Raw genomic sequence first — 57671 nt, forward strand, 5'->3', positions numbered from 1 at the left:
CGTATTGGCCGACAGCCTGCGCCCGGCAGGCGGCAGCCAGATGGCGGTTTCGGGGCAGAACGATGACGGTCGTCCCCGGCCGGAGGGGCCGCAACCGCCCCCCTCGCCACCCGGCCCGCCGTCACACTGGTGGAACACTGGGCCTCGAGGCCGGGGCCCAATCCCGTCAGGACGGCCCTTGCCGGGCCTACGCGGGCTTAACCACCGGCAACCGGTACAGGTTCACAATGCACAGGCGGCGCACCCCGTGTATCATGCGCGCCCATCTTTCCATCCGAATCAAGGGATATTACGCCTGATGTCCAGCTATCTCTTCACCTCCGAGTCGGTCTCCGAAGGCCATCCGGACAAGGTTGCCGACCAGATCTCCGATGCGGTGCTGGACGCGATCCTGACCCAGGACCAGCGCGCCCGCGTGGCCTGCGAGACCATGGTCAAGACCGGCGTTGCCATCGTGGCCGGTGAAATCACCACCAGCGCCTGGATCGACCTGGAAGCCCTGACCCGCAAGGTCATCACGGACATCGGCTATGACAGCTCCGACGTCGGCTTCGACGGCGCCACCTGCGGCGTGCTGAACCTGATCGGCAAGCAGTCGCCGCACATCGCCCAGGGCGTGGATCGCAAGAAGCCGGAAGAAATGGGCGCTGGCGACCAGGGCCTGATGTTCGGCTATGCCACCAACGAGACCGACAGCTACATGCCGGCCGCGATCCACCTGTCGCACCGCCTGGTCGAGCAGCAGGCCAAGATCCGCAAGAAGAAGAACTCGCCGCTGTCGTGGCTGCGTCCGGACGCCAAGAGCCAGGTCACCCTGCGCTATGAAAACGGCGTGGTCTCGGCCATCGACGCCGTGGTGCTGTCGACCCAGCATGCCCCGGGCATCAAGCAGAAGGACCTCATCGAGGCCGTCCGCGAAGAGATCATCAAGCCGGTGCTGCCGGCCAAGTGGCTGCACAAGGGCACCAAGTTCCACATCAACCCGACCGGCAAGTTCGAGATCGGCGGCCCGGTGGGCGACTGCGGCCTGACCGGCCGCAAGATCATCGTCGACACCTACGGCGGCTGGGCCCGTCACGGTGGTGGCGCCTTCTCCGGCAAGGATCCGTCCAAGGTCGATCGTTCGGCGGCCTACGCGGCCCGCTACGTCGCCAAGAACGTGGTTGCCGCCGGCCTGGCCGACCGTTGCGAAGTGCAGGTCTCCTACGCCATCGGCGTGGCTGAGCCGACCTCGATCTCGGTCACCACCTTCGGCACCGGCAAGATCAGCGACGACAAGATCGAGAAGCTGATCCGCAAGCACTTCGACCTGCGCCCGTACGGCATCATCAAGATGCTGGACCTGATCCACCCGATGTACCAGCAGACCGCGGCCTATGGCCACTTCGGCCGCAAGCCGAAGGAGTTCAGCTACCTCAACGGCGAAGGCGAGACCGTCAACGCCACGGCCTTCTCCTGGGAGAAGACCGACCGCGCCGCCGCCCTGCGCGCCGATGCGAAGCTGAAGTAAAGCCGGCGGGTAGAGCCGACCGGTAGAGCCGACTGTTAGTCGGCTGACCTTGAAGAAGGGCCGCGCAAGCGGCCCTTCTGCTTTCTGGTAGAGCCGGCCGCTGGCCGGCTTTTTCATGGCCTCCGGAAACAATCGCGCGGTTGCCGATACAATCCGCCGCATGTCGACCGAACTGAAAACCCACCAGCTGTCCATGACCGTGCTGATGTCGCCGGAGATGGCCAATTTCTCCGGCAAGGTCCACGGCGGCGCCATCCTGCGCCTGCTCGACCAGGTGGCCTACGCCTGTGCCAGCCGCTATGCCGGCAGCTACGTGGTCACTCTGTCGGTGGACCAGGTGATGTTCCGCCAGCCCATCGCGGTGGGCGAACTGGTCACCTTCCTGGCCTCGGTGAACTACACCGGCACCTCGTCGATGGAGATCGGCATCAAGGTGGTGGCCGAGGACATCCTCAAGCGCAGCGTGCGCCACGCCAACAGCTGCTTCTTCACGATGGTGGCGGTGGACGAGGAAGGCCGGCCGACGCCGGTGCCGCCCCTGCAGCCGGCCACATCCGACGAGAAGCGCCGCCAGGCCGCCGCACAGATCCGCCGCCAGCTGCGTCAGGAAATGGAACAGCGCCATCTGGAACTGCTGGCGTCGAACCCGCCGTCGCCGGAGGAATGAGGTAGTGCCGGCCGCTGGCCGGCAACCTCGTGCGTGCCGCCAAACATCATGAGGTTGCCGGCCAGCGGCCGGCACTACCGCTACACCTCACCCGGTGTTCTGCACGCCCTGCGAAACACCGTTCACGCACGCAACCAGCGCGCGCAGCAGGTCGTCGTCCTCGCGGCCGCTGGCCCGCCAGCGCTGCAGCAGATCCACCTGCAGCACGCTGATCGGATCGACGTAGGGATTTCGCAGGCGGATCGACAGCGCCAGCCGCGCGTCGTGGTCCAGCAGCGTCTGCTGGTCCATCAACGCCAGCAGCCAGTGCCGGGTCAGGTCCAGCTCGCGCTGCACCTGCGGGAAGAAGCGTTCGTGCAGTTCGCCCGACAGCTTCGAGAACTGCTCGGCGATGGTGATATCGCCCTTGGACAGCACCATCGCGATGTCGTCCAGGAAGGTGCGGAAGAACGGCCAGTCGCGCGCCATCTCGCGCAAGGTACCCTCGTGACCGGCATCCACCGCCGCCTGCAGGCCACTGCCCACGCCATACCAACCGGGAATGACGGCACGCGCCTGGCTCCAGGCGAACACCCAGGGAATCGCACGCAGGTTGCCCAGTGCTGCGTCCTGGCCGAGCCGGCGCGACGGACGCGAGCCCAGCGTCATCCGTTCGATCACATCGATCGGCGTGGCGGTGCGGAAGTAGTCCATGAAGCCGGCCTGGCCGACGAAGCCACGGTAGACCTCGCTGCTGGCAGCGGACACCACGTCCATCACCGGCCGCCAGTCGTCCTCGCGCGGCTCAGCCGCGCGCGGGCGCAGGCTGGCGCGCAGCACCGCGCCGGTGGCCTGTTCCAGCGAACGCAGCGCCAACGCACGAATGCCGTATTTGCGATGGATCACCTCGCCCTGCTCGGTCACCCGCAGGCGGCCGTCGATGCTGCCGCGCGGCGACGCGTCGACTGCGTGCGTGGTCTTGCCACCGCCACGGCTGATCGAGCCGCCGCGGCCATGGAAGAAGGTCAGCCGGATGCCCGCCTCGGCCGCCACCTCCAGCAGTTCCACCTGCGCGCGCTGCAGGCCCCAGCGCGAGGCGGCGATACCGCCGTCCTTGCTGCTGTCCGAATAACCCAGCATCACCATCTGCACGTCGCCGCGCGCACGCAGATGGGCGCGGTACACCGGGTCCGCCAGCAGGTCGCGCAGGGTGGCGGTACCGCGCTTGAGGTCGTCCACCGTTTCAAACAACGGCGCGATATCCAGCGGCACTGATCCGTTCTCTTCCACCAGCCCGCCACGGCGTGCCAGCGCCAGCACCGCCAGCACATCGCTGCGGTCGTGTGCCATCGAGATGATGTAGCTGCCCAGCGCATCACCGCCATGGCGTGCGCGTGCATCGGCCAGTGCCGCGAATACCGCATCCAGCCGCTGGTTGCCTTCGTCGTCACCGTTGGGCAATGCCGTTTCACCGCTGGCATGCGGGCCCAGCAGCCGCGCACGACCCAGTGCATCCAGCGCCTGCCAGGCCTCCTCGCCGCCCAGCACGGCGGCCAGCGCGCGCGCGTGCACGCTCGACTCCTGGCGCACGTCCAACCGCGCCAGATGGAAGCCGAAGGTCTTCACCCGCCACAGCAGGCGCTGCACGGCAAAGCCACCGGCATGCTCGCCGCGGTTCGCACGCAGGCTGTCGAGGATCAGCTGCAGATCCTCGATCAGCTCGTCCGGGCCAGCGTAGTTGCCTTCGCCATCATCCAGCGTGGCCTGAAGGCGCGCGCGCATGCGGTCGTTGAGCAGGCGGTACGGCATGTCGGCATGGCGCGGGCGCGACTGCACCTGCGGCAGCAGCTGCTGGTACTGCGCCACGCGCGCCTGCAGCGCATCGCTCACCCCTACCCGCTCGGTGGACTGGCTGAGCAGGCTGGCCAGCTGCAGTAGTTCCTTCTGGTAGCGCCCGAGCACCGCCTGCCGCTGCGCATCCAGCGTGTTGCGGATGGTGGTGGCATCCACGTTCGGGTTGCCGTCCATGTCGCCGCCCACCCACGTACCAAAGCGCAGCAGGCGCGGCAGCGGCAGTTCTTCGCCGTAGGTATCGCGCAGCGCCTGCTGCAGCGATTCGTACAGCACCGGGATCACCCGGTACAGCACCTCCCCCAGATAGAAGCCGACGTGCTCGCGCTCGTCATCGACGGTCGGCCGCACCGGTGAGGAATCGGTGGTCTGCCACGACGCGGTGAGCGCCATGCGGAAGCGCGCGGCATCGGCGGCGGCTTCACCCGGCGTGCGCTGGCCGTCGAGGTTGTCGACCAGACTGGCCACCATCAGCTGTTCCTTCTCCAGCAGCGCACGGCGCACCGCTTCGGTCGGATGCGCGGTGAACACCGGTTCGATGTCGATGCGCGGCAGCCACTGCGCCAGTTCGTCCAGGCCCACGCCCTGTGCCTTCAGGTGCTGCAGCGCATCCTGCAGGCCATCGGGCTGCGGCGCGGCGGTACCGGCGCGCTGGTAATCGCGGCGGCGGCGGATGCGATGCACGCGCTCGGCGATGTTGACCACCTGGAAGTAGGTGCTGAAGGCCCGCACCATGGTCTCGGCCTGCTGCGGCGTGCGCCCGGCCAGGCCATCGGCCAGCTCCGACAGCGGCGCCTGGTTTTCGCGACGGGCGATGGCGCGGGTACGCACGTCCTCGACGTCATCAAGAAACGCGGCCGACACCTGTTCGACCAGCAGGTCGCCGACCAGTGCGCCAAGCCGGCGCACATCATCGCGAAGCGGAAGATCGGGAGAAGCAAATTCGATGCTGCTGCGGTACTCGTTCATCGGCGACGCACAGGCCTCGGTCAACGGATCCAGGCCCCAAGCCTATCCCAGATCGGGCGTCGTGCTGCGATGCAAAAATGGTTTCATCTGGTAGTGCCGGCCGCTGGCCGGCAACCTCAGGTTGCATGGCTCCATGAGGTTGCCGGCCAGCGACCGGCACTACCGGGCCCGGTCAGCGCTTCTTCTTCGCCTTGCCCTGCTCGGCCGGGCCGATGGTCTGCTCCAGCCAGCGCTCGCTCTCGGCCAGCATGGTCATGATCGATTCGCGTGCGCGGTAGGCGTGCGATTCGTTCGGCAGCATCACCAGCCGCGCGGTGCCACCCAGGCCCTTCACCGCAGCAAACATGCGCTCGCTCTGGATCGGGAAGGTGCCGGAGTTGTTGTCGTCCACGCCGTGGATGAAGAGGATCGGGTCCTTGATCCTGTCGGCGTAGTTGAACGGCGCCATCTTCTGGTAGACGTCCTGCGCCTGCCAGTAGTTGCGCTCCTCGGCCTGGAAGCCGAACGGCGTGAGTGTGCGGTTGTAGGCGCCGCTGCGCGCGATACCCGCCTTGAACAGGCGCGTATGCGCCAGCAGGTTGGCGGTCATGAACGCACCGTAGGAATGGCCACCAATGGCGATGTGATCGCGATCGGTCACGCCACGGCGCACCACTTCATCCACGGCTGCCTGCGCGTTGGCCACCAGCTGTTCGATGTAGGTGTCGTTCGGCTCCTTGTCACCCTCGCCGATGATCGGCATCGACGGGCTGGCCAGCACCACGTAGCCCTTGGCCAGGAACGCCTGCGGGCCCCAGTAGCTGACCGCATTGAAGCGGTACGGCGAATCGGTCACCTGGCTGGCCGCGGCTGCGCTCTTGAACTCACCCGGATAGGCCCACATCAGCAGCGGGCGCGGGCCGTCGCGCTTCGGGTCGTAGCCCGGCGGCAGCAGCAGGGTCGCGGTCAGGTCGACGCCATCCTTGCGCTTGTAGCGGATCTGCTCCTTCTGCACGCCCTTCAACTGCGGCAGCGGATGGGCGAAGCGGGTCAGCGCACGCGGCGCAGCACCCGCATCGGCCAGCGACTGCACGTAGAAGTTGGCCGGCTCGTCCGGGCTCTCGCGGCTCAGCAGCAGCGAACTGCCCTGGTTGTCCAGCAATGCCACCGGCAGCGAATAGCTCGGCGCCTGCGAGTGGAACAGGCGGGTTGCCTTGCCTGTGGCGATGTCGAAGCGGTCCACGAACGGACGATCGCCTTCCGGCGATGCACCGGCACCGGCCAGATACAGGCTGCTGCCATCGGCGCTGGTCTGCAGCAGCGAGCGCCCGCGGTCGTCGCTGGACAACAGCGGCCGGCCCGGATCGGAATAGCGGTCCTGCCCGTCTCGATCCCACAGCAGGCGCGGCTCGGCACCGGCGTTGTCCGGGGCGATCAACCAGGTCTTGGTCCTGCGGGTCTTCCACCACGATTCGGTCAGCAGGGCCAGGTCACCGCGGCCCCAGCTGATGCCGGCCAGGCGGCTGCCAAGCTGGGCCAGGGTGACCGGCGGTTTGTCGAACGGCGCGGCCTGCATCAGCACCGCATCGCGCACCTTGGCGTCCCTGTTCGGGTCGCCGCCGTCCTGCGCTTCGGCCCAGACCAGGGTGGCGTCGGCATCACCACGCCAGCGGATGTCGCGCACGCCGGTCACTTCGGCGTCGTTGCCGGTCGGCAGCCCTTCCACCAGCGGGCGCACGGCCACGGTGTGCACCAGCTTGCCGCTGGCACGGTCGATCACTTCAATGCGGCGCGGGAAGCTGTCCACCGGCACCACGTACGAATACGGGCGCTGCACCGGCTGGCGCAGCACGAAGCGGCCATCCGGCGACACCGAGAAGCCTATGAAGATGCCGGCCGCGCCGATCGCGCGGGTACTGCCATCCAAACTGACTTCCATCGGCTGGGTGGTCGCGTAGTAATCGAACTGGCGCGCATCGGCCTCGTTCTTCAACAGGTCCTGGTAGGTACGGATCGACACCACCCCGCCGCCCTGGCTGGTCTGCTGCACGGCCGGGCCGGTCGGAATGCCGTCGGCGGCCGGGGCCGCACCGAGGTTGGCCGGGCGGGTGAACACCACCAGTCCGCGGCTGTCCGGCAGCCACTGGTAGCCGCTGCCGATCACCGTGTTCAGGCCGGCAACCAGGCGACGGGCGCTGCCGCCGGCCACGTCCACCAGCCACAGTTCATTGGCGCCACTGCCGGCGTCGACCTGGTTGAAGGCCAGCCACTTCTGGTCCGGCGACCACGTCACACTGGCGATCGACAGCTTGGCCGGCAGGCCGCTGATCTGCCGCTCCTTGCCGTCGGCCACGTTCATCAGCCACAGCTTCTCGCCGAAGCTGAAGCGGCTGTCGGAGAACGTGCGCGGGTTGATGCGCAGGCCGGCCAGCTTCAGTTCCGGCTGCGCCACCACCTGGATCGAAGGCAGCGACGGCATCTGCATCATCGCGGCCACGTCGCGGCGCGGCGACAGGTACAACGAGGGTGCACGCGGCGCGTCCACCACCGCCTGCAGCGCGGCCGACGGCAGTTCGTAGCCGTTGACGCCCTGGGCCTGTGCGGCCACCGGCTGCGGCGCTGCGGCCCAGGCCAGCGGGGCCACCGCCAGCAGTCCCATCGACAGGACCAGGCCGGTCCAGCGCCGAGTACGGCGCGCGTGCATGCTCATCGTTCCACCTGTGTGATGCGTGAAAACACCGACCTTAACAGGCCATGCACGCGGCCCCATCTGCCGATGGTTGGGTCATCCGGATGTCACGCCGGGGCCGCGATATAATGGGGGTTCTCCCCTGCCGAGGGGCGCTGCGACCGGATCCCACGAGGCCCGGCCAGGCTCGGTAAGGTGGCTTTGTAACAACGGCGCCCGGCTAGATGCGAGCATCCGCTCGTCCACAACCGGAGCACACGAATGAACGCTGTTGCCAAGACCTTCTCCACCGAAGGTGACTACAAGATCCGCGATATCACGCTGGCCGACTGGGGCCGCAAGGAACTGGACATCGCCGAGCACGAAATGCCGGGCCTGATGTCGATCCGCCGCAAGTACCAGGCCGAGCTGCCGCTGAAGGGCGTGCGCGTGACCGGGTCGCTGCACATGACCATCCAGACCGCGGTGCTGATCGAGACCCTGAAGGACATCGGCGCCGACGTGCGCTGGGCCTCGTGCAACATCTTCTCGACCCAGGACCACGCCGCTGCCGCCATCGCCGCCACCGGCACCCCGGTGTTCGCCTGGAAGGGCGAAACCCTGGAAGAGTACTGGGACTGCACTCTGGACGCGCTGACCTTCACCCTGGCCGACGGCACCCTGACCGGCCCGGAGCTGGTGGTGGACGACGGCGGCGACGTGACCCTGCTGATCCACAAGGGCTACGAGCTGGAAAACGGCAGCGACTGGGTCAACACCGCCTCCTCCTCGCACGAAGAACAGGTCATCAAGAACCTGCTCAAGCGCGTCGCCAAGGAGCGCCCGGGTTACTGGGGCCGCGTGGTCAAGGACTGGAAGGGCGTCTCCGAAGAGACCACCACCGGCGTGCACCGCCTGTACCAGCTGGCCCAGGCCGGCACCCTGCTGATCCCGGCGATCAACGTCAACGACTCGGTCACCAAGAGCAAGTTCGACAACCTGTACGGCTGCCGCGAGTCGCTGGCCGACGGCCTGAAGCGCGCGATGGACGTGATGCTGGCCGGCAAGGTGGCCGTGGTCTGCGGTTACGGCGACGTCGGCAAGGGCTGCGCGGCCTCGCTGCGTGCCTACGGCGCGCGCGTGATCGTCACCGAGATCGACCCGATCTGCGCCCTGCAGGCGGCGATGGAAGGCTATGAAGTCAACACCATCGAATCGACCCTGGGCCGTGCCGACCTGTACGTCACCACCACCGGCAACAAGGACATCATCCGCATCGAGCACCTGAGCGCGATGAAGGACCAGGCCATCGTCTGCAACATCGGCCACTTCGACAACGAGATCCAGGTCGATGCGCTGGTGTCGTTCGCCGGCATCAAGCACGTCAACATCAAGCCGCAGGTGGACAAGTACATCTTCCCGAACGGCAACGCGATCTTCCTGCTGGCCGAAGGCCGCCTGGTGAACCTGGGCTGCGCCACCGGCCACCCGAGCTTCGTGATGTCCAACAGCTTCGCCAACCAGACCCTGGCACAGATCGACCTGTGGGCGAACAAGGACAGCTACGAGAAGAAGGTCTACCTGCTGCCGAAGAAGCTGGACGAGGAAGTGGCCCGCCTGCACCTGGAAAAGATCGGCGTGAAGCTGACCACCCTGAGCCAGGAACAGGCCGACTACATCGGCGTGCCGGTGGAAGGCCCGTTCAAGCCGGACCACTACCGCTACTGATGCCTGCGGGGTGCCGGCCAGCGGCCGGCACCACCGGTGCATGCAACACACGGAACGGGCGCCTTCGGGCGTCCGTTCTGCGTTTGCGTGTGGCCGTACACCCCGCATCCAGTCCCCACGGTAGATCCACGCCATGCGTGGATGCTCTCCGGCAGTAGGCTCGGTCAAGGCAACGCGCCCAGCGCGCGCTACCATGCCTACATGACCCCGGCCATCAACCTGCTCAAGCGCGAGAAGATCGCCCACACCGTGCGCAGCTACGTGCATGACGCCCACGCCGAATCCTATGGCGGCGAAGCTGTCGACAAGCTCGGCCTCGATCCGGCCCAGGTGTTCAAGACCCTGCTGGCCAGCACCGAGGCACACGAACTGCTGGTGGCGATCGTGCCGGTGGCCGGCCAGCTGGACCTGAAGGCACTGGCCGAAGCGGCCGGCTGCAAGAAGTGCGAGATGGCTGCTGCTGATGCCGCGCAGCGCGCGACCGGTTACCTGGTCGGTGGCATCAGCCCGCTCGGGCAGAAGAAGCGCCTGCGCACCTTCCTGGACGCCAGCGCCGAAGCGCTGCCCAGGCTGCATGTCAGCGCCGGTCGCCGCGGTCTGGAAGTGGAACTGGCGCCGGCCGATCTGCTGCGCCTGACAACCGGCAACTACGCTGCCATCGGCAAGTCACGCTGATGCGCTGGCCGTGGTCTGCAGCGCCCATTCCCCGGCTCGACGATGCACAGGCCGATGTGCTGCTGCAGGACCTGTTGTCGCGCGACGCAACGCGCATCACCGATGCCGCCCGCGTTGTCGCACGACTGTTCAGTGCCTCATCGTTGGACGCGTTGAGCGCACATGTGGATCTGATCGAACAACGCTGCCAGGGCATCGCGCTTGGCGGCATGCTGATCAGCAACCAGGCGTATCTGAAGGCCGCCCTGCGTCGGCTGCGTTACTGGCGTGCACGCGAGGGTTGCCTGTGCGCGCTCAACCCCGGCTACCCGTTCTTCGATCCCCGTCGCCTGATTGAACAAGGACAGATGCAGCTGCTCTCGGTGGAAGAGGCTGAGGGCTGCTGGGGCGACTGCCACACCGTTGCCTGCACGCAATGCGGCCAGCATTGGCAGGCCATCGACCGCGAGTACCATTACCCGTGGTGGGAATGGAAAGCTGCCTGAAGGCCAAGCGGCCACGCATGGCGTGGCTCTACTGCGGTCCGCACATTCACGCGATGCGTGGATGACAAATGTTGCTCACGGCCGCCAGTTCGCGTTGTTCTCCCAGAACTCGACGGAACGCCGGTAGGCTTCGCGGTCCAGCGGCACGCCGGATCCGCCCTCGTCCACGCCCAGCGCATTGCGCATCATCGTGATCGGCGCCATCGGTACCTCTTCCGGTTCGGCGGTGTAGATGCAGCCGACGATGCCCCAGTCGGCCTCGATCGGCGAGCCTTCCCTGGCCAGCTGCCCGGCGCTGTACAGGATCACCACCAGGTAGTTCGCACGCGGTGATTCCACGCCCTCGAACCAGCGCACCAGGACCGGTAGTTCCTCGCGGTTGCGCGCTTCGTAACCACTGCGCAGCAGGTGGCGGTTGGCCTCGGTGATCGGTACGGTCAGGCAGCGCGTGCTGGTCCAGTTCTCGTAGACGAACAGCTTGCAGAACGGCGCGTAGCCATCCAGCACCTTCAGCGGCGCATGCGCATTTAGGTGTGCCTCGAACTGCTCGGCAGTGCAGTCCTGGATGGTGTTGCCACGCGGCACGCGCGGGAACAGGCGGGGACGGGCGAAATCGGTGAGGACGATGGACATGGCGCGGGTGTGATCAGGAGTTCTGCTGCACAGGGTAACCGCCCCGGAGGCAGACAGGGCCGGATGCCGATGGTCACTGGCGCCAGCGTCCCGCTTGCAGCACCCTGCGGGCGACCCACTACAAGGATCGCCGGCTCATGGATGCAGCATGCGCATTGCCCCGTTCCGCCCACCTTCGGCAGTGGCCGATCGTACTGGTCATCCTCCTGCTGGCGCCGCCATTGCTGTTCGCCGCCGCACTGCTCTGGCCGCTGTCGGCACCTCCGTTGCCCGAGCCGGGCAACAGCCGCGTGATCGTCAACGCGCGGGTGGTGGACGTGGCGCGCGGCCAGGTCAGCGAACCCACCACCGTGACAGTGCGCCACGGCACCATCACTGCCATTGGGGAAGATCCGCAGGACGCGCGGCTTCCCGTGCTCGACGCCGGCGGCCGCTGGCTGCTGCCCGGTTTCTGGGACATGCACACCCATGCACTGCAATTGTCGCCGCAGCTGCAGTTCCCGCTGATGCTGGCCAACGGCATCACCGGCACCCGTGACATGATGGACTGCCCGCAGACCACCGATCCGCTGATCGCCTGCGTGGCCGACAAGCGCCGCTGGACCGCACAGGCCATTGCCGGGCAGCAGGTTGCACCGCGCTTCGTACAGATCGCCAGTTTCTACTTCGAAGATCCGTCACTCACGCCGGAGGCCGCCGCTGCGCGTGCACGGACGTACAGCGCGCGCGGGGTCGACGCGTTGAAGGTCTACAACCGGCTGCGTGCGGACACCTATCAGCGGCTGGCCACCGAGGCGCAGCAGCTGCGCCGTCCGTTGGTCGGCCACCTGCCCAAGGCGGTGCCTCTGGACGACGCGGTGCAGGCGGGCCAGCGCAGCTTCGAGCACGCCCATCTGTTCGTGCGCCACTGCTTCGACAACGCGGCGGCATGGCGCGGTGGCACGGTCGACGGCGAAGACCCGATCGTACTGGCCGAACGCATGGTTGCCAGCTATCAGCCCACGCTCTGCAACAAGGCGTTCGCTTTGATGCAGGCCAGCGGTGCCGCGTTCGTACCGACCCATGTCACCCGCGAAGAAGATGCACGCGCAAGCGACCCCGCCTTCGTCGACGATCCGAGCCTGGCCTATCTGGACCCGCTTTCACGCTGGGCGTGGCGTGATGACCTGCAGGCCACCGCAGCGCGCTATCCCGGCCGACGCGGCCAAGACGCACTGAAGACCTACTTCGAGCATGGCCTGGCTCTCACCGGTGCGGCCCATCGTGCCGGCGTCACCGTGCTGGTCGGCACCGATACCGGATTGGGCGGCTTCCGCTACCACGATGAACTGCAGTGGCTGCGACAGGCCGGCCTGAGCCAGGCCGACGTGCTGCGCGCAGCTACGCTGCAGGCCGCACGTCATCTGCAACGGCAGGCATCGCATGGAAGCGTCGAGGTCGGCAAAGCCGCAGACCTGGTGCTGCTTGATGGCAACCCGCTGCACGACATCGCCAATACCCGCCGCGTGCATGCCGTGCTGCTGGCCGGCCACCTCTATGACCGCCCGCGGCTGGATGCGCTACAGACTTATGCGCGCAGGCAGGCACGCTCGCCCGCAGTGATGGCACGCCTGCTGTGGGGATTCATCACCAGCCCGGTCAGTGCCGAGCTGTAGCGGCAGCTACAACGCCATCCGCTCGCGCAGTTCACGTGCCTGCCGCCGCGATACCTCCACCTCGCTGCCGTCGTCCAGCGCCAGATCGTAGCCATCTGCAATGCTGGGCGTCACGCCACGAATGCGGCGCAGGTTGACCAGCGTGTTGCGGTTGGCGCGGAAGAACAACTCCGGCGGCAGGCGTGCTTCCAGCGCGCTCAGGCTGCGGGTCAGCAGGGCGTTCTGGTCGCGGAACCATAGCCGTGTGTAGTTGCCATCCACCACCAGCCGACGGATCTCCGAGACCGCGACGAACCAGCAGCGTTCGCCCTCGCGCACGAACACCTGGTCCTGCGCGCCCAGCGTGCTGCGCGGCTCCGGCGTTTCGCCCGTCACCACCTCGCGCTGGCGCGCCCGCTGCAACGCTTCCAGCAAGCGCGGCGCCTCGACCGGCTTCACCAGATAGTCCAGCGCGTTGGCCTGGAAGGCGCGCACCGCGTAGGTGTCGTAGGCAGTAACGAAGACCACCGCCGGCACCGTCTCCAGCCCATCCAGCACATCGAAGCCGCTGCCGGAGGGCATCTGCACATCCAGCAGCACCAGGTCTGGCGCCAGTGTGGCGATCGCCTCGCGTGCAGCGGGCACATCGTCTGCTTCGCCCACGCACTGCACCCACGGCAGCGCCGACAACAGCGTGCGCAGCTCCTGCCGCGCCAGCCGTGCATCATCAACGATCAACACACGCAGCACGCCACTCATTGCGGAATCTCCAGCAGGGCCTGCATGCGGTCGCCGACCGGCTGCAGCATGAAACTCCCCTGCGTGCCGAGTTGCGCACGCAGGTAGGCAAGGCCGACTCCATGGCCATGGGCAGGCTCGTTGGCGCTGCCCAGCGGATTGTCGACCTGCAGACGCAGCACATCATTGTCCAGCGTGGCACGGATCTGCACCTCACCGCCGCCCGGGCGGCTGGCGATGCCATGCTTGATCGCGTTTTCCACCAGCAGCTGCAGCGCCATCGCCGGCAGTTGTGCCTGCAGGGCGTCGGCATCGATCTGCCGGTTCACCTGCAGACGCTGTTCGAAGTGGACTGCCTCGATGGCCAGGTAGTCGTCCACTACCACCAGTTCCTCGGCCAGGGTGACCTGCTCGCTGCGGCTGTGTGCCAGCGCCTGGCGCAGCGTGCGCGACAGGCGGGTGACCATGTCGCGGGCACGCTCCGGGTCTTCCAGGATCAGCGCGCGCAGGTTGTTCAGCGCATTGAACATGAAATGCGGGTTGAGCCGTGCACGCAGTGCATCGCGCTCCAGCGCGCTGCGCTCGGCCTCGGCACGCAGGCGCGCCAGTTCCGCACTGCGTATCCGGCGCAGGCTGTGCAGGCCTGCCCAGAGCGCTGCCCACAGGGCCAGCATCACCGCAGTGGTGTACCAGTAGAGCAGCAGCGCCTTGGGGCTGAAGTCGGCCGTCTGCCGCCCCAGGCTCACCCAGTTCCAGGCCAGCGCCGAGTGCAGCGCGATGTTCACCAGCAGCTGCGCCACTGCCGCGCCCAATGCCACCGACAGCGCCAGCCGCAGCAACAGCCCGGCCGTGCCGCGCGCCCACCAGTCGGCACGCAGCGCCAGCGCGCGGATGGCACCGCTGCACCCGAACAGGGCCAACGCCAGACCCAGCGTGATCAACACGCCTGCGCTTCCGGCATCGCTGAAATAGGCTTGGCGCAGGCCGATTCCGGCAACACCATAGAGCGCCCACACCAGCGCATTGAGCAGCCAGAAGCGTACCGTCGAGGAGGAATCCGGCATGTCCATTCCGAGGCGTGTTGAAACTCAGTGGTGGTGGTCGAGGAAGGCCTGCACCTGACCGCGCAGCCAGCGCGGATCATCCCACATCAGGAAGTGGAAACCCTGCGCGCTCATCGCGATCTGCACGCCCTGCAGTTTCGCGTACTGCGCCTGGAACACCGCGCGCGTGCTGTCCTCGGTGCCGCCCATCGGCTGGTAGCCGGCCCAGCTGCCCAGCACCAGCGTCGGTGCGGTGATCGAGGCGATGTTGTCACGCAGGTCGGTGGTCATCACCGCATGCATGGCGTCAGCGGTGGTCTGGCGGTCGCTGGCTTCGCCCCAGCGCCCCAGCTCGGCCTGCCGCTGCGGATCGCGGGTCATGCCCGGCAGGCCGGCCTTCAGCTGCGCCTGCCACTGCGCGGCATCGGCGGCGAGCATGCCCTTGCGCAGCTGGTCAGCCATTGGCCGCACGCTGTCTGCGGTGGCGTTCGGGTCACGCGCGGCCGGCAGGAACGGCAATGCGTCGACCACCACCAGCGCACTGACTGCCTTCGGCTCGGCCTGCGCCACCTGCAGCCCCAGCAGGCCGCCAAGACTGTGGCCGATCACCACCACCGGGCCCAGCTGTTGGTCATGCAGGTAGGCCAGCAGCTGCCCGCGCATCGCCGGCAGGAATTCGGCCGGGCGCGGGTCGGCTGGCGCAGCGCCGGCAAAACCCGGCAGCTGCACCAGATGGCACTGCACGTTCTTCAGCGCCAGGCAGGTCTCGCGCCAGACCTCGGCGCTGCTGTTCAGGCCGGGGACCATCAGCAGCGGACGGCCCTTGCCGACCACCTCGACCTGCACCTTGCCGGTGCCGGTGGCGGCCGCCGCATGCGCCGAGCCGGAACCGAGCACGGCCATCGCCATGCCGATCATCGCCAGCCGGGCCAGGGCCTTCATTGCGTACCAAAGTGCCAGGAAGATCTTCATCGTCTGCTCCTTCATTGGGTGGGTGGTGCCGGGATGGGAGCAGCGTGGGCCTGGCGGAGGCACCCCGGTTGCGATTTCGGAGCAGCGGCCGCACGGCGGGGCGAACGGTCGCGGGCCGGGGACGGCGGGCTCTCACGCAATCTTCAAGCATCCATCTTGATGAAGAGATATACTGCTTCGCACCGACCGCCGCCATCCGCGCCATGACCGCCATCAGCTTCGAGTTCTATCCGCCCAAGACCGACGAACAGCGCAGCCAGCTGGACCGTGCTGCGGCCAAGCTGAAGGACTACGCCCCCGAATACGTGTCGTGTACCTTCGGCGCCGGTGGCTCGACCCTGAGCTATACCTCCGAGACCGTGCGCCACCTCAACCAGCACCATGGGTTCGATGCCGCGCCGCACCTGTCGTGCGTGGGCGGCACCCGCCAGGAGATCCGCGAACTGCTCAAGCTGTACCGCGCCATCGGCTGCCGTCGCCTGGTCGCGCTGCGCGGTGACCTTCCCTCGGGCATGGGCTTCCCCGGCGACATGCGCTACGCCGCCGAGCTGATCGACTTCATCCGCACCGAGCACGGCGATGCGTTCCACATCGAAGTGGGCGCGTATCCGGAAACGCATCCGCAGGCGACCGATGCGCTGGCTGACCTGAAGCACTTCAAGGCCAAGATCGATGCCGGTGCCGATGCGGCGATCACCCAGTACTTCTTCAACCCGGATGCCTACTTCCACTTCGTCGATGAAGTGCGCCGGCTCGGCGTGCAGGTGCCGATCACGCCCGGCATCATGCCGATCGCCAACTTCAGCCAGCTGCGCCGCTTCTCCGAACAGTGCGGTGCGGAGATTCCGCGCTGGATCGGCCGCAAGATGCAGGCCTACGGCGATGACGCCGAGTCGGTACGTGCATTCGGCACGGAAGTGGTGGCCCGGCTGTGCCAGCGCCTGATCGAAGGCGGCGCGCCCGGCCTGCACTTCTACACCTTGAACCTGGCCAAGCCGACCACCTCGGTGCTGAAGCTGCTGCACGGCTGAAAGCACGCCATGCGGACCGGATCGGCGCTACCCTGCGAGGATGATCCGGCTTTCCTTCCTGCTGTTGCTGCTGCCGCTATGCGTGCTGTCGAACGTCGCCCACGCACAGTCCACGCGCCTGAACCGCTGCACCGATGCGCAGGGCCAGAGCGTGTATACCGACCGGCCCTGCGACAGCGTGGGTGCACGGTCACGGCTGCCGCCGCCCTCCCCGACCGGCAATACCGCAGCGCGCGACACGCTGGGTGCACGCTGCCCGCGCCGGCTGAGCGAGCTCGTGGACGCATTGCGCAACGGCATCCTCAGCAACGACGTCAATCGGCTGTCCTCGCTGTACCTGTGGGGCTCGGTGTCCGACGCGGGCGCGCAGCGCATTCTCGGCCAACTGGAATCGTTGGCCCGGCGGCCGCTGGTGGACGTGGTGCCGGTGTATCCGCGGCAGGACCAGGTCGCAGTGCCGGAGGAGGGTCAGAGCCCTGCTGCGCAGGGGTTCGACCCCGAGCCGCCGGCCGTGCGCCATCCGGTCGGCCTGCGCCTGGAGCAGACGTTGCCGGGCAGCGTGGCGCGCGCCTCGACGGTGCTGGGGTTGCGGCGGCAATATGGTTGTTTCTGGATCACGCTGTGATCGGGAGGGGGCAGAGCCCTGCTGCGCAGGGATCTGACCCCGCATGCCGGCTCACTCTGGCCACAGCCCGCGAATGGCGGCGATGCCCTGCCCGCCATGGCGACGCGCTTCGGCGACGTGACCGCGGCCCATGCCGCCCAGCGCATAGATCGGCAGTGACACCTGCGCGCGCAGCTCGGCGAACGCGTCCCAACCCAGCGGCACCGCGTCCGGATGGCTGGCCGTGGCCTGCACCGGGCCCAGCACGGCGAAGTCGCAGCCCAGCTGCTGTGCTGCCTGCAGCTGCTGCAGGTCGTGGCAGGATGCGGCCACCAGCTGGCCTTGGGGAAGTGGACGCTGCGACAGTTCCTGCAACTGCTCGCTGCCCAGGTGTACGCCCACGCCCAATGCACGCGCCAGTTCGATATCGCGATTGAGCAGCCACTGCACCCCACTGCGACGATGCGCGCGCACGGCCTGTTCGACCATCGCCTGCCGCTGCGGATGCGCCGTCGGCAACCGCAGCTGGATGCGCTGCTGGCCCGCGGCCACCACGCGCTGCAGCTGTTCATGCCAATGCTGCACGCCGCCCTCATCATCGGCCGGTGCCGGGGTGATCAGGTAGCTGTCGGGCTGGCGCAGGGCAGCCACCACCGGCAGGTCGGCCGGTGGCATTGAATAGCGGCCCAGCTTGTCCGGCGCCACCCAGGTGATTGCCTGGCCCTCCCGCCCGCGCGGCGTCCCCTTCCAGCTGCGTACATGGCGCACCTCCAGGGTCAGGTGCTTGTCCGGATAGCGCTGCGGCACATCCATCAGCCACTCGCCGACATCGGCCTCGATGCCCAGTTCCTCGCGCAGCTCGCGCACCAGCGCCTGTTCGGAGGTCTCGCCGGATTCGCGTTTGCCGCCGGGAAACTCCCACAGGCCGGCCATGTCGCGGTTCTCGGTACGGCGGTTGAGCAGCACGCGGCCACGGGCGTCGGTGATGACGGCGGCCACGACATGGATCGATCGGGTGGGGGAAGGCATGGGGGAAGCATGCCGAACAACACCAAATCGATGCAACATCTGCCAAGCGAGAGTTCAATGCCTTCCTGATGAATGAGTTTCGCAATCAAATGGACGGTTAAAGGACCATTGCACGAACATAGATGCTCTCATCCTTCAGGGCCGATAGCCGATACTTCGAATCCATCGCGACAAGCGCTTTGAAAGCCACTGCCCGCTCATACTCGCCACCGGTCGAAGCAACCTCCTCGACATACTTCACACCCTCGCCACCCAGCGCACAGGCAGCGCGTACCAACAACGATACTGGATTCACGTTTATTACCCTTCGAATCCGGGAGAAGTCACGATCAAATTCGTACTGCCTTCTCCTGATTCCAAATGCGTTAATGTCCTGAAGGACATTGAAACTGATGGATAAAGAACTGGGAGGCATTTGACAGTGGATGTCTTTCCCTCCTTCGTAGAAAACAACCCTCTGCTCCTTCAGCAGCCATCGCTCGTTACCATCGGTGCTAACGCCTTCGCCGGGCAATCCAACAACGTTGAAGTGATCGTAGTGTTTCACTACAGTTTCATAACCCGGCCCGTAATAGCCGAGGGTAAAGAAGGAGAAGTCATGGTCATGAGGGAGCTCATAGAGGAAAATCTCCTCACCCGGCAGACCTTGAGGCGCCTCCCAGAGAACCACCCTGAGCGTAAAGTACTTTGAGCGATGCATGACAAATACTTGCGACGAGTAGTCATTCCCGTCGGGATTACAAATCAACACCTCCTGAAGAAAACTGCTAATGAAATCACGATCATCGAAGAGCCCCCGAAGAACCTCGGCGGTAGAATCCAGATCTTCATGAAAAAGTCTGTCACCCATACTTTCCAAGTATCTGATAGCATCGCCAAATCTTACCAAACCAGCCCTCTCGATATCCCAAATCAATGTCATTGATTCGCCTCATATAGCTTTAGGTTTTGAAGACAAGCATTTTGGACATGTCTGTGCGGGTCACACCGAGAGCGCTCCCGGAGCAGCTCCAGCATGTTCCTGTATCCCATGCCAAACAAAGACCTAATAGCCTCCATTCGAACAAAGTGGAACTCATGCTCCCGGGCGATCTGGCAGAGCACTTCAATAGAGCCGTCTTGACGGAGCGCTCCCAACGCTCGACAAGCCAGCTGGTCACGTGTAGCGGCGACAGATGCTGATGAAACTGCACAAGCCCGTCGCGTTTCAAGGTCAAATGTCCAGATAAGCCGCTGTGATTGGCGCATCGAAACCTGCAGGACGTACGCCCCCTCAGCAGGAGCATCGATCAACAAACATTCAGTGCCCGGCACGATCCTTAATGTACACCCCAGATCACAAGTACGAGCGCCCAGCGAGTGAATCATCGCATCCTTCGTAAACAAATCCATATTGCTCACGCCGCTCAATGAGAATCTCGTATACGTGATCGCACCTCCCGCAAATGGCAGCAAAACAGATGAAACTGGTGAAGTGGCTACTTTTGAAATCTTTGATTGACCATTTTTTCCGGGACACAGCCAGCGCAGATGAATGACAACAAACTCATCTTCAAACACGACAACCACGTGCTCATCTCCCGCTCCACCTCGTACCGGGAGACCATCTCCGCGAGTGAAGTTCCGCAACCAGAGTGCCAACGATGCAGCCAGTCCTCCTGACTTGTGGAAATTCCTCAACCAATCATCGTACGCATCCAACCTTGAGCTTCTTATCTTTCCAACATTATCCAAAACCACCCCCGCTGGCTTAAGAGAGGGAGGGACGGCTGCCCCTCCCCTTTTGCTAAATGTCAGGAAGCCGAGTAAACCCAGATCGCCGCAAGTAGCACTACCGCGGGGAGCCCTGCCTGCATATCAATATTCTGCGTGTAGCCAACTTCCTGCTCCATGCCAACAAATTCATGCTTGATGTTCATTCATTAATTACCGTGTTAGCCATCGAGTCATGGCTTAACCAAACTATTCAGACCACAGCATCCAATCCGTGACATAAATCTCACATCCAAAGAAGACGACGCCAACCTGCACATATTTCAGAATATTCTTAGGTTTTACTGGGCTTTTGCCCACACCCCCATAAACATCCATGCACATTTCGCAAGCACGAATTCAAAACTCCTCACCAGAACTGGGCAATTCCGACAGTTAAGGCTGGAGTGGTAGGGGAGTCATACGGCCAACCCGATCCGGCCTTGATCTCCAATTTCAGAGAAATCAATTTTCTTCCTGCGTCCGCCAAGCACATAGCTCCGTCGCTTAAGCCGTCAGGACAGATGTTTGCAATCGCCTCAAGGCTCTGCAGTCCGGCGCAGTCCACTTTGCGATGGTGGAGACACAAGCAACTGTCCGCACTGGGCTCCCGATCAAATGCCGAACTCAATGGACTGCAAATGGCGTCACTACGACTGCCCAGAGTGACCGCCCTGCCTAGGCACTCGCCGGCATTTGCCTTGGATAGCTTTGATCCAGGCAACATGAGCCTCTTCCCTAAGATTAGAGAAGAGCAAAAAAATGCCCCGCATTGGGCGGGGCATTGTCAGGACTACAGCTCGCGACTTTTCAGCTCAGCTGGCCGTGGCAGTGCTTGTACTTCTTGCCACTGCCGCACGGGCACGGATCGTTGCGGCCGATCTTCGGCTCGTCGCGCTGCATCTGCACCACGCCCTGCTGGGCAGCCTGCACCTGCGCGGCTTCCTCGTCGGCGCTGTAGCCGCCCACATCCTGGTGCTGGAACTGCGACTGGCTCAGGCGGGCTTCGGCCTGCTGGCGTTCGGCCGCTTCCAGCGCCTGCACTTCCTCGTCGCTGCGGATGCGCACGCGCGACAGCAGGGTCACCACTTCGCGCTTGACGTTCTCCAGCATGTCCGAGAACAGTTCGAAGGCTTCCTTCTTGTATTCCTGCTTGGGCTGCTTCTGCGCGTAACCACGCAGGTAGATGCCCTGGCGCAGGTAATCCATGCGCGCCAGGTGCTCCTTCCAGCTCTGGTCCAGCACGGTCAGCATCACGTGCTTCTCCAGCGCGCGCATGGTCTCTTCGCCCACGCTGGCTTCCTTCTCGGCGAAGTGCTGGTTGACGCGTTCCTGCACCTTGGCGGCAATCGCCTCGGCGTCCAGCTCCTCGTGTTCCTTGACCAGGTCGGTCAGCGACATCTGCAGGCCAAAGTCCGACTCCAGGGTCGCTTCCAGGCCACGCAGGTCCCACTGCTCGTCGATCGAGTTCGGCGGCACGAAGCGGGCCACCACGTCGAAGATCACGTCGTCGCGGATGCCGTCGACGTTGTCCTTCACCGACTCGGCGTCCAGCAGTTCGTCGCGCTGGGCGTAGATCACCTTGCGCTGGTCGTTGTTGACGTCGTCGAAGTCCAGCAGGTTCTTGCGGATGTCGAAATTGTGGGCCTCGACCTTGCGCTGCGATTTCTCGATCATTCGAGTGACCAATCGATCCTCAATGACGTCCTCTTCCTTCATGCCCATCATGCGCATCATCTTCTGGACACGCTCTCCCCCAAACACCCGGAGAAGATTGTCTTCCAATGCAAGGTAGAAGCGGGACGAACCCGGGTCACCCTGGCGGCCCGAACGGCCACGCAACTGGTTGTCGATACGGCGCGACTCATGGCGCTCGGTGCCGACGATGTGCAGGCCGCCCGCCGCCTTCACTGCCTCGTGGCGCTTCTGCCAGTCGGCCTTGACCGCGGCCTTCTGCTCGTCGGTCGCGTCCTCGCCCAGGGCGTGGAGCTCTGCTTCCAACGAACCGCCCAGCACGATGTCGGTACCACGGCCGGCCATGTTGGTGGCGATGGTCACCGCGCCCGGACGGCCGGCGTTGGCGACGATGGTCGCTTCGCGGTCGTGCTGCTTGGCATTGAGCACTTCGTGCTTCACACCGGCCTTGCTCAGGTGCTCGGACAGCATTTCCGAAGTTTCAATCGAGGTGGTACCGACCAGCACCGGCTGGCCGCGCTTGGCGCACTCTTCGATGTCGGCCAGCACCGCATTGAACTTGCCCTTGCGGTTGAGGAACACCTGGTCCGGGCTGTCCTTGCGGATGGTCGGGCGGTTGGTCGGGATCACCACCACTTCCAGGCCGTAGATGCTCTGGAACTCGAAGGCTTCGGTATCGGCCGTGCCGGTCATGCCGGACAGCTTCTTGTACATGCGGAACAGGTTCTGGAAGGTGATGCTCGCCAGCGTCTGGTTCTCGCGCTGGACCGGCACGCCTTCCTTCGCTTCCACCGCCTGGTGCAGGCCATCGGACCAGCGGCGGCCGGCCAGGGTACGGCCGGTGAACTCGTCGACGATGACCACTTCGCCGTCGCGCACGATGTAGTCAACGTCACGCTGGTAGATCGCGTGCGCGCGCAGGGCGGCGTTGAGATGGTGGACCACGGTCAGGTTCTGCGCCGCGTACAGGCCTTCGGTTTCGCCGTTGAGGATGCCGGCTTCCACCAGCAGCTGCTCGGCGTGCTCCATGCCCGCTTCGGACAGGTGCACCTGCTTGCCCTTCTCGTCGACCCAGAAGTCGCCTTCGCCGTCTTCCGCTTCCTGCTTGACCAGGTGCGGCACGACGCGGTTGACACGGATGTACAGCTCCGGGGAATCATCGGCCGGGCCGGAGATGATCAGCGGGGTACGCGCTTCGTCGATCAGGATGGAGTCGACTTCGTCGACGATGGCGTAGTGCAGGCCGCGCTGGTAGCGGTCGGCCTTGGACAGCGCCATGTTGTCGCGCAGGTAATCGAAACCGAATTCGTTGTTGGTGCCGTAGGTGATGTCGGCGGCGTAGGCTTCGCGCTTGTCGCTGTGCGGCATGCCCGGGTAGACCACGCCCACGCTCAGGCCCAGCCAGTTGTACAGCTTGCCCATCTGCGCGGCGTCGCGGCGGGCCAGGTAGTCGTTCACGGTGACCACGTGCACGCCCTTGCCTTCCAGCGCGTTGAGGTACACCGGCAGGGTCGCCACCAGGGTCTTGCCTTCACCGGTGCGCATTTCTGCGATCTTGCCCAGGTGAAGCACCATGCCGCCGATCAGCTGCACGTCGTAGTGGCGCATGCCCAGCACGCGGCGGCCGGCTTCACGGCAGACCGCGAAGGCTTCCGGCAGCACCTTGTCCAGGGCTTCACCATCGGCGATGCGCTGCTTGAACTCCGGCGTCTTGGCCTGAAGCTGCTCGTCGGAAAGCTTCTCGATCTCCGGCTCCAGCGCATTGATCTTGGCGACGATGCGGTTGAGCTGGCGCAGCTGTCGTTCGTTACGACTGCCAAATACGCGGGTAAGCAGGCTGTTGATCATTGAAGGAACCGGGTTGGATGGACACGACGCCCGGCCTCCCCCTTGGGATCCGTCCGCCGCAAACGAAACAGGGCGCCTGGCGCCCTGTCGATGGCAACACCCATTGTAGCTTGGGACGGGCGGCTGAGGTTTCAACCCCGAGAGGTAGTGCCGGCCGCTGGCCGGTGATCCGCGATGCTGCCGAAGATCATGAGGTTGCCGGCCAGCGGCCGGCACTACCAGATCAACCGCATCGGGTCAGAGCCCTCCCGCGGCGCGGAAGGGATCCGACCCGGGCATCAGCCGCGGCTGATGCGGCCGACCGGCGTGTTGCCGCCGTCGCCGAGGAACTTGCGCGGGTTGACCACGTTGCCGTTCTCCCACACCTCGAAGTGCACGTGGGCGCCGGTCGAACGTCCGGTGGAACCGGCCTTGGCCACTTCCTGACCGGCACGGACCAGGTCACCGGCCTTCACCACCAGGCGCGAATTGTGCGCGTAGCGGGTGACGTAGCCATTACCGTGGTCGACATCGACCACGTTGCCGTAGCCGCCCTTCACGCCGGCGAAGCTGACCACGCCTTCGGCCACGGCCATCACCGGGTCACCGACCTTGGCGTGGAAGTCCATGCCCTTGTGGGTGGCGGCACCGCGGCCGAACGGGTCGGCACGGGTGCCGAAGCCGGAGGTCACGTAGCTGTTGCGGATCGGCATGCGCGACGGCACGGCGTTCTGCTGCAGCTGGTGGTCGAACATCAGCGATTCCATCACCGACAACTGGCGGCCTGAAGCAGCGAAACGCTGCTCCAGCACCTGTAAGTCGGCGTTGACGTCCTTGACCGGGATGTCGCTGGTCGGGCCGCCGGCATCGCCGTCACCGAGGCCAGGGGTCTCGTTGAAGTCGAACTCGCCGTCTTCCAGCTTGCCCATCTGGGTCAGCCGTTCGCCAAGGGCGTTCAGGCGGGTAGCCTGCGCCTGCAGCTCGCCGAGGCGTGCCGCCAGCGCGTTGACCTGGGTCTGCGCATCGCGCTTGACCTTGGCCAGTTCCGCATCCTGGCGCTCGACCTTGGCCTGCAGCCGGGAATCATTCAGCGCGCTGGCGCCAATGCCGCCAGCAAGGCCGATAATGCAGCCTACCCCGAGCACGCTGCCCAGCAGGGCGCGGGGGCGGTCCTCGAAATAGAACCGCAAACGCGCGATCGGCGACGACTTGGCCTGTCCTTCACGCGTTTTGATTACGATCTTTTTGAATGCCATCAGTGAGTTTTCATGTCTGAGCCGAAATCCAGCGTTCGCCCCGCGTCAGTGCCGAAGCCGGCGCTGGATGCGGTGATGGCGGACAAAAGCGGGAACCCGCTGCGGCGTGCCTTGTGGCTCGACGCGCTGGACCGTCAGTTGCGCCCCCAGTTGCCGCCACCTCTGCGCAGCCGTTGCCGGCTGGCCAATGTGGACGGGGAACACCTCGTTTTTCTCGTCGAGTCCCCGGTCTGGCATGCCAAGTTGCGGCTTGCCGAAGCCCAGTTGCTCGACGCGGCCCGTTCCATCGGGCTGAAGGCCACCAGGGTGACCATCAAGACTGCGTCTCCCACTCCCACGCGCTCCCCAGCGCTCGACAACCGGAATGGACCCCACGCAGTTTCAGCCGCCACGCACAAAGGGCTACGCGACGCCTTGGCTTGCCTGCAGGACGTTCCCTCGAAGCCGAAGAAGCGGTCCTGACGACAACGGAGCATCCGGCTCCGCTCCCCGTCGCGCGTGTCACCACGGCGTGAAACATTTCGGGGGCCGGGTCGCATCCTAGCTGCCATCCGGGGGCCTGTCGTTAGATTGTTGTTAAAACTGCGTTAAATTCAGGCTTCCGATCCAACAGGTTCACAAAACCGTGACCTCGAACCGGCCTTGACGCGTGTCAAGCATGCTGAATGCGCCGAACACGCCTGAAACGACAACGCCGCCTTGGAAGGCGGCGTTTTTGTCTTTTAATTCAACAACCTACAGAAATCAGGCGTAGGCCGGAGTGGCATATTCGACCGGATCCGGCGTTGCCGGCGAGTCGAAACTGACCCATTCCCAGGCAGTGGCGTCGGCCATCAGCGCCCGCACCAGCTTGTTGTTGAGGGCGTGACCGGACTTGAAGCCTTCGTAGGCACCCAGCACCTGGCCACCGGCCAGATAGAGGTCGCCGATCGCATCGAGGATCTTGTGGCGCACGAATTCGTCGGCATAGCGCAGGCCGTCTTCGTTGAGCACGCGGAACTCGTCCAGCACGATGGCGTTGTCCATCGAACCGCCCAGGCCCAGGTTGCGCTCGCGCATGTATTCCAGGTCGCGCATGAAGCCGAAGGTGCGCGCGCGGGAGATTTCCTTGGTGTAGGCCAGCGTCGAGAACTCGATTTCCTGGCGCGACTGCTTGGCCGGAATCATCGGGTGGTCGAACTGGATGGTGAAGCCCAGCTTGTAGCCCTCGTACGGGCTGAAGCGGGCCACCTTGTCGCCCTCGGTCACTTCCACGGTCTTCAGCACGCGGATGAAGCGCTTGGGCGCATCCTGTTCCACGATGCCCGCCGACTGCAGCAGGAACACGAACGGGCCGGCCGAACCGTCCATGATCGGCAGCTCGGCCGAGGACAGTTCGACAATGATGTTGTCCACGCCCAGGCCGGCCAGCGCCGACATCAGGTGTTCGACGGTCTGGATCTTGGCGTCGTTGCAGGTCAGGCCGGTGCACAGGGTCACTTCGGTGACCAGCTCGGCCTTGGCCGGCACTTCCACCACCGGGTCCAGGTCCACGCGGCGGAACACGATGCCATGGTTGACCGGTGCCGGGCGCAGGGTCATGTAGACCTTGTCGCCGCTGTGCAGGCCAACGCCGGTGGCGCGGATCGTGTTCTTGAGGGTGCGTTGCTGGATCATGGGGGATGGACCGGAAGTGACACATTAGATTAACACGCACGGTCCCCTACCCCGGCTGAAAGGCAGGCAGGACACACCGGCGCGCCAATGGGACGCACATGAAGCAGGGCGGCCGGGCCCATCCTGGCCCGGCGCCCGCGTTTTCAGGACATGGTGGCGCAACCCGGGGAGGACAACCCCGGGCCGGCCCGCTCAGTCCGCCTGGCGGCGCAGGAACGCCGGGATGTCCAGGTAATCGTTCGGCAGTTCTGCCGCGGCCGGGGTCGAAGAGGACGGCGCCGACGGGGCCGAAGCCGCCGCAGTATCGCTGCTGGCGCGACGCAGGCCCAGGCCCATGCCGCCGACGGCCTTGGACACGGCGTCGCCGCCGTTGTCGAAGTCGCCGAACTCCGGCTGGCCGGTGGTGGCGTTGCGGACCAGCTTGATCGGCGCGCGCTCGCCCGGACGCTGGGCCTTGCTGGCCGACACGCGGTTCAGGCCGGTGGCCACCACGGTCACGCGCACTTCGTCCTGCATGTCCGGGTCGAGCACGGTGCCGACCACCACGGTGGCGTCTTCCGAAGCGAAGCCGTCGATGGTGCGGCCGATCTCGTCGAACTCGGCCATGGTGAAGTCCGCACCGGCGGTGATGTTGACCAGGATGCCGTTGGCACCGGCCAGGTTCACGTCGTCCAGCAGCGGGTTCTGGATGGCCGATTCGGCAGCGGCCTGGGCGCGGTCATCGCCACGGGCGGTGCCGGTACCCATCATCGCCAGGCCCATTTCGGACATGACGGTGCGCACGTCGGCGAAGTCGACGTTGATCAGGCCCGGACGCACGATCAGGTCGGCGATGCCCTGCACGGCGCCCTGCAGCACGTCGTTGGCGGCGCGGAATGCCTGGATCATGGTCGCATTGCGGCCCAGCACGGTGATCAGCTTCTCGTTCGGGATGGTGATCAGCGAGTCGCAGTGCTGGCTCAGTTCCTCGATGCCCTTCAGCGCCACCTGCATGCGGCGACGGCCTTCGAACGGGAACGGCTTGGTGACCACGGCCACGGTCAGGATGCCCATCTCCTTGGCCAGCTGCGCCACCACCGGTGCAGCGCCGGTGCCGGTGCCGCCGCCCATGCCGGCGGTGATGAACACCATGTCCGCGCCCTGCAGGGCGTCCATGATGCGCTCACGGTCTTCCAGCGCGGCCTGGCGGCCGACTTCCGGGTTCGCGCCTGCGCCCAGGCCCTTGGTCACGTTGGTACCCAGCTGCAGCTGCAGCTTGGCACCGCAATTCTTGATGGCCTGCGAGTCGGTGTTGGCGGTGATGAATTCCACGCCGTCCACCGCCGAGTTGACCATGTGCGCCACGGCATTGCCGCCGCCGCCGCCCACGCCAACCACCTTGATCACCGCATTGGGTGCCATCTTTTCGATCAGTTCAAAATGCGCCATGTCCGTGTCCTCGTTGTATCCGCTTGTCGGTGGCATGGACGGTCGGGCCTCCTGCCTTCGCGTGTCATGTTGCCGTTGCGGCTGTGTGGGTTGTGTATTGCGTTGCTGCGTTGTGATGCGGGTACTGCAGGTGCTGCGCCGGGGTGACCCCGGTGTTACGGGTTCCGCGTCAGAACTCGCCGCGGAACCAGGTCTTGAGTTTCTTGAACATGCTTCCGGCGCGCCCGGTCGGTAGCGACGGCCGCCGCGGGTGCTCGATCTGGCTGCCCATCAGCAGCAGGCCCACGCCGGTGGCATGCACCGGGTTGCCGACCACTTCGCCCAGCCCGGTGACGTGCTGCGGGATGCCCACGCGCACCGGCATCTGCACCATTTCCTCGGCCAGCTCGACCACGCCTTCCATCTTCGAGGCACCACCGGTCAGCACCATGCCGGCGCGCACCAGTTCCTCGAAGCCGGAGCGGCGCAGTTCGGCCTGCACCATCTCGAAGATTTCCTCGTAACGGCCCTGCACCGCCTGCGCCAGCGAATGGCGCGGCATGCGGCGCGGCGGGCGGTCGCCCACCGACGGCACCTGGATGCTTTCCTCGGCGGTGGCCAGCTGGGCCAGGGCGCAGGCGTAGCGCACCTTGATCTGCTCGGCTTCCGGGGTGGGCGTGCGCAGCATGTGCGCGATGTCATTGGTGACGTGGTCGCCGGCGATCGGCAGCGAAGCCGTGTGGCAGATCGCGCCCTGCACGAACACCGCGATGTCGGTGGTGCCGGCGCCCATGTCGACCAGCACCACACCCAGCTCGCGTTCGTCGGCGGTCAGCACCGCAACGCTGGAGGCCAGCGAGGACAGCACCAGGTCATCCACCTGCAGGCCGCAGCGCTGCACGCACTTGCTGATGTTGGCCGCGGCCGACTGTGCGCACACCACCAAGTGCGCATGCACCTCCAGGCGCACGCCGGTCATGCCGACCGGGTTGCGGATGCCTTCCTGCGAATCGTCCAGCACATACTCGCGCGGGATCGCGTGCAGGATCTTCTGGTCGGCCGGAATCGCCACCGCCTTGGCCGCATCGAGCACGCGATCCAGGTCGCCCCAGGTCACTTCCCCGTCGCGGATCGGCACGATGCCCGGCGAGTTCTTGCACTGCACGTGGTTGCCGGAGATCGAGGCGTACACCGAGCGGATCTCGCAGCCGGCCATCAGCTCGGCTTCTTCCACCGCGCGCTGGATCGACTGCACGGTCGATTCGATGTCCACCACCACGCCGCGCTTCAAACCGCGCGACTCGTGCGAGCCGATGCCGATCACTTCGATCGGGTTGCCCGGCGAATACTCGCCCACCAGCGCCACCACCTTGGAGGTGCCGATGTCCAGGCCAACGATCAGCGATTTGTCACCCTTGCGATTCATGTCCTTTCCTGCGTGCTTCTGGCCGGGGTCGCCGGCGCTTTCGCCGGCGTGGCCGGGGTACCCCAGCTCAGCGTGAAACCATTGGTGTAACGGAGGTCGGCGCGCTCGATCGGCGCGTCCTGACGGTTGAGCTGCGGCAGTACCTTGACGAAGCGCTGCATGCGCGAGCGCGCGTCGTCGCGGCCGACCACCACTTCGGTGCCGTTGCTCAGCACCAGCGACCAGCTGCCGCGTGCATCCATCGTCACCCGGCGCACATCGACGCCGGCCGGTGCGAACAATGCACGCGAGTCGCTGTACAGCTTCATCACTTCCTCGGTCTGGCTGTCCGGGCCATCCAGTTCGGGCAGCGCAAGGTCGGCCAGCTTCTTCGGCGTGGGGAACAGCTTGCCCTGCTCGGAAACCAGGCGGTCGTTGCCCCAGCGCGCGAACGGCTTGTGCTCGACCAGGGTTACTTCCAGCACGTCCGGCCACTGCTTGCGTACCCGTGCGCTTTCCACCCACGGCAGCTTTTCCAGTGCGTCCTGGGCATCCTGCAGCTTGACCGCGAAGAACCCGGCGCGCGCATACGGCAGCAGCACCTGCTGCAGCTGTTCGGCCGGTACCCGCTTGAACTCGCCATGCACGCGCAGCTTCGCCAGCGGCCAGCGCTCGGCGCCGACCCAGCCATTGACCACGGCCACCACCGGCAGTGCAACCACCGACAGCGCCAACAGCCAGACGAAGATGCGCAGCACCGCGTTCATGCGTGCGAGGCCTCCAGGGTCTGTTCCAGCACACGCCACACCAGCTCTTCGAAGCTGATGCCGGCCTGGCCTGCGGCCTTGGGCACCAGCGAATGGCTGGTCATGCCCGGCGCGGTGTTCACTTCCAGCAGGAAGAAGCGGCCGCTGCTGCGGTCGCGCATCACGTCCACGCGGCCCCAGCCACGGCAGCCAGCAGCGCGGAACGCGGCCAGCGCGATGCGGCGGATTTCCTCTTCGTCGCCACCGTCCAGGCCCGGGCACAGGTACTGGGTGTCCTCGGCGATGTACTTGGCGTTGTAGTCGTACCACTGGCCCTTGGGCACGATGCGGATCGACGGCAGCGCGACGTCGCCGAGAATGGCCACGGTCAGTTCGTCGCCGACCACCATCTGCTCCATGAGCAGCTGGCCGTCGTAGCGCGCAGCCAGGGCCACGGCCTCATCCAGGCCGGCGTCGTCGGTGACCCGGCTGATGCCCACGCTGGAGCCTTCGTTGGCCGGCTTCACCACCACCGGCAGGCCCAGCTCGGCCGCCAGTGCATGCACGTTCGATGCGTCGACCTTGCGGTATTGCGGGGTCGGCAGGCCCAGCGACAACCACACCTGCTTGGTACGGATCTTGTCCATGCTCAGCGCAGAGCCCAGCACGTCCGAGCCGGTGTACGGCACGCCGAAGGCGTCCATCAGGCCCTGCACGATGCCGTCCTCACCACCACCGTTGTGGCCGTGCAGGATGTTGAACACACGGTCGATGCCGCCGGCAGCCAGCGCCTTGGCCAGCGCCGGAATGCCGTCCACCGCGAACGCATCGACACCGCGCGACTGCAGTGCTTCCAGTACGTTGCGGCCGGAATCCAGCGACACCTCGCGTTCGCTGGAAGTGCCGCCGAGCAGCACGGCGACGCGACCGAATACAGCCGGGTCGCTCACGCGCAGCGGCGGGAAGGTCAGCGCGCTCACGCCTCGCCCTCCCCCTTGAAGCCTTCCACCGCGATGTGGGTAGCCACGGCGCCGATGTCGCCCGCCCCCATCATCAGCAGCAGGTCACCGTCCTGCAGCACGTCCGGCAGCACGCTGGCCAGCTCGGCGGCCTTGCCAACCACCACCGGTTCGCTGCGGCCGCGCGCGCGGATGGCGCGGGCCAGCGCATGCGAGTCGGCACCGGCAATCGGTTCCTCGCCAGCCGGGTAGACCTCGCTCAGCACCAGCGCATCGACGCTGGACAGCACCGCGGCGAACTTGTCGAACTGGTCGCGGGTTCGGCTGTAGCGGTGCGGCTGGAAGGCCACCACCAAGCGCTTGTCGGCCCAGCCACCACGGGCGGCGGCGAACACGGCTTCCAGCTCGCTCGGGTGATGACCGTAGTCATCGATGATGCGCACCTTGGCGCCACTGGCGGTGGTCACTTCGCCCAGATCGTTGAAGCGACGGCCGACACCGGCGAAGCCTTCCAGCGCACGCGCGATGGCGTCCGGGGCCACGCCCAGCTGCCAGCCCACTGCGGCGGCGGCCAGTGCGTTGAGTACGTTGTGCCTGCCCGGCAGTGCCAGTACCACTTCCTGGCTGGTGCCCTGCGGCAGGCGCAGGGTGAAGCGCATGCGCGCCCCTTCCTGCACCACGTTCTCGGCGCGCACGTCGGCCTGCGGGCTCATGCCGTAGCTCATCACGTGGCGCGGGGTCCTGGCGGCCAGCGCAGCCACTTCCGGGTCGTCGATGCACAGCACCGCCAGGCCATAGAACGGCAGGCGCTGCAGGAACTCGGCAAACGCCGCCTGCACGCGGGCAAAGTCGTTGCCGTAGTTCTCCAGATGATCGGCATCGATGTTGGTGATGATCGACATCAGCGGGTTCAGGCGCAGGAAGCTGCCATCGCTTTCGTCAGCCTCGGCCACCAGCCACTGGCCACCGCCCAGCTTGGCGTTGGCGCCGGCGGCCAGCAGCTGGCCACCGATCACGAACGTCGGGTCCAGGCCGCCTTCGCTCAGCACCGCAGCGGTGAGGCTGGTGGTGGTGGTCTTGCCATGGGTACCGGCCACGGCGATGCCGCGACGGAAGCGCATCAGCTCGGCCAGCATGGCCGCACGCGGCATGATCGGAATGCGCTGGCTGCGCGCTTCCATCAGTTCCGGGTTGTCTTCGCGGATGGCGCTGGAGACCACCACGCAGTCGGTGCCCAGCACGTTGGCCGCCGAGTGGCCGCGCATGATGCGCGCACCCAGGCTGGCCAGGCGGCGGGTCGCCACGTTGTCGGCGTTGTCCGAGCCGGACACTTCATAGCCCAGCGTCAGCATCACTTCGGCGATACCGCTCATGCCGGTGCCGCCGATGCCGACGAAATGCACGCGCGGGAACGCGCGCACCAGGTCGTTGGTGTCGTGCAGGCGGCGGATCATGCGCGGCCTCGCGCAGGGCAGGCGCGGTGGCATGCCTTCTTCATACAGCTTCCTCGAGAATGATATCGGCGATGCGCTCGGCGGCATCGACCTTGGCCAGGGCACGCGCGGCTTGCGCCATCTGCATGCGGCGGGCGGGATTTTCGGACAGATCGCGCAGCAGTGCGGCAATGCCGTCGGCCAGCGTTCCGTCCTGCTTCAGCAAAACCGCCGCGCCGCGCTCGACCAGGTACTCCGCATTGCGGGTCTGGTGATCGTCGACGGCAGCGGGGAATGGCACCAGCACACTGCCGACACCGACCGCGCACAGCTCGGCCAGCGTGGACGCGCCGGAGCGGCATACGACCAGATCGGCCCAGGCAAACGCCTCGGCCATGTCGGCGATGAACGGGGTGATCTCCGCCTGCACGCCGGCCTTGGCATACGCCTCGACCGCTTCGGCATGCATCTTCTCGCCGCTCTGGTGGCGCACCTGCACCGGAACCCCGGCACCGAGCGCAGCGATCGCCTGCGGCACGCCGGTATTGAGCGCGCGTGCACCCTGGCTGCCGCCCACCACCAGCACGCGCAGCGGACCCTGGCGGTCGGCGAAGCGCTGTTCCGGCGGTGCGATGGCGGCGATCTCCGCACGCACCGGGTTGCCGACAAACTCCTCGCCCTTGGCGAAGGTGCCCGGGAACCCGGTCAGCAGACGGCGTGCATAGCGCGACAGGATGCGATTGGTCAGGCCCGGTGCGCGGTTCTGCTCATGCACGATCAGCGGCAGGCCATGCAGGCGCGTGGCCATGCCGCCGGGACCGGAGGCGAATCCACCGAAGGCCACCACCGCACGCGGCTGGCGCTTGCGGATGATCATGCCGGCCGCGCGCAGCGCGCGCATCAGCCGCCACGGCGCGCCCAGCAGGGCCAGCTTGCCCTTGCCGCGCAGGCCGGTGATGGCCAGCGTGTCGATCGGAATGTCGTGCTGCGGTACCAGACGGGTTTCCATCGCACCGTCGGCGCCCATCCAGGTGACCGGCACGCCGCGCGCGCGCAGCACGCGGGCCACGGCCAGGCCGGGGAAGATGTGACCGCCGGTACCACCGGCCAGGATCATCACCGGGCGCACGTTGTCGGTGGCTGTGCTCATGACAGCCTCCCGAAGGTCGGTTCGATGCGCGACTGCAGGCGGCTGGTGCCACGCGCAGCGTTCGCTGCAGCGGCAGCCACCGGCTCGGCGCTCATCGGTACGCTGGCGGCCACCGGCGCGGCCGGCTCGTCGCTCGGCTCGGCAGCGGCGTCTTCGGTGCCGCCGATGCGCACGGCCTGGCGGCGCTCGGCGCGCTTGAGTTCATAGGACACGCGCAGCAGCAGGCCCATCGCCACGCAGGTCATCAGCACCGACGAGCCGCCGGAGGAGATCAACGGCAGGGTCAGGCCCTTGGTCGGCAGGATGCCCAGGTTCACGCCGATCGAAACGAAGGTCTGCATGCTGATCCACAGGCCGATGCCGAAGGCGATGTAGCCGGAGAAGTGCCGCTTCATCTCCACGCAGCGCATGCCCAGCCAGAAGGTCCGGCCGACCAGCAGCGCGTACAGGGCCACGATCACGCAGGTGCCCAGGAAGCCGAATTCCTCGGCGGTGACCGAGAAGATGAAGTCGGTATGCGCTTCGGGCAGGTAGTACAGCTTCTGCACCGAGTTGCCCAGGCCGACGCCGGTCCACTCGCCACGGCCCACCGCCATCAGCGCGTTGGACAGCTGGTAGCCGTCGCCCTGCTGGTCGGCCCATGGGTCCAGGAAGGACGTGATGCGGCGCATGCGGTACGGCTCGATGATCGCCAGTGCGCTCATGCCGACCAGGCCGATGATCACCGGCATCGACATGCGCGGCATGTTCACCCCGCCCAGCACCAGCATGCCGGCGGTGATCGCCAGCAGCAGGGTGGACGAGCCGAAGTCCGGCTGCAGCAGCAGCAGCACCACCAGCGCCCCGGCCACGCCCAGCGGCTTGAGCATCGCCGGCCAGGTCGCATTGACCTCGTCGCGGAAACGCACCAGGTAGCTGGACAGCCAGACGATGTAGAGCACTTTCACCGCTTCGACCGTCTGGAACTTGGAGATGCCCAGGTTGATCCAGCGGCGCGCACCGTTGACCGTGCTGCCCAGGCCCGGTGCGAACACCGCCAGCAGCAGCACGAAGCAGCCCAGCAGCAGCATCTGGTTGTACTGCTCGATGGACTTCAGTTCAGTGCGGGCGGCGATGACCGCCAGCACGATACCCACCGCCAGGAAGATCAGGTGGCGGTTGAGGTAGTAGAACGGACTGCTCATCAAGGCGATCGAGCTGGACGCCACCATCACCACGCCCACGCCGGTGAGCGCGATGATCGCGCCCAGCAGCCACTTGTCGTAGCTGCCTTCGATGGCTTCAAGGCGTGTTGCCTGGCGGGACAGGTCGTTCATCTCAGCGCACCTTCAACGTGGCCAGGCCGATCAGCACGAGCACGACGGAGATGATCCAGAAGCGCACGATCACACGCGGCTCGGGCCAGCCCTTCAGTTCGAAATGGTGGTGGATCGGCGCCATGCGGAACACGCGCTTGCCGGTCAGCTTGAACGAGGCCACCTGGATCATCACCGACAGTGTTTCGATGACGAATACGCCGCCCATGATCACCAGCACCAGTTCCTGGCGGGTGATCACCGCGATCGTGCCCAGCACCGCGCCCAGCGCCAGCGCACCGATGTCGCCCATGAACACCATGGCCGGATAGGTGTTGAACCACAGGAAGCCGAGGCCCGCGCCGGCAATGGCCGCACAGATGATGACCAGCTCGCCGGCGCCCGGAATCTGCGGGATCTGCAGGTAGTTGGCGAACACCACGTTGCCCGAGGCATAGGCGAACACACCCAGCGCGCAGGCCACAAGCACGGTCGGCATGATCGCCAGGCCGTCCAGGCCGTCGGTCAGGTTCACCGCGTTGGAGAAGCCGACGATCCAGAAGTAGGCGATGGCCACGAAGCCGATGCCGGCCAGCGGCAACGCCACCGACTTGAACATCGGGATGTAGAAGGTCAGCGCCGCCGGCACGTCGGCCGTGTAGCACAGGAACAGGCCAGCAGCCAGCCCGAAGATCGACTGCAGCAGGTATTTCCAGCGCGACTTCAGGCCGTTCGGGTCGCGGCGGACGATCTTGATCCAGTCGTCATACCAGCCGATGGCGCCGAAGCACAGCATCACCGCCAGCACCAGCCACACGTAGCGGTTGCGCAGGTCGGCCCACATCAGCACCGACAGGGTGATGGTGAGCAGGATCAGCGAACCGCCCATGGTCGGCGTGCCGGCCTTGGAGAAATGGGTCTGCGGACCGTCCTTGCGGATCGGCTGGCCGCCCTTGAACTGGGCAAGCTTGCGGATCATCGCCGGGCCAAGCCACAGCGACAGGAACAGGGCCGTCAGCGCGGCAAGGATGGCGCGGAACGTCTGGTAGTTGAACAGCCCGAACAGGCTCTCCAACTGCTGCAACCATCGAGCCAGTTCATACAACATGCGGGGATTCCTCTCCTTGCGCCAGCAGCGCTTTGACGATCAGGTCCATGGCACTGCCACGGGAACCCTTGACCAGGCAGCGCACACCAGCGTGCAACTCGTCCTGCAGCGCCTGCGACAGCGCACCATGGGTATCGAAATGGCGTCCTCCTTCACCGAAGGCGGCCGCAGCGGCGGCACTGAGCGGACCCAGTGCATACAGCCGCTTCAGGCCGGCGGCGCGTGCACGGATGCCGGCCTGCGCATGCAGGGCCTCGCCGTCCGGACCCAGCTCGCGCATGTCGCCCAGCACCAGCCAGCCCTCTTCCGGCGCGGCGGCCAGGGCGTCGATGGCCGCAGCCAGCGAACCGGGGTTGGCGTTGTAACTGTCGTCCACCAGCACCGCGCCATTGCGCAGCTGATGGGCAATCTGGCGGCCCGGCACCGGCTGCGCTTCGGCCAGGCCGGTCGCGATCAGCGCCAGGTCGACACCGGCGGCCAGCGCCAGGCTGGCGGCGGCCAGCGCATTGCTGACGTTGTGGCGACCGGGCAGGCCGAGCACCACGCGGGCTTCGCCGCTCGGTGCGACCAGGGTGAACTGGCTGCCCTGCGCGCCGGCGCGGATGTCGCGCGCGGTCACCTCGGCGGTATGTTCCAGGCCGTAGCGCAGCACGCGGCAACGCGGCGGGGTGCCGACGAAGTGCTGTTCGAACCAGCGGCCGTAGGCATCGTCCACATTGATCACCGCCACGCCATCGGCCGGCAGCGCGGCATAGATCGCACCCTTGGTCACCGCCACGCCGAGCAGGCTGCCCATGCGTTCCAGGTGCGCCGGGGCAATGTTGTTGACCAGCGCATAGCGCGGGCGGGCGATGTCGGTCAGGTAGGCGATATCGCCCGGCTTGCCGGCGCCCATCTCGTAGACGGCGTAGTCGGCATCTTCCGGCGCATCGATCACTGCCAGCGGCAGGCCGATCTCGTTGTTGCGGTTGCCCGGGTTGGCGTAGACCACCTTGTGGGCCTGCTGTGCCACCTGCTGCAGGATCGACAGCAGCAGGCTCTTCACGCTGGTCTTGCCGTTGCTGCCGGTGATCGCGAACACCTCGGTGCTGCGGTCGCGCTGCATGCCGGTGGCGATCTTCGCCAGTGCCAGTTCGCTGTCGGCCACCAGCACCTGCGGCAGTTCGATCGGCAGCAGGCGCTCGACCAGCAGTGCGCTGGCACCGCGCGCCTGCGCGTCGGCGGCAAAGTCATGGCCGTCGAAACGCTCGCCGCGCAGCGCCACATACAGGCTGCCCGGGCCGAGGCTGCGGGTGTCATTGCTGACCGCATCGATGGCCACGTCGTCGCCGTGGATCTCGCCGCCGGCCCAGTGTGCGATCAGCGAAAGCAGGGTGCGCTTCATGCGGTGCCCTCCCCGGCCTGCGCCTCTAGTACACCGGCCTTGGCCGCCAGTGCAGCGGCGGCCACTTCGGTGTCGTCGAAGTCATGGCGCACGCCATTGACTTCCTGGTACGGCTCGTGGCCCTTGCCAGCGATCAGGATGATGTCACCGGCACCGGCACGCTTCACCGCCAGGCCGATCGCACGCGCGCGGCTGCGCTGCACGGTCACGGCGGAGGCATCGGTGAAGCCGGCCAGGATGTCGGCCACGATCACGTCGCCATCCTCGCCACGCGGGTTGTCGTCGGTGACGATGACCTGGTTGGCCAGACGCTCGGCAATGGCCGCCATCTGCGGGCGTTTGCCGGTATCACGCTCGCCGCCGCAGCCGAACACGCAGAACAGCGTGCCCTGCAGGTGGCCATGCAGGCTGTCCAGCGCCTGTTCCAGCGCGTCCGGGGTGTGTGCGTAGTCGACCACCACGGTCGGCAGGCCGTCTTCGCCGCCCAGGCGGTTCATGCGGCCACGGATCGGCTGCAGCGCCGACAGTACTTCGGCGATGCGCGGCAGCGGCTGGCCCTGCGCGTGCAGGGTGCCGGCCACCGCCAGCAGGTTGTCCACGTTGAAGCGGCCCAGCAGCGGCGACAGCACCGCCGCGCGCTGGCCGTCGATGACCAGTTCGAAGGCAATGCCACGGCCATCCAGCTGCAGCGCCTCGGCGCGCACGCTGGCGTCAGTGGCACCGCGCGAGCTCAGGCCGATCGGCTGCACGCCCGCCGGCAGGCCGGCGAACAGCTGGCGGCCGAACGCGTCGTCCAGATTGATCACCGCGGCCTTCAGGCCCGGACGGTGGAACAGCCGCGCCTTGGCCGCGCCGTAGCTGGCCATGTCGCCGTGGTAGTCCAGATGGTCGCGGGTGAGGTTGGTGAACACCGCCACGTCGTAGTGCACGGCATCCACGCGACCCTGGTCCAGCGCATGCGAGCTGACTTCCATCGCCACCGCGCGCGCACCGGCGTCGCGCAGCTGCGCCAGCAGCGCATGCATCTGCAGCACCAGCGGCGTGGTGAAGCCGGTCGGCTCGACCGCACCATAAAGTCCGGCGCCCAGCGTGCCGATACTGCCACTGGGCGTACCGAGCAGGTGCCAGGCCTGGGCCAGCAGCTGCACGGTGGACGTCTTGCCGTTGGTGCCGGTGACACCGACCATCGCCATCGCCCGCGACGGCGCGCCATGGAACTGGTCGGCCATCGCACCCATGCGTGCGCGCAGGCCCGGCACGGCGATCGCATCGGCCGGTGCCGGCAGTTCGGCAGGCGCCGGCGGTTCAAACAGGATGACGCTGGCACCGGCGGCGCGGGCCTGCTCGACAAAGCCCAGGCCATGCGCGCCGAAACCGGCGATGGCGACGAAGGCATTGCCGGGACGCACGGCGCGGCTGTCCAGCACCAGGCCGGTCAGAACGGGGTCGTGCCCTGCAAGGGCAACGTCCGGAAGCAACTGCGAAAGCAACATCGAAGGACTCATTGCGTGCCTCCCGTAGTGGGCGGCGTCTGGGCGTGCGCGCTCGGCAGCGCAGCATCGAATTCAGCGGCGGCATCCACCGGCAGCGCGGTCTCGGCCGGCGGCGCAGGCAGGATCGAGGCCGAGTGGCCGACCTTGCCGGACTGCTGTGCGGCCAGCCACGACTGCAGGTCGTCCAATGGCACGTCCATCAGGCGCAGGGTGCCTTCCATCACGTTGTGATAGACCGGCGCCGACACCAGGCCGCCGTAGAACTTGCCGGCCTGCGGATCGTTGATGACGATGACGGTGGCGAAGCGCGGGTTGGTGGCGGGCACCACGCCGGCGAACAGCGCGTTGTAATGACCCCGCTCGTAACCACCCGGACCGGCCTTGCGCGCGGTACCGGTCTTGCCGGCCACGCGGTAGCCCAGCACCGCCGCCTGCTTGGCGCCGCCCTGGGTGACCACGGTTTCCATCATCGCCACCACCTGCCTGGCGACGTTTTCGTCGATGATCTGCTGGCCTTCATTGCGCTGGCCCTTGACGAAGGTCGGCGCGATCAGACGACCGCCGTTGGCCAGTGCCGAATAGGCGGTAGCGATCTGCAGCGGCGTCACGTTCAGGCCGTAGCCGTAGGACATCGTGGTCTTGGTGGTACCCGACCAGCGCGCCGGGCGCAGCACCACGCCGCCGGATTCACCGGGGAAACCGCTGTGCGGTACCGAGCCATAACCAAAGCGGCGCACGCCGTCGTAGAACACCTGGTCCGGCATCTTCGCCGCGACCTTGGCCGCACCCACGTTCGAACTGCGGGTGATCACGCCGGTCACGTTCAGCACGCCGTTGTTGCGCGGCACGTCACGGATGGTGAAGCGACCCAGGGTCATGTAGCCCGGATTGGTGTCGATGATGGTGTCCTTGGTCACCGCACCGGCCTGCAGCGCGGTAGCGATGGTCAACGGCTTCATCGTCGAACCCGGCTCGACCAGGTCGGTCACCGCACGGTTGCGGCGCGCATCGGGCAGCGCGCCGGTCAGCGAATTCGGGTTGTAGGTCGGCAGGTTGACCATGGCCAGGATCTCGCCGGTGGTCACGTCCATGATCACCATTGAACCGCCCGCTGCCTTGTTGGCCACCAGCGCGTTGCGCAGTTCCTTGAAGGCCAGGTACTGGATGCGGCGGTCGATGCTGAGGGTCAGGTCCTTGCCCGGTTCAGCGGCACGCAGCAGATCGCTCTCGACGGTCTCGCCCTTGCGGTTGCGGATCACCCGCTTCGCACCGGCCTTGCCGCGCAACCATTCGTCGAACGCCAGCTCCAGGCCTTCCTGGCCGCGGTCGTCGATGTTGGTGAAGCCCAGCACGTGCGCCATCGCTTCACCCTGCGGGTAGAAGCGGCGGAACTCGCGCTGCGCGGCCACGCCCGGAATCTTCAGCGCGACCACCTTCTCTGCCTCGTCCGGATTGATCCGGCGGCGCAGGTACATGAATTCCTTGTCCGACTTCTGCGACAGGCGGCTGCTCAGCTCATCCACCGACATGCCGACCGCCTGGGCCAGCTCCGGGATGCGCTCGGGCGAACGCAGCAGGTCCTGCGGATTGACCCAGATCGAGGCGACCGGCGTGGATACCGCCAGCGGCTCGCCGTTGCGGTCGGTGATCATGCCGCGCGAGGTCTTGATCGGCAGCTCGCGCAGGTAACGGGCCTCGCCCTGGCGCTGGTAGAAGTCGCTGTTGATGATCTGCACGTAGGCCGCGCGGCCGACCAGCGACACCGAGCACAGGCCGAGCGCCAGCGCGACCCAGCGCAGGCGCTGGCGCAGGTTGAAGGCATTGCGCGGGCGGTTGCGGCCGGCCTTGCTCATGGGCGCACCACCACGATGTCGGCGGCCTCGGGGAACTTCATGCCGAGCTTCTCGCGGGCAATGCGGTCCACGCGGTTGGCCTCGGCCAGGGTCGCCTGCTCCAGCTGCAGGCGGCCGAATTCCAGGTTGATGTCATCGCGCTTGCGCTCGGCGCGCGACAGTTCGATGAACGTCTGCCGATGACGGTGACGCACGAACACGACGCCGATCGCCGAGGCCACGGTGGACGCCAGCAGGATGATCAGCAGCAGCCGGCTCATGCGTCGGCCTCCCGCTTCTGCGCCACGCGCAGCACGGCGCTGCGCGCACGCGGGTTGGCGGCCAGTTCCTCGTCGGTAGCCTTGATGGCACCGCCGATCAGGTCCAGCGTCGGCACGAACGCCACCGCCTCAGGCAGGCGGCGGTTGGCCGGCGGCGCCTTGGCCAGGCGGTTCATGTACTGCTTGACGATGCGGTCTTCCAGCGAATGGAAGCTGATCACCGCCAGCCGGCCACCGGGCTTGAGCCGTTCCACGGCCGCATCGAGCCCGGCTTCCAGATCGGCCAGCTCGCGGTTGATGTGGATGCGGATGGCCTGGAAGCTGCGCGTGGCCGGGTGGATCTTGTCTTTCCCACGCGGCATCACCGAGGCGATCAGCTCGGCCAGTTCGGCGGTGCGGGAGAAGGGCTGCTTCTCACGGCGGGCCACGATGGCACGGGCGATGCGGCGGCTCTGGCGTTCTTCGCCATAGGTCCACAGCACGTCGGCAATTTCGCGCTCTTCCACGCGGTTGATCCACTGCGCGGCGCTTTCACCGCTGTCCGGGTCCATGCGCATGTCCAGCGGGCCGTCCTTGCCGAAGCTGAAGCCACGTTCGGCCACGTCCAGCTGCGGCGACGACACGCCCAGGTCGAACAGCACGCCGTCCAGGCCTTCGGCCGTCGCATCCCACTGCAGCAGCTGGGCGAAGCTGCCACGGAAGATGGACACGCGCGGGTCCGGCGCGAAATCGCGCTCGGCAACGGCGATGGCTTCCGGATCCTTGTCCATGACCAGCAGGCGCCCCTCGGGACCGAGCTGGGTGAGCACGCCACGTGCATGACCGCCACGACCGAACGTGCCATCCAGATAACGTCCGTTTTCGATCACCCTCAGGCCTTCAAGGACCTGGGTGTACAGGACCGGCAGGTGCACCGCCGGCGACTGCGACACCGGAAGGTGACCGGTCTGCGCTTCTGGGCGCATCCGGGCACCCCGGCTCACAACTTCAGGTCGAGCAACCCATCACCCAGATCCTCGTCAGACAATGTCTGCTGGATCAGGGCCCGATGCGCCTGCTCGCTCCACAATTCGAACTTGTCGCCCATACCGAGCAATACCGCCTTCTTCTCAATGCCCACCGCACCGCGGTGGCTGGCGGGGATGCTGATGCGACCGTTGCCGTCCAGTTCCAGATGGGCGGCCGAGCCGACCAGCTTCTGCTGCAACAGGCGCACGACGCGCTGGGTGTTGGGCTTGGACATGACGTCGTCGCGGACCCGCTCCCATTCCGACTCTGCATACAGCCACAGGCAGCCGGCTTCGAACGGGTTGTAGGTCAGCACGAGACGGTTGTTGCTGGCGCGCGCGACGAGGTCGCGGTAAGCGGTGGGAACCGCCATGCGCCCTTTATCGTCAACTGTGATGGCCGTCTCGCCCTGGAACACGACGCGTGCACCTATCCTTCGCCCGGTGAAACATTGAACCACGAAAACCCACAAAACACCCGGATTTCCCTCTGATGCCCACCTTAGCAGCGGCCGAAGGGTTGTCAACAACTTTTCAGCAGGGAAATCGCCAGCCGCATCAATGGCTTGCAACAACCTTTAGAGAATTGTTCAAGGCTTATCCACAAGTTGCTGATCCGTCTCAATTTTTGAGATTGAACGGAAGTTCAGGGCTGTGGACAAGGCGTGAAACATCGCCTGCGCATTCATCCGGAACCGGCCGGAAACGCCGCCGGACTGCGCAAACGATGCACAATGAGGCCATGTGCCTGCTCGCTCTTGGCTGGATGCACCACCCGCGCTGGCGGCTGGTGATGACCGGCAACCGTGATGAGTTCCACGCCCGCCCGACCGCGGCGCTGGCCCCCTGGCAGGATGAGACCTCCGTCATCGGAGGGCGCGACCTGCGCTCCGGCGGTGGCTGGGCCGGCGTCGGCGCCGGCGGCCGCATGGCCGTGGTCACCAATGTCCGTGATCCGCTGGCCGCACAGACCGGCCCGTCCCGGGGTGCACTGGTGGCCGACTTCCTGCGCGGCCGCGACCCCGCCGCCGTGCATATCGACCGGCTGGCCACCGTGGCGGGCGCGTATGCGCCCTTCAACCTGCTGCTGGCCGATGGCGACAGCCTGGAGTACCTGGGCAACCACCCCGCCGAGCGCCAGAGCCTGGGCCCGGGTGTGCATGGCATGTCCAACGGCGCGCTGGACGCGCCCTGGCCGAAGACCCGACGGCTGATGGCTGCGCTTTCCGCGTGGCTGCAGGAAGACGGGGTCAGATCCCCTTCCCAAGGGGAAAGGGATCTGACCCCGCTCTGGAACGCCCTCGCCGACGAACACCGCCCGGCCGACAGCGACCTGCCCGACACCGGCATCGGCCTGGAACGCGAGCGCTGGCTGAGCCCGGCCTTCATCCGCGGCGACGATTACGGCACCCGCGCCAGCACCGTGCTGCTGATCGATGCCGATGGCCACGGCGAGATCCACGAGCGCCGCTTCGGCCCACAGGGCGTCGCACTTGGCCAGAGCCAGGTCGATTTCTGACCCTGTACCTGTTTTCTGTGTCTATAAATGTCTGCACACACGCCACACGATGACCCGGCGCGGTCCTGCCGCGCGCCCCACCGATCCACAGGGAGTCATCGATGCGCCGTGTTCTTGTACTTGCCGCCACCCACCTGCTCGCCCTCGGCCTGGGCTTCGGCCTGGGCATCTACCTGCTGCCGATCCTGATCGCCCCCGACGACCCGCCGGTCGCACAGGTGCAGGCCGCCATGGCCGAAGCCCGCTACCACACCACCTTCCGTCGCCACCTCAAGGGCAGCGACGCGGTGCACTGGGCCGAAGGCAAGGTCAGCGTCAGCCCGCGCCAGGTCGCCTTCGACGGCAAGATGGGCCCGGGACCGGATTACAAGGTCTACCTGGTCCGCGACTTCGTCGACAACAAGGCCGATTTCCTGAAGACCAAGGCGCAGGCCCAGCGCATCGGCGAGGTAAAGACCTTCAACCGCTTCCTGGTGGACGTGCCCGAAAGCATCAACGTGGACGACTACACCACCGTAGTGGTGTGGTGCGAACGGTTCGAGCAGTTCATTTCCGCTGGGCAGTACCGCTGATCAAAAAGGGGCCGGCTCCCTTTCCTGCGGAAAGGGAGCCGGCCCCGTAATGCTGGCGCACCGACGCCACGCATGGGCGCCGGTAGATCCCCCACGCATGGCATCAGTAGATCCACGCCATGCGTGGATGGAAGAAAGAGGCGGAGCCGGCCGATAAGCCGGGTTCTGTCGTGGACAGTCATTCCTCTAGGCGTTACGTCACCGCAACGCTCAAGCAACCTACCCGGATCCAACGCGGGCCGCGCCAAAGGATCCCTATTTGGTCTTGCTCCAGGTGGGGTTTGCCGTGCCGGTCTGTTGCCAGACTCGCGGTGCGCTCTTACCGCACCATTTCACCCTTACCGGCCTTCCGAAGAAGACGTAGGCGGTATCTTTCTGTTGCACTTTCCGTCGGCTTGCGCCGCCCAGGCGTTACCTGGCACCTTGCCCTATGGAGCCCGGACTTTCCTCGGCACCCCCGAAGGGATGACGCGACTGTCTGGCCGGCTCCGCCAGCGCATATTCTAGCGCACGCACGTCCTTCCTGCCGTGCCGATCGCGGCGTCCGGTTCATCCATCCACGCATGGCGTGGATCTACCGATGTCGCTGCCCTGGTGGGTGCAGATTCCGATCTGGTGGGTGCGGACCTTGGTCCGCACGATCCATCAACTCCCGTACAACGCCTTGCGCGGTGCACCGGTCAACTCGGCGGCGAGCTTGGCGGCGGTCGACGGCGGCAGGTGCTCGCTCAGCTTCGCGTAGACGCGGCGACCATGCGCCAGCTGCGCTTCCTCGTCGTCACCAGCACCCTGCACCATCACCACGAACTCGCCCTTGCGCTGGTTCTCGTCGGCTTCCACCTTGGCCAGCAGTCCCGCCAGATCACCATCGAGCACGGTCTCGAACAGCTTGGTCAGCTCGCGTGCCAGCACTGCCGGGCGCTCGCCGCCGAAGATCGCCGCCATGTCGGCCAGCGATTCGGCGATGCGGTGCGAGGATTCGTAGAACACCATCGTGCGCACTTCGCCGGCCAGCGCCTGCAGGCGGTCGCGACGGCCACTGGCCTTGGCCGGCAGGAAGCCCTCGAAACTGAAGCGGTCGCTGGGCAGGCCCGCCACGCTCAGCGCGGCAATGGCGGCGCAGGCACCGGGAATCGGGCTGACCTTGATGCCGGCCGCACGGGCAGCACGCACCAGGCGGAAGCCGGGGTCGCTGACCAGCGGGGTGCCCGCATCGCTGACCAGCGCCAGCGATTCGCCCGCCTGCAGGCGCGAGACCAGGCGTTGCGACAGGGCCTCTTCATTGTGTTCGTGCAGGGCCACCAGCGGCTGCTGGATGCCGAAATGGGACAGCAGCTGGCCGCTGCGGCGGGTGTCCTCGGCACAGATGGCCGCCACCGAGCGCAGCACCTCCTGCGCGCGCGGGCTCAGATCGGCCAGGTTGCCGATCGGGGTGGCGACGACGTACAGGGTTGGGACACTCATTTCAGCGGTACTCACGGGGCAAGGGTAGAATCGTAGCGTGTACCCGGCCAAGGCCGCTGCCCTCATCGCATGGACCCGATCATGAACAAGCCCGCCGCACGGATCTCCGCCCTGTCGTTGTCGCTGATGCTGCTGGCCGGCTGTGCCACCACCAGCCTGACCAGCGCGCCCGAATCGCCGGCCCAGAGCCAGGCGCTGGCGCTGATCGAACAGGGCAAACCGCGCGACGCCGCCCTGCAATTGGAAGCGCTGGCCGCAACCCTGAAAGGTGGCGCCCGCAGCAACGCCCTAGCCGATGCCGCCTGGGCCTGGCACCTGGCCGGCGACAGCGCTCGCGCGCGCAGCCTGCTGGGCCAGCTCACCGCCCGCCAGCTGACCGGCGCCAGCCTGCAGCGCTACCAGCTGACCGGCGCCGAGCTGGCACTGGCCGACAAGCAGCCGGCGCAGGCGCTGGCACTGCTGAAGGACAGCGGCGACAACGTACTGCCGGCCCTGCGCACGCGCTGGTACGTGGCACGCGCGAATGCCCTGCAAGGCACCGGCGACAGCTTCGGCGCCGCCGCCGAGCGCGCCCGCGCGCACGCCAGCCTGACCGGCAGCGCCCGCAGCGAAAACCAGGCCGCCATTGCCGGCCTGCTCGGCACGCTCGACGACGCTACCCTGCGCAGCCGTGCCGCCGCCCTGCCGGCCAACGACCCGCTGTACAACTTCGCTGGCCGTGCGCTGATCGCACGCGGCCTGCCGCTGCCGCGCCCGTTCGACCGCGACGGCGCCGCCCAGTTCGATACCAGCAAGCGCCCGCCGGCGATGAGCGACGGTTACCGCCCGCCGGCCAAGCTGGCCGTGCTGCTGCCGCTCAGCGGCCGCCTGGCCACCGCCGCGCAGCCGGTGCGCGATGGCCTGCTCGCCGCCTACTACGGCGAGACCCGCCGCCGCCCGGACATCAACTTCATCGACACCGCCGGTACCCCGGCCGGTGCGCTGGCCGCATATGACAAGGCCGTCGCCTCCGGTGCCGACTTCGTGGTCGGTCCGCTGGGCCGCGACGAAGTGGACGCGGTGTACGGCCGCCAGCAGCTGCAGGTGCCGGTGCTGGCACTGAACCGTGGCAAGGACGCGCCGCCGGCCGGCAGCGCCGGTTTCTCGCTGGCGCCGGAAGACGACGGCATCGTCGCCGCCGAATACCTGCGTGGCCGCGAGCGCGGCAAGGCGCTGGTGATCAACAGCGCCGACGATACCGGTCGCCGTGCCGCCGCCGCCTTCGCCCAGCGCTTCGCCCAGCGCGGCGGCCAGGTGGTGGCCACGGTCGGCGTCAGCGATGCGGTTGGCGATGTCGGTGCGCAGGTGCGCAATGCCGGCCAGGTCGATGCCGTGTTCCTCGCCGTGCGCGCCCCGCAGGCTCGCCTGCTGGCGCCGCAGCTGGCGCTGGCCGGTGCCGGTGGCGCCACCCGCGTCGGCACCTCGCAGCTGACCGTCGGCAGCGGCAAGATGGAAGAAGACGTGGCGCTGGACGGCATCGTCTACCCGAACGAAGCCTGGAACGTGCGCAGCGTGTCGGGCCTGCCGTCGGCCAGCCAGGTCGCCAGCACCCTGCCCAGCGCACGCGGTGCGGCCGGCCGCCTGTTCGCCTTCGGCGCCGATGCCTGGAAGATCACCGCCTACCTGGACAAGCTGTCCAACGAAGGTGGCCTGGACGGTGCCACCGGCACCCTGTTCCTGGACAGCAACGGCAACATCCTGCGCCAGCCGGCCTGGTCCACCTTCAATGGCGGCCGGCCGATGCCGATCGTCGGTGGTCGCTGAGCGCAGCCAACGGGGCTCGGCGGTGGAAGCCGCCGCCGAGCAGCATCTGCAACGGGCCGGACTGCAGCCGCGTGCGCGCAACGTGCGTTATCGTGGCGGTGAGCTGGACCTGGTGATGGACGACGCCGGCACCGTGGTGTTCGTGGAGGTGCGCTACCGCGCGCGATCTGATTTCGGTGGCGGCGCGGCCTCGGTGGATGTGCGCAAGTGTCGGCGCCTGGCACATGCCGCATTGTTGTACCTGCAGGACCATCCCGCGCTGGCCGATGCGCCGTGCCGCTTTGATGTGGTGGAAGCTACGGGCGAGCCGCCGCAGTTGCAGTGGCTGCGCGATGCGTTCCGGTTGGATGATTGCTGATGGCTACCGTTTGCTTTGGTAGAGGCCGACCTTGGTCGGCGCTTCTGTGCCAACCAAGGTTGGCAGCTACCAGAGCGCAGCCTGGCCGGCACGACCATGGTGCGTGACTGATGCCTTCGATCATCACCCATGCCGCTGTGCCTCTGGCGCTGTGGTGCGCCGCGGATCGTGGCCGCATTCCGGCATGGCTGCTGGCCGCCGGTGTGGTCGCCGCGATGCTGCCCGATGCCGATGTACTGGCCTTTGCCCTGCATATTCCCTATGCCGATGCGTTCGGCCATCGCGGTGCCAGCCATTCGTTGTTGTTTGCCGGGGTGTTGGCCGCATTGGCGGCGTTGTGGTCTGCATTGTGCCAACCCAGGTTGGCACCTACCAAGGCGCGGCCAACGGTGGCATCGACCATGCAAGCCACCGTGTTCGTCTTCATCTGCGCGGCCAGCCATCCCCTGCTCGACGCCATGACCTCCGGCGGCCTTGGCGTTGCCCTGGCCTGGCCGTGGAGCGAACAGCGCTTCTTCGCCCCGTGGCGGCCGATCCGCGTTTCACCGTTTGCCCCGCAGTTCTTCAGCGCGCGCGGCATCGCTACCCTGCTCTCTGAACTGCGCTGGGTCTGGCTGCCGCTGGCCGGCGCCGTTGTTGCCTGGAAACTGATCCAACCCGCTCCTGCTGCCCCACGAGATCTGTCATGAGTACTGCCCTGCCCGCCGCATTGATTGCCGAACTGTCTGCCCTGCTGGGCGCGGAGGGCTGGCGCATGGATGACAACGCGCTGGAGGCGAACGCGCAGGACAACTCGTGGCGCCACCAGCGCCCCGCTGCCGTCGCGCTGCCCGCCAGCGTCGAACAGGTGCAGGCACTGGTGCGTGCCTGTCGCGTGCATGGCGTAGCGCTGGTCGCGCGCGGCGCCGGCACCGGCACCACCGGTGCAGCCGTGCCGTTGCCGGGCAGCATCGTGTTGTCGTTCACCCGCATGGACCGCATCGTGGAGATCCGTGCCGGTGATCGCTGCGCCGTGGTGCAGCCCGGCGTGCTCAATGGAACGCTGCAGCAGGCGCTGGCGCCACATGGCCTGTTCTGGGCACCGGACCCATCCAGCGCGGAGATCTGCAGCGTGGGTGGCAACCTGGCCTGCAACGCCGGTGGCCCGCGCGCGGTGAAGTACGGCACCAGCCGCGACAACGTACTCGGTCTGGTCGCCGTCACCGGCACCGGCGAGGTGATCCGCTGCGGTGGTGCCTACACCAAGGACGCCACTGGCTACGACCTCACCCACCTGCTGGTGGGCAGCGAAGGCACACTGGCGCTGATCGTGGAAGCCACCCTCAAGCTCACTCCGCTGCCGGTCAGCCAGGCCGGGCTGCGCGTGTTGTACCGCGATGCGGATGCCGCCGCAGCCGCCGTGTCGCGGTTGATGTCGCAGCCGGTGGTACCCACCCGCCTGGAATTCATGGACGCACGCAGCCTGGAGCTGCTGCGGCTCAATGGCGCCGATGTTCCGGAGGCCGGTGCGATGCTGCTGGTCGAGGCCGATGGTGACCACGACACCCTGCCCTATCTGTTGCAGGCATTGGCCAGCGCCGCCGAAGGCGACGGCATGATCGAGCTGGACGTGGCGATGGAAGGCCGCGCGCGCGACCAGCTGTGGGCGGCGCGCAAGGCGCTGTCGCCGGCACTGCGGACGGTCGCGCCCGGCAAGATCAATGAAGACGTGGTGGTGCCAGTGTCGCGCATTCCGGAACTGGTGGCCGGTGTACAGGCATTGGCGCGCGACTACACGCTGACCATCGTCACCTTCGGTCACGCTGGCAACGGCAACCTGCACGTCAACATTCTTTACCACCCGGACGACGCCGACGAGAACGCACGCGCGCATGCCGCACTGCCGAAGATCTTCGAACTGACGCTGTCACTGGGCGGCACGCTGTCCGGCGAGCATGGCATTGGTTTGGCCAAGCGCGATTTCATGGCCCAGGCGTTCAGCCCGGCCACGCTGGCGACGATGCGCGCGATCAAGGCCGCGCTGGACCCGGACGGCATCCTCAATCCAGGCAAGGTGCTGCCGCTGGCATAGGCCGCGTGCACTCCTTTAGGGCCGAGCCCATGCTCGGCTGCTCGTCGACCCGGTCCCGATCAAGCCCGCGCTGCGCGTGGCAAGCCGAGCGTGGGCTCGGCTCTACAAGGACTTGTCGCTTGCACTATCGATCAGCGTCTGCCGGAAGCTGGGCAGCAGCACGCGGTTGCCATGCCCACTCAGGTGATCATTGTCGAAGAACAGCGGTTCACCCTCTTCCACCGCCGAGCAGGTCTGCGGCCCGCACAGCAACGGTAGCGGGTCCCACACCGTGAGCCATGGATAGCGCGCCGCCAGCTCGGCCAGCAACGCCATCTGCGGCGCGCGCAGCCTTTCCAGATCGGCACGCGGCATGCTCAGGCCACCGGCACAGGCAGGATTGCGGCGGTTGAACCAATCCGAACAACGGTAGGCCCCGGCCTTGAACAACGGCAGCGGTGCATCCACAACCACGTGCACGGCCAGCTCCTGCAAACGCCCAAGAACACGATCAGCCTCGTCACGCGCGGCCTGTGCATGGGCCGGGGTGCGCTCGTCCAACAGCTGTTGATAGATCTGTTGTGCATCCTGGCGCTGCCAATCGAACCCACGCAGCTCCGGCATGCGCAATGCTGCCAGCAGCACGATGTCACCCGGACGCGCCTCACGCTCGATATTCGACAATGCGTTTTCAATGAAGTCCCGACAGTCGGCCGGGCTGGCCCGCAGTAGATTGACGAAGCTGCAACCACCGCGGTCATCCTGGCGCATCTCCATGCCGGTCTGGCGCGCGACCATGCTGGTCATGGTGCGGTAGGCCGCCGCATGCGAATCCCCCACCACGAACAGGCGCCGCCCTTCGAGCGCCGGCGCGCTCACCGGCTCCAGCGACCGCCATGCGGGATAGCGACGCGCCTGCCATGCGTAGCCATCGCGGGTAACGCTGAGCGAGATCTGCTCGTGGTATTCCACCGTAGCCCACGCGCCTGCGCCGCATAGCGCGACCACTGGCAGCCCCATCGCCAGCACCTTGGCCGGTGCCAGCCGCAGCAGCGGCGCCGCACTGCGCAGCGGGCGCTCGATGAAGTGGTAGGACGCGGCCGACACCGCCAGCAGCAGTACCGGATACAGCCACAGCGCAGCACCGTGCAGGCCGCAGGTCCAGCGCAGCAGCACCAGCAGCGGCCAATGCCACAGGTACAGCGAATAGGACAGCCTGCCCAGATACGCCAGCGGCGCGCACCCCAATGCGCGGCCGATGCGCGATGTACCCGGCGCCGACACACTCGCCAGCAGCATCAACGTGCCAGCCACGGTAGCCAGCACGCCCGGAACCGGCATCGCCAGCTGCGGTGCAATCACCACGCCTGCACCCAGCAGCGCCAGACCGGCCACGGCAACCGCATCCCCGTTCTGGCCCGGCGTGCGCGTGCGCATCCACTGGTACAGCAGCGCGCCCGCGGCCAACTCCCAGAACCGTGCGGGCAGCAGATAGAACGCCGCCGCCGGTGCCGTTTGCGCCTGCCAGCCTGCCCACGCCAGCGACAGCAGGGTCAACACCGGCAACAGCCAACGCGACCATGGCCAGCGCTCACGCCCACGCAACCACACGAAGAACAGCAGCGGGAAGACCAGGTAGAACTGCTCCTCCACGCCCAGCGTCCAGGTGTGCAGGAAAGGGTTCAGTTCCACGCCGGGTGAGAAGTAATCGTCCTGCTGACCCGCCAGCACGATGTTGCTGAAGCCGATCAGCGCGGCCCAGCCGGTCTGGTCGAACTGCTCGTTGCGCCACGCGCGGGGAATGAACAGCGCCGACAGCACAAAGGTCGCCATCAGCATCACCAGCAGCGCCGGCAACAAGCGCAGCACGCGGCGCCGGTAGAAATCAAGCAGCATTGCGCCCAGCGACGCATTGGCGCGCGAGGCCAGCGACTGGCTGATCACGAAGCCGGACACCACGAAGAACAGATCCACGCCGGTGAAACCGCCGGGCAACCACGCCGCATTGGTGTGGAAGACCACGACGGCCAGCACCGCCAATGCACGCAGGCCATCGATGGCGGCGTTGTGGGAACGTTCGGGAGGGGACATGCGCGTGGTCAGTAGCGAGCGATCCGGCAGCATCGCCACCGGCTGCACAGTCACTCAATGGACAATCACGACAGATGGGGCCTTCGTTCAGATACAGTCAAGACTTCGATCCTGCCATCTGCTTCTCCGCGCGGTGTACCCCAGTCGACTGACGACCATTCCCCCCCTCGCCGGCACATCGGCAAGGCGAGATAGGTCGTCATTGCCGTACGCGCACGTCATCCGGCATGGAGGTGAAGCATCCATTCGCAATGGCAAGCTCATTGGAACCTGAGTTCTTCCCCATGCAGCGACTGGATGAAGACTACTGGTAGGTTGCTGTGATGGTGATCTCGGTCTGCACCGAGCCCGCGTTGATACCACTGGTGGAGGGCAGGTAGTAGCCCGCACGCAGCGTGTAGCTGGCCGTCGCTCCAGTCACTATGACAGGAATGTCCTTGTCTCCCTTCTTCAGAGGTGTCGATCCGCTCGCGCCTGCCAGCAGCACAATGGAAAGGCCCTTGGCGGGCTCGCTCGTCGCCGTGTTTTTCCACCGCAGGGCATCGCCCTCCGCAGCGGTCCCATCAAAGGAAAGCAGTGCCTTGGTGACGCCGATGCATCCGGTGAAATTCAGATTGCTGGTCTTGAGATTGTTGTTGCCCACATTGAGTGCATCGGCCTTGACGCTGTCGAGCGTGATGGCGGGGGTGGCCAGCGCACAGGTACCCGGCAACACTCGGCCACTGATGGAAAGTGTCTGGCTGCTGGCCGGCGATGCGGCCATCAGCAATGCAAGCATGGCCGGCAGATGACGGTACTGATCGATCATGGAGATTCTCCTGGAGCAAGCGAAGATTGAATGTCAGGACCTGGAATCGCGGTCTCTACCCGCAACCCGGCGTCGCCCATTGGCGTGCACAGCGCCTGGGTCCAGGACAGGCCATAGGCGTCAGGTTTGGCGGGCATGCGGTACAGCAGTCGACAGCGGCTGGGGCCATCGGCATCGACGATCAATGCTCCTTCATCCTGGGCACCGCGCAGATGAATCACGCCCCCCTGCCCAACGGCTCCGCGCGGCGTGCCGTTCTCCTCCTGCACGCGCGCGGCAAACGGCAACGGCTGCCCAAGCGCGTCCGTCGCATCGATGAACAAGGAGCGCTCGCGTCGCACTTCGAACGGAACACGTACGATGCTGCCCGCTGTCGGCGCGATGCGCCGGGAGGTCTGTAGGAGTTCCACTTCCAGCGGCAAACCGGACGGGTCAAGATCAATGCGGTTCCAGCGGTAAGGGCTGATGTGCGGCAGCAGCGCATAACCACGGCGATCAACACGGAGATCAGCGCCGGCTCCGATGCGGGCGCCGTGCGCGCCGGGCGCCTGCACCAGCGCAAATCCCTCTCCCACTGGCTGCCCCAGGGTGATCCCACCACGGTGCAAGGCGATGCTGCCGGCGGCCCCCAGCGTGTGACTGCTGAAATGCCCGGCTCGGGTGAAGCCCGCGCTGAGATGTGCGTAGCGGCCTTGATAATCGGCGAATGCAGTGCTGCTGCGTACCCCGCCCGCCCGCTGCTCTCCAGACAGTGAATAGTTGAGCGCGCGACGCTCTCCCACCGCACCTGTCAGGCTCAGCTGGGCCTGGCCTCCACCGTCAGAGCGACCCACGCGGGTGCTGGTCCGCTGCGTGCTGCCGTGGGATCCCAAGGGCAGACTGACCGTGAGGTCGTAGCGGGTGTCCTGACGACCGTTTCCCTGCCGGAAACGCATGACGGATACGCCGTAGTTGACCTTCCCCGCAACGGTATTGAAGCTCAGCTGCAGATCATTCTGGCGCTGCGTGCTGTCCCAGTACGCGACGTGGCCGCCGTCGAGATGCAGGCTGCTGCGCTCCCCGATCCTCTGTGAGAAGTTCAGCTGGTAGCGCTGGCGCGCACGTCCCACTGGATGCCACTCGTCCGAGCGGGCCGTTGCCAGATCGTGCAGCGTGAGGAAGCCCCGGGTGCTGTAACGATACGCCGCAAGCCCGAAGTTGGTGCCACTTTCTGCCAGGTAGCGCTGATAGTTCACCCGGTAGCTGTTGCCGATCAGGGGCCGCCCGTCCGCCTGGCGGGCGCGCGAATGGGTGACGTCCATGCCCAGCGCGCCGACAGGAGTGTTGACCGCCACCCCCAGCAGGCCGGCACCGTATCCTTCAGCCAGCTGCAATCCCCCGAGAGCTGTCAGTCGATTGTTCAGTCCATGCGCATGGGTGGCCTCGGCGAAGCCCAGCCGCTGCAGGACGTGACGGCCTCTTAGTGCACCGGCGGTCACGCTTGAGCGGGACGTACCCGCGCGCAGCGCCTGTGGCACCGCCGAGAAGCTGACGGTGAACTGCTGCTGCCGGCCATCGGCTTCCATTACGATCACCTGCAGGTCACCACCAAAGTTGGTGGGATACAGATCGTCTATCGCGAACGGCCCTGGAGCGACGTTTACTTCATGGATGACAACACCGTCCTGCTCGATGCGCACCACTGCACTGCTGTCGGCAATGCCACGTACCACCGGTGCATATCCGCGCAGTGAATCAGGCAGCATCCGTTCATCACTGGCGATACGCACCCCCGTGAACGGCACACTGTCAAACAGCTGCCCACTGGTGTTGCCCTCACCCAGCAACAGCTGGCTGTTCCACCCGGGAATGTCACGCTGGGCGTAACTGTTGATGGTGGTACGGCGCACCTGCCCCCGCGCATGGTTGAAGGCGGTGCGATGGCGGAAGCGCCAGCTCCCGATGTTCGCACCCATGCGCAGGCCGAGGTGGCTGCGATCGACGCCTGCACTACGGCCATGGCTGGCGCTGTAGTCCACGAACAGGGCGTTGATGCCTGGATCACGTAGCTCAACCGGCACCAGGCCTCGTGCCGCCCTCGCCTGTGCAGCCTGCGGCACGGAGATCAGCAGCTGCAGCGTGCCGCTGTCGAATGTCACTGTTGCCCCCGCGATCACGGACGGCAGGTCGATACAACCCGTTGCCCGCTCCAGCGCCATTCGATAGGTGGCCTGCAGTTCCAGCTCCCGCAGCAGATCCGCAGACAGGCAGGCACCCGCCCGGTCAGGGTCGTCGCCCGCTACGAAGGTGATGTCGCGTGTCTGCAGGTACTGGCCGTTGACCAGCACATCAACGCGGTAGTCGCCTGCGGGCATGGGGTTGCCGCGCACATAGCGACGCATATCGATGGTTCGCCCACCCACGAGGAAGCCGTCACTGAATTCAAGGCCCGTTTCGGTCTCCGCGTGGGCAGGTAACGCCAGTCCCGACAGAGCGAATGCCATGGCCGATGCAAGCCGTGAAGCACACAGACCTGGACGCGGCGTAGTGGAAGGGATCATGCCCGCATTCCATTCATGCGCGACGCACCTCAGTAGTAATCTGCCAGCAACGTTGCTTCACCACGTATCGATCCGGTGCGCAGCGTCCCGGTCGTGCGCAGGTAGCGCGCACTGAATGGAACCGGCAGGGCACTGCCTGATGCGGCGCCATGGGTCCAGGGGGCTTTCATCCGCACAGGATTCCCTCCACTGAGGATCTGCACTGCCACACCATTGGCGGTACTGCCCGGCGCCGCCTTCAGCGTGTTTGACGTGCTGGCAGGATCGTGAACGTCCACCAGCTCCAGAACCAGTCGGCGCCCGGAGGCGGCACAGCTGACGCGCACATTGAACGACTTCTCGCCCGCGCTGCCGTTGCGCTGCAGGGTTACCGCGTCCACCGGATCCAGGTCGACGTTCTGCGGAGTGACCGCGCAGGTCTGGGCACGAAAGCGGAAACCAAGGTTGAAACGATGGAACCCACCCGTGCCGCCAGACGTCGTGCGCAGGGAGCCCGCAGGCCGGCGGGCCACGTCGTGCATTGGTCCGCCCCGTGAGAACGCGATGACCTGCACGGTGACGTTCTTTCTTGCTCCATTCAGCGAGTACCGGCTCGGAACACCGTCGCGCAGCGGAACGCCACCTTCCTCGACCTCCTCGATCGGGCATTCGGGATCGGATATTTCGCAGCCACCATAGCTGTAGCTGAAGGCCAACAAGGGCGAGGTGGAATCCATTTCGTAGGCGGCAATCGCGCGGCTCCCCCAGGGCACGTCGCGAACGTACTTCATTCCGGTCAGCTGAAGCAGCTCCTCCATCTGCGTTTCACCTGCGTCGCAGACCAGGGTCAGCATTCCAGAATGGAAGCCCAGAGTGATATCGGCACGGTCGGTAAAGGCGACGTCGAAAACGTGATCGAGCTGTGCGTCGCCCCCCGGTGCGCGGCAGGTCGCGCTCGCACTGAAAGCAACCGTCGCTCCCAACAGGGCGAGGCAGCCAGCGTATGCAGGACAGAGCGACATCATTGGCATCTACTGGGGCAAAGGCGGGGACACGCACCGTACGCGCTTGCCGAGCCATCGCCCATGCAGAAAGTTGCAATTGCCGCAATGACGGGCTTTTGCAACATTCTTCATATCGTTGGGGACTACACCCGGACAGACTCCCGCCAACCCACGACATCGCTGTCGTGCAGGATTCCATTGCAGAGAGAACAGTCCATGCCCCTTCAAACGCAACTGCTGTGCGGGGCCTTCCTGGCCCTGACGATTCCCTCCCTGGCCCACGCCGAGCGCCTGGAAATCACCGGATCGCTGGAAACGTCCACCTGTACGGTCGGCACGACCGGTGGCGCGATCACCGTGCCGATGGGCAAGGTTGATCTTGTCTCGGTGAACGCGGCAACACGTGCAGGCCAGAAGAACTTCACCATCAACCTTGACTGCAGCGGCTCCGGTGCCGCGCAGAAGGTTGGCGTCCGCTTCGGTGGTACGCAGCATGACAGCACCGGCAATCTCGCACTGACAGCGGCCTCGACAGCACGCAACGTCGGGGTTGCGCTGTATGACGCGGACGACAATCACCAGCGCATCGGTGATGACCCGACGCGGTGGCTGACGATTGCCGCCGGTGGCAGTGGACAGCTGACGTATAGCGCCTGGTACGCATCGCCCTCACAGAATGCGCAGGCCGGGCAGGCCAACGCATCCGGTGACTTCGTCGTTCTCTACGACTGACTTCCGTGGCAGCCTGGCCGGATGCGCCAGGCTGTCGTCGTCCAGCGAGGCGCCGCATGAAATTCTCATTCCTTTCGGGGCTGTCCGCGTTGCTGGCTGCCCTATTCGCCCTTCCCGGCCAGGCCGCCGTGACACTGCAGGGAACCCGCATCGTGCACGATGCCGCCAAGGGCCGCGATGTCACAGTGAAAGCGAGCAACGTCGGCGAGCAGCCTGCCATGACCCAGGTCTGGATCGACGATGGCGACAGCCACGCACGACCGGAAGATGTACGCACGCCCTTCCGGCTGACGCCGGCCGAACCGCGCCTGCTGCTGTCACAGCATGCCCAGGCATTTCGCATCACCTATGCACCGCGCCCCTCGGATCCGCCGGTGCCCATGGATCGCGAGTCGGTGTTCTACTTCAATCTGTTGGACATACCGCCCAAGCCTTCCGGAACTGCAGACCGCAACCTGCTTCAGTTCGCAGTGCGCACGCGGGTGAAGCTGTTCCATCGCCCGGCAGGGCTGCCGGGCAATGCGCGCGATGCAGCAGCTGCCCTGCTGTGGTCCGGCGATGGCGATGGCCTGCAGGTGCGTAACCCAAGCGCGTACCACGTGTCGCTGAGTTCGTTGACGCTTGCCGACGGCCGCAGCGTCGAGGTGGACATGATCGCGCCGGGAGCACAGGTACGCTATGCACTGCCGGATGGCGCAGTCATCCCAGCGTCAGTGTCATTCACATGGCTGGATGACTACGGCACACCTCGCGATTCGGAAGCCCGCGTTGAGCGGTAGACCCGTGTCGCTGATGCAGAGCCGAGCTTGCGCCCACCTTTCATGTATTGCGTAGAAGCAGCCGAGCATGACTCGGCTCTACAGGATACGA

General features: G+C 66.3%; 48 protein-coding genes, 1 other RNA gene, 1 pseudogene and 1 riboswitch. Of the genes and pseudogenes, 17 read left to right on the top strand and 33 right to left on the bottom strand.

Annotation, left to right across the window (positions count from 1 at the left end):
- Positions 1–298 precede the first annotated feature (298 nt).
- Complete coding sequence (metK, locus tag AC5P5X_RS06095; RefSeq protein ID WP_005408103.1) at positions 299–1510, top strand: methionine adenosyltransferase; 1212 nt, start codon at positions 299–301, stop codon at positions 1508–1510.
- Between the two features lie 160 nt (positions 1511–1670).
- Complete coding sequence (locus AC5P5X_RS06100) at positions 1671–2177, top strand: acyl-CoA thioesterase (RefSeq protein WP_005415314.1); 507 nt, start codon at positions 1671–1673, stop codon at positions 2175–2177.
- Between the two features lie 87 nt (positions 2178–2264).
- Here AC5P5X_RS06100 and ppc read toward each other — a convergent pair whose 3' ends face one another.
- Positions 2265–4976, bottom strand: a complete 2712-nt coding sequence (ppc, locus tag AC5P5X_RS06105; protein ID WP_043035373.1) for a phosphoenolpyruvate carboxylase — start codon at positions 4974–4976, stop codon at positions 2265–2267.
- 172 nt (positions 4977–5148) lie between these two features.
- Positions 5149–7665: a S9 family peptidase gene (locus AC5P5X_RS06110; protein ID WP_111188848.1), complete on the bottom strand. Its 2517-nt coding sequence runs from the start codon at positions 7663–7665 to the stop codon at positions 5149–5151.
- 120 nt (positions 7666–7785) lie between these two features.
- Positions 7786–7869: riboswitch (S-adenosyl-L-homocysteine riboswitch) on the top strand.
- A 36-nt stretch (positions 7870–7905) separates the two neighbouring features.
- Between AC5P5X_RS06110 and ahcY the strand changes: the two genes are divergently transcribed.
- The 3 genes from ahcY to AC5P5X_RS06125 all read left to right on the top strand — a co-directional run bounded on the left by ahcY (position 7906) and on the right by AC5P5X_RS06125 (position 10511).
- Complete coding sequence (gene ahcY / locus AC5P5X_RS06115; RefSeq protein WP_004154241.1) at positions 7906–9351, top strand: adenosylhomocysteinase; 1446 nt, start codon at positions 7906–7908, stop codon at positions 9349–9351.
- Positions 9352–9552: 201 nt separating this feature from the next.
- Positions 9553–10026, top strand: a complete 474-nt coding sequence (gene ybaK / locus AC5P5X_RS06120) for a Cys-tRNA(Pro) deacylase (protein ID WP_100438883.1) — start codon at positions 9553–9555, stop codon at positions 10024–10026.
- Positions 10026–10511, top strand: a complete 486-nt coding sequence (locus AC5P5X_RS06125) for a hypothetical protein (protein WP_033834447.1) — start codon at positions 10026–10028, stop codon at positions 10509–10511. The genes ybaK and AC5P5X_RS06125 overlap by 1 nt, the downstream gene beginning before the upstream one ends.
- A gap of 75 nt (positions 10512–10586) precedes the next feature.
- Here the strand turns inward: AC5P5X_RS06125 and AC5P5X_RS06130 are convergent, their stop codons facing one another.
- Positions 10587–11144: a DUF3228 family protein gene (locus AC5P5X_RS06130; RefSeq protein WP_033834446.1), complete on the bottom strand. Its 558-nt coding sequence runs from the start codon at positions 11142–11144 to the stop codon at positions 10587–10589.
- 137 nt (positions 11145–11281) lie between these two features.
- Here AC5P5X_RS06130 and AC5P5X_RS06135 point away from each other — a divergent pair, with 137 nt between their 5' ends.
- Positions 11282–12799 (top strand): amidohydrolase family protein, encoded by a 1518-nt coding sequence (locus tag AC5P5X_RS06135; protein WP_111188849.1) that lies wholly within the window; start codon positions 11282–11284, stop codon positions 12797–12799.
- 6 nt (positions 12800–12805) lie between these two features.
- On the opposite strand, the gene AC5P5X_RS06140 is transcribed toward AC5P5X_RS06135, so the two are convergent.
- Genes AC5P5X_RS06140 through AC5P5X_RS06150 form a run of 3 tightly spaced genes read right to left on the bottom strand, consistent with a single transcriptional unit; the run spans position 12806 to position 15531 of the window.
- On the bottom strand, positions 12806–13537 hold the full coding sequence (locus AC5P5X_RS06140) for a LytR/AlgR family response regulator transcription factor (protein ID WP_049397437.1): 732 nt from the start codon (positions 13535–13537) through the stop codon (positions 12806–12808).
- Positions 13534–14580: a sensor histidine kinase gene (locus tag AC5P5X_RS06145; protein WP_049397459.1), complete on the bottom strand. Its 1047-nt coding sequence runs from the start codon at positions 14578–14580 to the stop codon at positions 13534–13536. The genes AC5P5X_RS06140 and AC5P5X_RS06145 overlap by 4 nt, the downstream gene beginning before the upstream one ends.
- Positions 14581–14604: 24 nt before the next feature.
- Complete coding sequence (locus AC5P5X_RS06150; RefSeq protein ID WP_111188850.1) at positions 14605–15531, bottom strand: alpha/beta fold hydrolase; 927 nt, start codon at positions 15529–15531, stop codon at positions 14605–14607.
- A gap of 203 nt (positions 15532–15734) precedes the next feature.
- Here AC5P5X_RS06150 and metF point away from each other — a divergent pair, with 203 nt between their 5' ends.
- Both metF and AC5P5X_RS06160 read left to right on the top strand, forming a co-directional pair.
- Positions 15735–16562, top strand: coding sequence for a methylenetetrahydrofolate reductase [NAD(P)H] (gene metF / locus AC5P5X_RS06155; RefSeq protein ID WP_005412254.1), 828 nt, complete (start codon positions 15735–15737; stop codon positions 16560–16562).
- Between the two features lie 40 nt (positions 16563–16602).
- On the top strand, positions 16603–17187 hold the full coding sequence (locus AC5P5X_RS06160; protein ID WP_060380070.1) for a DUF4124 domain-containing protein: 585 nt from the start codon (positions 16603–16605) through the stop codon (positions 17185–17187).
- 51 nt (positions 17188–17238) lie between these two features.
- Here the strand turns inward: AC5P5X_RS06160 and AC5P5X_RS06165 are convergent, their stop codons facing one another.
- The 6 genes from AC5P5X_RS06165 to AC5P5X_RS06190 form a co-directional block, all read right to left on the bottom strand.
- The gene (locus AC5P5X_RS06165; RefSeq protein ID WP_099475460.1) at positions 17239–18195 is read right to left on the bottom strand and encodes a Nudix family hydrolase; all 957 of its coding nucleotides are present in this window, start codon (positions 18193–18195) and stop codon (positions 17239–17241) included.
- Between the two features lie 97 nt (positions 18196–18292).
- Positions 18293–19117 (bottom strand): hypothetical protein, encoded by an 825-nt coding sequence (locus AC5P5X_RS06170; protein WP_111188851.1) that lies wholly within the window; start codon positions 19115–19117, stop codon positions 18293–18295.
- Entirely contained in the window at positions 19114–19764 is a 651-nt protein-coding gene (locus AC5P5X_RS06175) for a HEAT repeat domain-containing protein (RefSeq protein ID WP_146257408.1), read from the bottom strand. Before AC5P5X_RS06175 ends, AC5P5X_RS06170 begins: the two co-directional genes overlap by 4 nt.
- Before the next feature lie 224 nt (positions 19765–19988).
- Entirely contained in the window at positions 19989–20114 is a 126-nt protein-coding gene (locus AC5P5X_RS06180) for a hypothetical protein (protein WP_258391073.1), read from the bottom strand.
- Positions 20115–20757: 643 nt separating this feature from the next.
- Positions 20758–23490 (bottom strand): preprotein translocase subunit SecA, encoded by a 2733-nt coding sequence (gene secA / locus AC5P5X_RS06185; RefSeq protein WP_043035364.1) that lies wholly within the window; start codon positions 23488–23490, stop codon positions 20758–20760.
- Positions 23491–23768: 278 nt separating this feature from the next.
- Positions 23769–24725, bottom strand: coding sequence for a M23 family metallopeptidase (locus tag AC5P5X_RS06190; protein WP_005408087.1), 957 nt, complete (start codon positions 24723–24725; stop codon positions 23769–23771).
- Positions 24726–24737: 12 nt separating this feature from the next.
- Between AC5P5X_RS06190 and AC5P5X_RS06195 the strand changes: the two genes are divergently transcribed.
- Positions 24738–25187 (top strand): DciA family protein, encoded by a 450-nt coding sequence (locus tag AC5P5X_RS06195; RefSeq protein ID WP_005408086.1) that lies wholly within the window; start codon positions 24738–24740, stop codon positions 25185–25187.
- 282 nt (positions 25188–25469) lie between these two features.
- Here the strand turns inward: AC5P5X_RS06195 and lpxC are convergent, their stop codons facing one another.
- The 15 genes and pseudogenes from lpxC to mraZ form a co-directional block, all read right to left on the bottom strand.
- Entirely contained in the window at positions 25470–26381 is a 912-nt protein-coding gene (gene lpxC / locus AC5P5X_RS06200) for a UDP-3-O-acyl-N-acetylglucosamine deacetylase (RefSeq protein ID WP_005408085.1), read from the bottom strand.
- A 192-nt stretch (positions 26382–26573) separates the two neighbouring features.
- Complete coding sequence (ftsZ, locus tag AC5P5X_RS06205) at positions 26574–27809, bottom strand: cell division protein FtsZ (protein WP_111188853.1); 1236 nt, start codon at positions 27807–27809, stop codon at positions 26574–26576.
- Positions 27810–27978: 169 nt separating this feature from the next.
- A complete protein-coding gene (gene ftsA, locus AC5P5X_RS06210; protein WP_111188854.1) occupies positions 27979–29214 on the bottom strand; it encodes a cell division protein FtsA in 1236 nt (411 codons plus the stop codon).
- Between the two features lie 68 nt (positions 29215–29282).
- Positions 29283–29960 (bottom strand): annotated as a pseudogene (locus tag AC5P5X_RS06215) (cell division protein FtsQ/DivIB); the annotation flags it as partial.
- Positions 29957–30919, bottom strand: a complete 963-nt coding sequence (locus AC5P5X_RS06220; protein WP_111188855.1) for a D-alanine--D-alanine ligase — start codon at positions 30917–30919, stop codon at positions 29957–29959. The gene AC5P5X_RS06220 and the pseudogene AC5P5X_RS06215, both read right to left, overlap by 4 nt.
- Complete coding sequence (murC, locus tag AC5P5X_RS06225) at positions 30916–32352, bottom strand: UDP-N-acetylmuramate--L-alanine ligase (RefSeq protein WP_111174035.1); 1437 nt, start codon at positions 32350–32352, stop codon at positions 30916–30918. The genes AC5P5X_RS06220 and murC overlap by 4 nt, the downstream gene beginning before the upstream one ends.
- Before the next feature lie 40 nt (positions 32353–32392).
- Positions 32393–33481, bottom strand: coding sequence for an undecaprenyldiphospho-muramoylpentapeptide beta-N-acetylglucosaminyltransferase (gene murG, locus AC5P5X_RS06230; protein ID WP_111188856.1), 1089 nt, complete (start codon positions 33479–33481; stop codon positions 32393–32395).
- A complete protein-coding gene (gene ftsW, locus AC5P5X_RS06235; RefSeq protein WP_005408078.1) occupies positions 33478–34797 on the bottom strand; it encodes a putative lipid II flippase FtsW in 1320 nt (439 codons plus the stop codon). Before ftsW ends, murG begins: the two co-directional genes overlap by 4 nt.
- A 1-nt stretch (position 34798) precedes the next feature.
- Entirely contained in the window at positions 34799–35884 is a 1086-nt protein-coding gene (gene mraY, locus AC5P5X_RS06240) for a phospho-N-acetylmuramoyl-pentapeptide-transferase (RefSeq protein WP_099490439.1), read from the bottom strand.
- The gene (locus AC5P5X_RS06245; RefSeq protein ID WP_099490438.1) at positions 35874–37268 is read right to left on the bottom strand and encodes a UDP-N-acetylmuramoyl-tripeptide--D-alanyl-D-alanine ligase; all 1395 of its coding nucleotides are present in this window, start codon (positions 37266–37268) and stop codon (positions 35874–35876) included. Before AC5P5X_RS06245 ends, mraY begins: the two co-directional genes overlap by 11 nt.
- A complete protein-coding gene (locus AC5P5X_RS06250; RefSeq protein ID WP_099490437.1) occupies positions 37265–38773 on the bottom strand; it encodes a UDP-N-acetylmuramoyl-L-alanyl-D-glutamate--2,6-diaminopimelate ligase in 1509 nt (502 codons plus the stop codon). The genes AC5P5X_RS06245 and AC5P5X_RS06250 overlap by 4 nt, the downstream gene beginning before the upstream one ends.
- Positions 38770–40614 carry a peptidoglycan D,D-transpeptidase FtsI family protein gene (locus tag AC5P5X_RS06255; protein ID WP_005412243.1) on the bottom strand — a complete coding sequence of 615 codons (1845 nt, stop codon included), beginning with the start codon at positions 40612–40614 and terminating at the stop codon, positions 38770–38772. The genes AC5P5X_RS06250 and AC5P5X_RS06255 overlap by 4 nt, the downstream gene beginning before the upstream one ends.
- Positions 40611–40874, bottom strand: a complete 264-nt coding sequence (ftsL, locus tag AC5P5X_RS06260) for a cell division protein FtsL (RefSeq protein ID WP_005412242.1) — start codon at positions 40872–40874, stop codon at positions 40611–40613. The genes AC5P5X_RS06255 and ftsL overlap by 4 nt, the downstream gene beginning before the upstream one ends.
- The gene (gene rsmH, locus AC5P5X_RS06265; RefSeq protein WP_012479154.1) at positions 40871–41839 is read right to left on the bottom strand and encodes a 16S rRNA (cytosine(1402)-N(4))-methyltransferase RsmH; all 969 of its coding nucleotides are present in this window, start codon (positions 41837–41839) and stop codon (positions 40871–40873) included. The genes ftsL and rsmH overlap by 4 nt, the downstream gene beginning before the upstream one ends.
- Positions 41840–41853: 14 nt before the next feature.
- Complete coding sequence (gene mraZ / locus AC5P5X_RS06270; protein ID WP_004143635.1) at positions 41854–42300, bottom strand: division/cell wall cluster transcriptional repressor MraZ; 447 nt, start codon at positions 42298–42300, stop codon at positions 41854–41856.
- Between the two features lie 323 nt (positions 42301–42623).
- Between mraZ and AC5P5X_RS06275 the strand changes: the two genes are divergently transcribed.
- Complete coding sequence (locus tag AC5P5X_RS06275; RefSeq protein ID WP_111188866.1) at positions 42624–43400, top strand: NRDE family protein; 777 nt, start codon at positions 42624–42626, stop codon at positions 43398–43400.
- Between the two features lie 101 nt (positions 43401–43501).
- On the top strand, positions 43502–43972 hold the full coding sequence (locus AC5P5X_RS06280; RefSeq protein ID WP_049397418.1) for a DM13 domain-containing protein: 471 nt from the start codon (positions 43502–43504) through the stop codon (positions 43970–43972).
- Positions 43973–44110: 138 nt separating this feature from the next.
- Here AC5P5X_RS06280 and rnpB read toward each other — a convergent pair.
- An RNA gene (gene rnpB, locus AC5P5X_RS06285) (RNase P RNA component class A) lies at positions 44111–44462 on the bottom strand.
- Between the two features lie 155 nt (positions 44463–44617).
- Positions 44618–45436: a 16S rRNA (cytidine(1402)-2'-O)-methyltransferase gene (rsmI, locus tag AC5P5X_RS06290; RefSeq protein ID WP_005408070.1), complete on the bottom strand. Its 819-nt coding sequence runs from the start codon at positions 45434–45436 to the stop codon at positions 44618–44620.
- Between the two features lie 81 nt (positions 45437–45517).
- Between rsmI and AC5P5X_RS06295 the strand changes: the two genes are divergently transcribed.
- From AC5P5X_RS06295 to AC5P5X_RS06310, 4 genes are all read left to right on the top strand, one after another.
- Complete coding sequence (locus AC5P5X_RS06295) at positions 45518–47239, top strand: penicillin-binding protein activator (protein WP_049459446.1); 1722 nt, start codon at positions 45518–45520, stop codon at positions 47237–47239.
- Positions 47229–47597, top strand: coding sequence for a YraN family protein (locus AC5P5X_RS06300; RefSeq protein WP_012479149.1), 369 nt, complete (start codon positions 47229–47231; stop codon positions 47595–47597). The genes AC5P5X_RS06295 and AC5P5X_RS06300 overlap by 11 nt, the downstream gene beginning before the upstream one ends.
- 110 nt (positions 47598–47707) lie before the next feature.
- The gene (locus tag AC5P5X_RS06305; RefSeq protein ID WP_012479148.1) at positions 47708–48286 is read left to right on the top strand and encodes a metal-dependent hydrolase; all 579 of its coding nucleotides are present in this window, start codon (positions 47708–47710) and stop codon (positions 48284–48286) included.
- Positions 48283–49668: an FAD-binding oxidoreductase gene (locus tag AC5P5X_RS06310; protein ID WP_111188857.1), complete on the top strand. Its 1386-nt coding sequence runs from the start codon at positions 48283–48285 to the stop codon at positions 49666–49668. Before AC5P5X_RS06305 ends, AC5P5X_RS06310 begins: the two co-directional genes overlap by 4 nt.
- A 102-nt stretch (positions 49669–49770) precedes the next feature.
- Here the strand turns inward: AC5P5X_RS06310 and AC5P5X_RS06315 are convergent, their stop codons facing one another.
- The 4 genes from AC5P5X_RS06315 to AC5P5X_RS06330 form a co-directional block, all read right to left on the bottom strand.
- On the bottom strand, positions 49771–51771 hold the full coding sequence (locus AC5P5X_RS06315) for an acyltransferase family protein (RefSeq protein ID WP_087802842.1): 2001 nt from the start codon (positions 51769–51771) through the stop codon (positions 49771–49773).
- A 271-nt stretch (positions 51772–52042) separates the two neighbouring features.
- Positions 52043–52546, bottom strand: coding sequence for a fimbrial protein (locus AC5P5X_RS06320; RefSeq protein WP_012479145.1), 504 nt, complete (start codon positions 52544–52546; stop codon positions 52043–52045).
- Positions 52543–55029 carry a fimbria/pilus outer membrane usher protein gene (locus tag AC5P5X_RS06325; protein WP_223846469.1) on the bottom strand — a complete coding sequence of 829 codons (2487 nt, stop codon included), beginning with the start codon at positions 55027–55029 and terminating at the stop codon, positions 52543–52545. Before AC5P5X_RS06325 ends, AC5P5X_RS06320 begins: the two co-directional genes overlap by 4 nt.
- Positions 55030–55115: 86 nt before the next feature.
- The gene (locus AC5P5X_RS06330) at positions 55116–56090 is read right to left on the bottom strand and encodes a fimbrial protein (RefSeq protein ID WP_158230231.1); all 975 of its coding nucleotides are present in this window, start codon (positions 56088–56090) and stop codon (positions 55116–55118) included.
- A gap of 195 nt (positions 56091–56285) precedes the next feature.
- Here AC5P5X_RS06330 and AC5P5X_RS06335 point away from each other — a divergent pair, with 195 nt between their 5' ends.
- The gene (locus tag AC5P5X_RS06335; protein WP_043033817.1) at positions 56286–56801 is read left to right on the top strand and encodes a fimbrial protein; all 516 of its coding nucleotides are present in this window, start codon (positions 56286–56288) and stop codon (positions 56799–56801) included.
- A gap of 56 nt (positions 56802–56857) precedes the next feature.
- Positions 56858–57580, top strand: a complete 723-nt coding sequence (locus AC5P5X_RS06340; protein WP_012479141.1) for a fimbrial biogenesis chaperone — start codon at positions 56858–56860, stop codon at positions 57578–57580.
- The last annotated feature ends 91 nt before the right edge of the window (positions 57581–57671 follow it).

Source organism: Stenotrophomonas sp. YJH_SMC_91, assembly GCF_059368495.1.

Excerpts from the sequence above, each read along its gene's own strand:
- AC5P5X_RS06330 (WP_158230231.1), bottom strand. The coding sequence starts at position 56,090 with ATGATGTCGCTCTGTCCTGCATACGCTGGCTGCCTCGCCCTGTTGGGA.
- ftsA (WP_111188854.1), bottom strand. The coding sequence starts at position 29,214 with ATGAATCGCAAGGGTGACAAATCGCTGATCGTTGGCCTGGACATCGGC.
- ahcY (WP_004154241.1), top strand. The coding sequence starts at position 7,906 with ATGAACGCTGTTGCCAAGACCTTCTCCACCGAAGGTGACTACAAGATC.
- AC5P5X_RS06125 (WP_033834447.1), top strand. The coding sequence starts at position 10,026 with ATGCGCTGGCCGTGGTCTGCAGCGCCCATTCCCCGGCTCGACGATGCA.
- ybaK (WP_100438883.1), top strand. The coding sequence starts at position 9,553 with ATGACCCCGGCCATCAACCTGCTCAAGCGCGAGAAGATCGCCCACACC.
- AC5P5X_RS06325 (WP_223846469.1), bottom strand. The coding sequence starts at position 55,029 with ATGGCATTCGCTCTGTCGGGACTGGCGTTACCTGCCCACGCGGAGACC.
- AC5P5X_RS06335 (WP_043033817.1), top strand. The coding sequence starts at position 56,286 with ATGCCCCTTCAAACGCAACTGCTGTGCGGGGCCTTCCTGGCCCTGACG.
- AC5P5X_RS06190 (WP_005408087.1), bottom strand. The coding sequence starts at position 24,725 with ATGGCATTCAAAAAGATCGTAATCAAAACGCGTGAAGGACAGGCCAAG.
- mraY (WP_099490439.1), bottom strand. The coding sequence starts at position 35,884 with ATGTTGTATGAACTGGCTCGATGGTTGCAGCAGTTGGAGAGCCTGTTC.
- AC5P5X_RS06170 (WP_111188851.1), bottom strand. The coding sequence starts at position 19,117 with ATGACATTGATTTGGGATATCGAGAGGGCTGGTTTGGTAAGATTTGGC.
- AC5P5X_RS06275 (WP_111188866.1), top strand. The coding sequence starts at position 42,624 with ATGTGCCTGCTCGCTCTTGGCTGGATGCACCACCCGCGCTGGCGGCTG.
- ftsZ (WP_111188853.1), bottom strand. The coding sequence starts at position 27,809 with ATGGCGCATTTTGAACTGATCGAAAAGATGGCACCCAATGCGGTGATC.
- rsmH (WP_012479154.1), bottom strand. The coding sequence starts at position 41,839 with ATGCGCCCAGAAGCGCAGACCGGTCACCTTCCGGTGTCGCAGTCGCCG.
- AC5P5X_RS06180 (WP_258391073.1), bottom strand. The coding sequence starts at position 20,114 with ATGAACATCAAGCATGAATTTGTTGGCATGGAGCAGGAAGTTGGCTAC.
- secA (WP_043035364.1), bottom strand. The coding sequence starts at position 23,490 with ATGATCAACAGCCTGCTTACCCGCGTATTTGGCAGTCGTAACGAACGA.
- AC5P5X_RS06280 (WP_049397418.1), top strand. The coding sequence starts at position 43,502 with ATGCGCCGTGTTCTTGTACTTGCCGCCACCCACCTGCTCGCCCTCGGC.
- metF (WP_005412254.1), top strand. The coding sequence starts at position 15,735 with ATGACCGCCATCAGCTTCGAGTTCTATCCGCCCAAGACCGACGAACAG.
- AC5P5X_RS06320 (WP_012479145.1), bottom strand. The coding sequence starts at position 52,546 with ATGATCGATCAGTACCGTCATCTGCCGGCCATGCTTGCATTGCTGATG.
- AC5P5X_RS06165 (WP_099475460.1), bottom strand. The coding sequence starts at position 18,195 with ATGCCTTCCCCCACCCGATCGATCCATGTCGTGGCCGCCGTCATCACC.
- lpxC (WP_005408085.1), bottom strand. The coding sequence starts at position 26,381 with ATGATCCAGCAACGCACCCTCAAGAACACGATCCGCGCCACCGGCGTT.
- AC5P5X_RS06305 (WP_012479148.1), top strand. The coding sequence starts at position 47,708 with ATGCCTTCGATCATCACCCATGCCGCTGTGCCTCTGGCGCTGTGGTGC.
- ppc (WP_043035373.1), bottom strand. The coding sequence starts at position 4,976 with ATGAACGAGTACCGCAGCAGCATCGAATTTGCTTCTCCCGATCTTCCG.
- AC5P5X_RS06100 (WP_005415314.1), top strand. The coding sequence starts at position 1,671 with ATGTCGACCGAACTGAAAACCCACCAGCTGTCCATGACCGTGCTGATG.
- AC5P5X_RS06140 (WP_049397437.1), bottom strand. The coding sequence starts at position 13,537 with ATGAGTGGCGTGCTGCGTGTGTTGATCGTTGATGATGCACGGCTGGCG.
- AC5P5X_RS06135 (WP_111188849.1), top strand. The coding sequence starts at position 11,282 with ATGGATGCAGCATGCGCATTGCCCCGTTCCGCCCACCTTCGGCAGTGG.
- AC5P5X_RS06145 (WP_049397459.1), bottom strand. The coding sequence starts at position 14,580 with ATGCCGGATTCCTCCTCGACGGTACGCTTCTGGCTGCTCAATGCGCTG.
- AC5P5X_RS06255 (WP_005412243.1), bottom strand. The coding sequence starts at position 40,614 with ATGAGCAAGGCCGGCCGCAACCGCCCGCGCAATGCCTTCAACCTGCGC.
- AC5P5X_RS06150 (WP_111188850.1), bottom strand. The coding sequence starts at position 15,531 with ATGAAGATCTTCCTGGCACTTTGGTACGCAATGAAGGCCCTGGCCCGG.
- murG (WP_111188856.1), bottom strand. The coding sequence starts at position 33,481 with ATGAGCACAGCCACCGACAACGTGCGCCCGGTGATGATCCTGGCCGGT.
- AC5P5X_RS06130 (WP_033834446.1), bottom strand. The coding sequence starts at position 11,144 with ATGTCCATCGTCCTCACCGATTTCGCCCGTCCCCGCCTGTTCCCGCGC.
- rsmI (WP_005408070.1), bottom strand. The coding sequence starts at position 45,436 with ATGAGTGTCCCAACCCTGTACGTCGTCGCCACCCCGATCGGCAACCTG.
- ftsL (WP_005412242.1), bottom strand. The coding sequence starts at position 40,874 with ATGAGCCGGCTGCTGCTGATCATCCTGCTGGCGTCCACCGTGGCCTCG.
- ftsW (WP_005408078.1), bottom strand. The coding sequence starts at position 34,797 with ATGAACGACCTGTCCCGCCAGGCAACACGCCTTGAAGCCATCGAAGGC.
- AC5P5X_RS06340 (WP_012479141.1), top strand. The coding sequence starts at position 56,858 with ATGAAATTCTCATTCCTTTCGGGGCTGTCCGCGTTGCTGGCTGCCCTA.
- AC5P5X_RS06250 (WP_099490437.1), bottom strand. The coding sequence starts at position 38,773 with ATGAGTCCTTCGATGTTGCTTTCGCAGTTGCTTCCGGACGTTGCCCTT.
- AC5P5X_RS06160 (WP_060380070.1), top strand. The coding sequence starts at position 16,603 with ATGATCCGGCTTTCCTTCCTGCTGTTGCTGCTGCCGCTATGCGTGCTG.
- AC5P5X_RS06315 (WP_087802842.1), bottom strand. The coding sequence starts at position 51,771 with ATGCTGCCGGATCGCTCGCTACTGACCACGCGCATGTCCCCTCCCGAA.
- AC5P5X_RS06195 (WP_005408086.1), top strand. The coding sequence starts at position 24,738 with ATGTCTGAGCCGAAATCCAGCGTTCGCCCCGCGTCAGTGCCGAAGCCG.
- AC5P5X_RS06310 (WP_111188857.1), top strand. The coding sequence starts at position 48,283 with ATGAGTACTGCCCTGCCCGCCGCATTGATTGCCGAACTGTCTGCCCTG.
- AC5P5X_RS06245 (WP_099490438.1), bottom strand. The coding sequence starts at position 37,268 with ATGAAGCGCACCCTGCTTTCGCTGATCGCACACTGGGCCGGCGGCGAG.
- AC5P5X_RS06110 (WP_111188848.1), bottom strand. The coding sequence starts at position 7,665 with ATGAGCATGCACGCGCGCCGTACTCGGCGCTGGACCGGCCTGGTCCTG.
- metK (WP_005408103.1), top strand. The coding sequence starts at position 299 with ATGTCCAGCTATCTCTTCACCTCCGAGTCGGTCTCCGAAGGCCATCCG.
- AC5P5X_RS06295 (WP_049459446.1), top strand. The coding sequence starts at position 45,518 with ATGAACAAGCCCGCCGCACGGATCTCCGCCCTGTCGTTGTCGCTGATG.
- murC (WP_111174035.1), bottom strand. The coding sequence starts at position 32,352 with ATGATCCGCCGCCTGCACGACACCAACGACCTGGTGCGCGCGTTCCCG.